Origin of the sequence: Acinetobacter pittii ANC 4050 (assembly GCF_000399685.1) — a bacterium.
Lineage (GTDB): Bacteria > Pseudomonadota > Gammaproteobacteria > Pseudomonadales > Moraxellaceae > Acinetobacter > Acinetobacter pittii_E.
Window position 1 is genome coordinate 2,651,653 of the sequence record NZ_KB976987.1, and the last position, 57,671, is coordinate 2,709,323.

Consider the following 57,671-nt stretch of genomic DNA (forward strand, 5'->3'; position numbering starts at 1 on the left):
TAGTTTACAAAGCCATTTGCTTTTAGATAGGCCTCACCTTGCTCTTGAATATCTTCTAGCACTTCATCCTGAGGTAAAACAGGTTGAGTACGGAAAAATACTGTATTTGGCTCAATGGTGAGTTGATACCAACTGATATGTGTCGCCCCCTGCTCTACAGCGACTTTTAAATCATAAAGCGCTTGCTCTAAAGTTTGCTCAGGCAGACCATGCATTAAATCGACATTAACTCGCTTAAAGCCTGCTTGTCTTGCCTGTTCAATTGCATCCATAGCATTGTTTGCTGAATGAATACGTCCAAGCTTTTGCAAGTGATCAGTATTAAAAGTTTGTACGCCAATGGATAAACGATTAATGCCTGCTTCTAAATAGCCTGCAAACGGGTCATGTTCTAGTGTTCCCGGATTAGCTTCTAAAGTAATTTCACAGTCATCTTCAAAGTTAAGCCGTGACTTAAGCTGTTCAAACAGCCATGCATAGCCTTTGGCAGAAATAAGTGAAGGTGTTCCGCCACCAATAAATACACTGTGAATTGAACGTCCTTGTGCCATCTCGATTTGAGTTTCAAAGTCGGCCACTAATGCTTTTAAATAAGTTTGCTCAAGCTCTGACGAAAGCGCCCCATCAGGTACCGCATGCGAGTTAAAGTCGCAATATGGACATTTACGCACACACCAAGGCATATGAATATATAAAGATAAAGGAATAGAAGCAGGGTTTAATACGGCCAAGGAGCAGGTCCAATTTACACAATATTTCTATTTTAACATGACTGCATCAATGGGCTTATGAAAACATACCTTAATTGCTTTAGACTAAATTTAAATAATCTTAAATATTGATAAAAATGATGAAATTCTCTAGTCAACTTTTCCTATTTTTACCTTTAGCCTTGGGAATCGGTGTTGCCATGGCTTTTCAAACCGCAATTAATGCTCAGCTTCGTGAGCAGTTACATTCACCATTACAAGCGGCATTATTATCATTTTTCATCGGTACTATTGTTTTAGCAGTTATGGTTTTCTTTCAAAGTGCCGAGAAACCTAGTTTAAGTGAAATATCCAATATTCCATGGCTTCTTTGGACAGGAGGATTCCTTGGGGTTTATGCAATTAGCATGAGCATTTATACTGCACCTAAACTTGGTTTTTTAACCTTTACAGGGCTAGTCGTTTTTGGGCAAATCGTGATTTCTATGTTACTTGATCATTTTGGCTGGTTAGGTACAGAAAAAACACCTGTTACATGGCAACGGTTTCTTGGTGGAGTCATCATCTTTGTTGGTGTGGTACTTACTTTGCAACGTTAGCTTCATTTTTATATTTAAAAAGAGTACCTTTTGTGTCGAATGTCACATCTTTTCGGTCTGAACTAAAACAACTCTTCCACTTAATGCTACCGATTTTAATTACCCAGTTTGCTCAAGCAGGATTCGGGTTAATTGACACTATTATGGCTGGGCATTTATCTGCAACTGATTTAGCTGCAATTGCTGTAGGGGTCGGTTTATGGATTCCAGTCATGCTCCTGTTCAGTGGCATTATGATTGCAACGACACCTTTGGTCGCTGAAGCAAAAGGTGCAAGAAATACAGAACAAATTCCTGTCATTGTTCGTCAATCATTGTGGGTTGCTGTCATTCTAGGTGTACTGGCAATGCTCATTTTGCAGCTTATGCCATTTTTCTTGCATGTATTTGGTGTTCCTGAAAGCTTACAACCTAAAGCAAGCTTATTTTTGCATGCTATTGGCTTGGGTATGCCAGCAGTGACCATGTATGCAGCTCTACGCGGTTATTCGGAGGCATTAGGCCATCCACGTCCTGTAACGGTAATTAGCTTACTGGCCTTAGTAGTTTTAATCCCTCTTAACATGATTTTTATGCATGGGTTGGGGCCAATACCTGCTTTAGGTAGCGCAGGCTGTGGTTTTGCAACATCCATTTTACAGTGGCTCATGCTAATTACATTAGCTGGCTATATTTATAAAGCTTCGGCTTATCGAAATACCTCTATTTTTAGTAGGTTCGATAAAATTAACCTGACTTGGGTTAAAAGAATTTTACAGCTTGGCCTACCAATCGGTTTAGCCGTGTTCTTTGAGGTGAGTATTTTCAGTACAGGCGCATTGGTGCTTAGTCCATTGGGTGAGGTGTTTATTGCAGCGCATCAAGTCGCAATTTCAGTGACTTCCGTACTGTTTATGATTCCACTTTCACTTGCCATAGCCTTAACCATTCGTGTGGGAACCTATTATGGTGAAAAGAATTGGGCTTCTATGTACCAAGTACAAAAGATTGGTCTAAGCACAGCCATATTTTTTGCTTTATTGACTATGTCTTTTATTGCCTTAGGTCGTGAACAAATTGTCTCGGTGTACACTCAAGACTTAACCGTATTTCCTGTTGCGATGTATTTACTCTGGTTTGCCATGGCTTATCAGTTGATGGATGCATTACAAGTCAGTGCCGCAGGCTGTTTAAGAGGTATGCAAGATACGCAAGCACCGATGTGGATTACACTCATGGCGTATTGGGTTATTGCTTTCCCTATCGGACTTTATTTAGCACGTTATACCCATTGGGGTGTAGCTGGCGTGTGGCTAGGTTTAATTATTGGTTTAAGCATTGCTTGTGTTTTATTACTTTCAAGGCTTTATTTAAATACCAAACGTTTAAGCAAAACCTAATAAAAAAGCCGATTATTCATCGGCTTTTTTTATTTTATGCAGACTTGGCCCGCGGGCTTGCTCCAATTTGCCAGACAAAAGGTAAATCGGTACGGTTTACTTCCCAATCTCCAATCACCTTTTCTTTATAGATGAGTGGATTATGCGAAGATATCGTGCGTGCGTTACGCCAGAAACGGTCGAGTTGTTTAACCTGACTACTTGCTGATGCACCTAAAGCATTAAATAACTGGCTGGTTAAATCCAGTACCAAATTAGAAATCACCACCTGCCCTTGGGCTGACTCAAGCTCTGCATCTACATTAAACTGATGCTCTTTTACTTCTAAGTCGCTAAAGTGGCTTTCATAAGCCTTTTGTAATGCTTCCGCCGTTTTAATCGTAATTGCTAGGCTTGCATAGGCTTGAGCAGAGGCTTTACCCACCACCTGTAAAACTTGTGGGTCATGACGAACAAGGTCACCATTACCATGACTAAAAATACGCTTTCGCTCTCGTATTTCTTGGCTAAAAGTTTCGACTGCGGCATGCGCAATCCCTGTTAGAGTTGCAAGGTGGACAACCTGATAAAAAGCGGTTTGATATTTAAAACGTTGATCAAATGGAATGAGGTGCGAAGCTGGCAAGTGAACCTGATGCACTTTTAAAGTGCCACTGCCCGTTGTCTTTTGACCAAAGCCATCCCAATCATCAATCACGCTCACACCTGATTCATGACGATAAATAGCAGCAATTACATGACGGTCATTCACTTCATCGTAGGCAAATAAATCGATCCAGTCAGCAAAAATACTTCCTGTCGAATAGTACTTTTCACCATTCACCACCAAGTTACCCGAAGCATCTTTGGTTACTCGTGTAACGACATCACCAATTTGTACATTTCCAATTTCTGTCCATGCATTTCCGACTAAATCACCTTGCACAAAACGCTGAAACCAAACCTCCTGCGAATGCTCTTTATGGGCAACTAAACGGTCTTCAACAAAAGCGAAGTGTCCACGTAAAGCTTGCACAATATTCGAGTCTGCTTGCGCCAATTCTGCTAGAAGCTGGAAAAGTTGCGGCAATGACACCCCATCTCCACCATATTTACGCGGTACCCGTACTGCACCTAATTTGAGTTCTTTTAACCACTGAATCGGTTCAAAAGGCAAGATTCGTTCTTTTTCACGTTGAATTGCACCTTGAGCAATTTTTTCAAAAACTGGACGAAATCTACTTGCGACCTTTTCATAATCGGCGCCAACAGACAATTCATCTAATTCAATTTGGGTAACTGTCATCTTTATTCTCCTAATCTTATTTTTTTCTTTACTTTAGCTCCATGCATGACGAGGTGGCTGAACTCCATTGAGGTAGTAATTACCGACAATGTGATATTTCCAACGCACTGGATCATGCAAGGTGTGAGTGCGAGCATTACGCCAATGGCGGTCCAGATTAAGCTCTGACAAGGTCGATCTTGTTCCAGACAATTCAAAAAGCTTATTCGCTGCTAAAATCGCAACTTCTGTAGTGAGTACTTTTGCTTCTGCAACTAGTAATGTCGCTTGATTTACATGCTCTTCTGTCGTGTCGGCAATTGCCTGATCAATCGCATCTCCTGCTAAATCTAATACTGCTTCTGCTGCCCGCAGTTTTATTTTTAAATCACCAATATTTGCAATTGTGTAAGGGTCATCGCTGGCTTTTTCCAAACCTGAATCGACCCATGCACGGCTATGATTTTTGACATAGTGTATTGTTTCTTCAATTGCGCCACGTGCAATACCTGCATCGACAGCAGCTTGAATAAATTGTGAAATTGCACCTGCTGGAGTAGGACGTTCGAAAGCCTGATAAATCGGGATTAGATATTCTTCACGTACTGGAACTTGATTAAGTTCCACGGTTCCACTGGCCGTGGTTCGTTGCCCAAAACCAGACCAGTCATTAATAATATTCACCCCTGAAGTTTCCCGAGGAACTAGCGCCGCATAAGGCTGCCCCTGCTCATTTACAGCGACAATTGGAACCCAATGTGCCAGTAAAGCGCCTGTTGCAAAGAATTTCTTCCCATTAATTTCATAACCGTGCTCGGTCTTTCGTAAGGTCGTAGTGAGGTCAGCAACCGTTTTGCTATGTTTTTCCGAAAAGGCATTACCAAAACGAATTCCTCGTAGCACCAAATTAAAGAAGAACTGTTGTTGTTCAGGTTTCGCATCAAGACGTAAATGTTCAATAAAAGCCAAATGATTTTGGGGAAGCTGTGCAAGAGATGGATCAACACTCGCAATTGTTTTGATGACCTCAGCCAAAGTTCGATATTTGACTTGTGCACCACCAAATTGCTTAGGGACCGTAATGGCCCATAAACCACTTTGTGAGAACTGTTGAATTTCATTTAGAGGTAAACGGCGCTCCTTGTCTCGGTCGGATGCTTCGTGTGCGAACTCTTGCGCAAGTTGTTTGGCAACCTCAATTGCTTCTTCATCAGAACGAATAATATGCGCATCTTTTGACTGCTCAAACACAGATAAAGGAACCGCCTGAGACCGCCCATGGGCTGAACTTAAACTTGTCATAACTTTTATTGTCTCTATTTCTTATTTAACCTGCCATTCACATTAGCACCAAAAAAATAGACACTTTATAGATATTAAAGCTTTGTTTATGAAATGGATTTTCACAAGCTTTTCATATTTTTTACTATAAAAATAACATTTTGTTTTTCGAAAATTTTCTTACATGAGATAAACAATTTCATATAGGCTTTTTAAGCTTTGTCACCTATGATCAAAACTAGGCAATATTATTTTGTAGTCAATGAGGTATCGAAGATATGGCAAAGAATGCAAGTTCACCCGGCAAACGATTTATGAAACTTGCAGGAATGACCGCGAGCATTGCAACGAAAACCGTTTCTAACTCGATTCGAAACTTGACCGCAGATGAAGAGCAAAAGCTGGCTTCAAAAACCAAGCTATTTCAAGATATTGGTTTGCAAATTGCCGACACCTTAGGTGAAATGAAAGGTGCCGTCATGAAAGTTGGCCAAATTGCATCGCAATATAAAGATATCTTCCCACCAGAAGTTGCTAAAGCAATTTCTAAGTTGCAGCGCCAAGCTCCCCCTATGCCCTTTGCTGCTATTCAGCAACAAATTGAACGCGAGCTTGGAAAGCCGCTGAATGTTGCCTTTAAATCTTTTGATCAAGAACCTTTTGCAGCTGCTTCAATTGGCCAAGTTCACAAAGCTACTCTACCAAGTGGCGAGCAAGTTGTTGTTAAAGTGCAATATCCGGGTGTTGATGAGGCCTGTGAAAGTGACTTAAAACAAGTACGTTTGGCACTTCGTTTAATGGGCGTTCTTAAAATTGATAAAAAGCTACAAGATCAGCTTTTTGCAGAGATTCAAGATAGTCTGTCAGCAGAGCTTAACTATGAAATCGAAGCTCAAAACCTTGAAGTTTTCAAAACATTCCATAGCCAATTAGATGATAAAATTATCATCCCGACCGTTTATAAAGATTATTCTTCAAGACGTATTTTAACCTTGAGTCTCGAACAAGGTGACAGCATTGAAACTGCCAGCGCTTGGCCTATTGAAACTCGAAATACGATTGGACGTCGTTTGATTCGTGCTTTAGGTCAGGAAATGTTCTTTTTAAAACGTTTTCACTGTGACCCCCACCCAGGTAACTTTGCCTTCCGCCAAGATGGCAGTGTCATTATTTATGACTATGGCAGTGTTAAAACGCTTTCAAATGAAATAGTGCAGCACTTTAAACGTTTAGTAAATGCAGCTCGCCATGAAAATATTGATTTGATTGAAACTGAGTTACTTGAGCTACATTCAATTTCTGAAAAAGGTAAATTCCCGACTGATCTATATAAACTCTGGATTGAAGTGTTATTACGCCCGCTTACCACCACTTATGATTTTGCCGAGAACTCATCGCACCATGATGGCATGTTACTTGTGAAAAAATCTTTGAAGTATTGGGATGTATTTAAACCATCTCCAGATACTTTAATGGTTAACAGAACCATTTCAGGGCATTACTGGAATCTGATTCACTTAAAAGTACATGACAATCTGAACGATTTATTTGAAGAGCTTATTCCTGCTTCCATTTAACTTAATTTACTGATCAGTGTAGCCTTTTAGGGGTTACATTGACTTTTTAATTGTTATGTTATAACATTTCTTTAATCAAAAATAATTTAGGACAATCTCTCATGCGTAAAGATATTCATCCTGCTTATCAACAAGTGTTATTTCATGACACCAATGCAGACGTGTACTTCTTAATTGGTAGTACTCTTCAGTCTAAACAAACCAAAGAATATCAAGGAAAAATCTATCCTTATGTAACCCTTGATATTTCAAGTGCATCTCACCCTTTCTACACAGGTGAAGTACGTCAAGCAAGTAACGAAGGCCGTGTAGCAAGCTTTAATAAACGCTTCGCTCGCTTTAATCGTAAGAGTTAATCTTACGTTAAGATTTGACTAATACACTTAAATCATTGGAAGCCTAAGACTATCTCCTCCACTTAGGCTTCTTTTTTTATGTGTATTTTTGCGATCTTTTTATGTTGTGTATAAAAGAGAACTTATCCACAACTTGTCTAAAAACGCTTCTTATTTTTCCCAAAACCCATCATTTTTTATATTCACCAAGCTTTCAAAGCTGCTATTCGATGCTATGCTTAAACCCTCATTTGATAGGAAATTTAAGATAATGGCACAAGAGTTACTTGCCCAATTACAAGCAGGCACAGCAAAATTTTCAGACGTTTTAGCTCATATTGAAGCACGTTACCAACATACTCCAACAGCTTTTCAAAATGGCGCACAGCATAACGCTGCAACTGAAAATCAAGGCAGTGCGAAAGTTTTCTCTTTTGCTAAGTTACAAGGTTTAGACCAAGCACAAACTTTGAGTTTATTTGCAGAACACTACGCATCTGTATTGGCGACCCCTGAGGGAACTGATCATCAAAATATTCGTCAGTTTATGCAAAATGGTTGGGATGGCGTGAAGTTTGAAGGTCAAGCTTTAACTAAAAAGTAATAGATTTAAATAAATAATAGAAACGACTTAATTTTTATTATGAGCACTGCCTTAAATGGAAGTGATATCCAAATGATGGATTGTATAGGCTAAGCTTACTTTTCAAGGATGGAAAGTAACAAAAATCCTTTATTACGCTGATGCTACATCCATGTAGCACAGCGAAACGACGGCATCCATGCCGTCTATCACGATAGTAAACGACTAATTATTAATTAAATTATTTGATCTATCTCTTATATTCGATACTCGGGAAGTCATCAACAGCCTGACTCAAATCAGCAATATAATGTTTTTGCGACATATCTGATAATTGTAAACAGATAACAGGTTCTGTTGATGAAAATGGTTTTGCCTACTTTTGCCAAAACAAAAGTAGGTCGAGCCGACGGCTAACCCAGACATAAAACTTTATTGAAAAGACTCAGCAGTAAACATTTCAACCAAAGCAAACACTCAATGCCCCGCTACCCAATAATAAGTCGCCAATCCCAAACACGTAAAAATTAACGATCCAATCAAATGAATAGAAATCCCCAACATCGCCATTCCCAATTTGCCACTTTGTAATAAAGTCACAATCTCAATGGAGAACGTTGAAAAGGTAGTTAAAGCACCACAAAAACCAGTAATCACAAAGAGCTTATAATTCGGACTTAAATCACTTTGGGCAAAATAGGCAATCGCAAAACCAATAATAAAGCCACCGACTAAATTAACAGTGACAGTACCAAGTGGAATTTGTGGATAAATTGGGTTGAGTTTTAAACCTAAAAACCAACGCAACCATGCCCCTAGAACTGAGCCCAAAGCAATTGAAAGTAGAGAATAATACATAAGACCACCCCTTTAGATAGACGCTAAAAGAGCAAAAAATAATGAAGGGAAATATGACACAGCGTACTCCAAAAATAAGCAGAGTACGCAATAACCTACGTACCCAGCGATATAACTACATGAGGGTAACGTAGGCATCATTAGCCAATCCGGCGGTTTTTCAGAGGAGGAATGCCATCTCCCCGTTTTAAGTATATTAAATCATCTAAAATTTGATTAAAACATACTTTTTAAAATCATGGGCGTTCATCATATTGCGGTAAATCATCCTGAATACATTCCCACTCTGCCTTAGAAGCAGCAAAAATATGCATTGTCGGCTTTTGATTGAGCGGTGTATCAAGCGTCCCAATTCTTAAACGATACAATTCAGGCTGCGCATCACGCGAGCTAATAAGCGGTGAACCACACTCGCTACAGAACCAACGGTACACACCATTCACCGCAAATTTTTTGACTAGGTCTTCACCTTGGGTAATTTTAAAATCTGTACTTTTAACAGGAGCATTCGTGGCAAATGCTGTTCCATTGGATTTTCGGCAGCGTTGACAGTGACATTGAATAATATCTCCGATATCGCCTTTAATCTCGTAGCGAATACCCTGACATAAACAACTTCCCTGATAGACTGGTGATGCTTGAGACATGATCTCGTAAATCCTATTTTTATTGATTGTTCAAAATTACCACTTTTCACATATCAAACATAGCACCAAATCAAGCCGTTATTTCTCTAGGAATGAATGTACGCCTTCACCAGCCGCTCGCCCTGTAGCAAAGCATGCTGTAAGCAAATATCCGCCTGTAGGAGCATCCCAATCCAGCATTTCGCCACAGCAAAATACCCCTGAGGTTTGTTTAAACTCTAAGTTTTCAGTTAATGCATTCTGCTTAACACCACCAGCACAGCTAATCGCTTCCTCAATAGGTCTAAAACCTTCTAGCTTAATTTGAAGTGCTTTGATTTGCTGAGCTATAACATTGGGTTGGTTCCATAGTGCTTTATCAACTACTTCTCTGACTAAGTTAATCTTAGCTGTATCTAAGCCTGCTTTACGCCAGATATTAGTGAGCGATTGTTTTTTGCTAGCCTGCAATTTTTTAATTAACTGTGAAAGCTCTACATCAGGCAATAGATCTAAAAACAGATTTAAGCTTTTCCCTTGTTTTTGCTGTTCTCGTAAGACACGTCCCAGTTTATAAATAACACCACTTTCTAACCCATAGTGAGTAATCACAATATCGCCATGTGTAACTTGGCCGGGTTCAACCCACGCATTGATACGCTTTAAAGGCTCACCAAAACAGCTTTCCATAAAGGTAGACCAAGCGTGCAATACTCCTGCATTACTCGCTTGAAAAGGTTCAATATTGGATTGATCTATCCATTGTTGCCAAGCGCCATCACTACCCAATTGTGACCACGACACCGCCCCACATGCCAATATCACTGCATCGTATTGCTGGGTAAAAGTCTCACTGCTTTGATTATTCTGACTTTCTAAAGTTACTGTTGTACCTTGTAAATTAATACAACGATGACGATAAAAGAATTTAACTTGCTGTTCTGCCAAACGTTTTAGCCAAGCACGTAATAGAGGAGCCGCTTTCATTTCGACAGGAAAAATGCGACCTGAGGTGCCAACGTAGGATTCTATTCCCAGATTTTTCATCCAGCTTTGAATCCAGACTGCATCCCATTTTTCAACCCAAGGTTTGAGCCATTCTGCACGATCATAACGTTCAATAAATTGCGCTAAAGGTTCAGCATGCGAGATATTTAGCCCTGTTTTACCTGCCATTAGAAACTTACGTGCTGCTGAAGGTTTTTGCTCATACACGTCAATATCATAAGCAAATTGGCTGAGCACCTCAGCTGCCATTAAACCAGCCGGACCAGCACCGATAATGGCAACCCGCTTATTCGCCATGTGTTTGCCCTTGCAGTGGTGCAAACGCATCAAATCGAGTTTTATAACCTTCAGGCTTGGTCATAATGAGCTGCTGACAAAGCTCGCCACGTTCTAAATATTTAATTTCAAAATGAGTACGTGCAGATGTTTGAGCAATTTTTTCTTTTTGATAAGGCAGGTTCCAAACATTAATTAACTGTTGTTCTGCTTCTTCAATATATTCAGGAATATTACTTGCCAGAGTAATGGTTCCACCTGTTTGCAAGCGTGAGATTAAGAACTCAAAAAATGGCATATTCAACCAGCGCTGTGCTGGATTATGCGGTTCTGGATTTGGATAGAGAATAAAGAAATGCTCTACTTGCGCGGGGTACAAAGCATGTACCACCCATGGTAAAGCATCTGCATGCACAGGGATTAAGTTATCTCTTGGTTCCAGACCATGCTGTTTTTGCATTGCCAAGAATTTTTCTCGGGTTCGTTCAATTGCATACAACGTGTGCTGTGGCTGTTGCCCGCTAAAAAGCAAAGCATGTTTACCCTTGCCTGCTCCAATTTCTACACAAATCGGGGTATTTTCAATTGGGGTAAAATCGCGAGGCGCTTGCATACGTTGTGCTTGAAATTGACGAATCTGCATAATCACATCAAACTAAATAAAAATCGGCATAAGTCTAACAAGTCACCTGACTTTTGCCTAATCTATTTCTCTTCACTTTGAGGATATTGCTTTATGCCACGTACATTCCCCTGCCCACGTTGTGGTGAACCAAGTGTTTGGGAAGGTAATGAATTTCGTCCGTTTTGTTCAGAGCGCTGTAAATTAATTGATTTAGGGGCGTGGGCAAACGATGAATATAAACTGACTACCCAAGATGCGCCTCAGCATGACAAGGGTAGTCAAAATGAAGATGATTACGAGGATTAACCTGCTTTGCCCGCGACAAATGGGTTAAATTGTTTTTCATAGCCAATGGTACTCATCGGACCATGTCCTGAAATAAACTGAGTATCATCTGGCAAACTAAAACATTCACGTTTAATCGATTCAATCAGTTGTTCATGGTTTCCACGCGGGAAGTCTGTTCTTCCAATCGAGCCTTTAAACAGGACATCACCTGTCCAAAGTAAACCATGGTTTTTATTATAAAAAATGACATGTCCTGGTGTATGACCCGGCGCAAAACGCACCTCAAACTCATCTTCACCCAGTTTTAGCACTTCACCGCCTTCAAGCCATTGATCGACTTTTACTGGCTGTGGAATTGGAAAGCCATAACGTGCTGAAACTTCTTGAATCATATCTAGCCAGAACTGATCTTCTTTATGCGGCCCAATAACCGGAACATTCCATTCTTTAGCAAGCTCTCCTACCGCTCCAGCATGATCTAAATGTCCGTGAGTGAGCCAAAGAGCTTTCACTTTTAAACCTAAGGCTTCTACTTCTTCTTTCAAAACCGAAGCGTCACCACCCGCATCAATCAAAACTGCTTCTTTGGTTTCACTGTCCCAAACAAGGGAACAGTTTTGGGCAAATGCAGTAACTGGAACAATTTTGACTTGCAGCATAAGAACCTCTGGCTAAAACGCAATTAACGGTGGGCTAAGGTATAAGTAAGGGCATCAAGATTAGCCTGAACTAACCCTGCAAGCAAATCAATATGAGCTTGCTCGCTATTTAAAGCAGGAATATAAGCATAGCTACCACCGCCAGCTTGTTGAAACAACTCAGCATTTTGAATAGCCAATTCTTCAAGTGTTTCTAAACAGTCAGCTGAAAAAGCAGGACTTAAAACCTGAACAGACTGAACACCCTGCTTCGCCCAATCTTGTAAAAGCTGGTCTGTATAAGGTTTCACCCATTCTTGTTTTCCAAAACGTGACTGGAAACTAATTGCCCATTCATCATCTTTTAAATGTAAGGCTTCGGCCACCAGCTTTGCTGTAATACGACAACGGTCTGCATAAGGGTCGCCTTTATCTGCATAAGGCTGTGGAATACCATGAAATGACATCAACAGTTTTTCAGGTTTCCCATGTTGCTCTTGGTAAGCTAAAACACTTTCTGCCAATGCCTGAATAAACATGGGATGCTGATAATAGTCTTTAATAATCGTTAGACCCGGCAAGTTTCGCTGGGCCGGAATCCACTTCGCAAACGCATCGTATAACGGCGCTGTAGAAGTTGCAGAATATTGAGGAAACAAAGGCAATAGAATGACATGCTCTTGCGGGTTAGACGCCAGTTTTTCTAATACTGCATCAATACCCGGATTACCATAGGTCATTGCTGGTATCACGGTTAAATCAAACTGATTATTTTCTTGCTGTAAATAAGCCTGCACACGTTTGGTTTGTTCAAACACAATTTCACGCATTGGCGAGTCTGCTGACCATACCGAAGCATAGGCATGCGCTACTCTTTTTGGTCGAAAAGGTAAAACAAACAGATTTAAAATAATCCACCAAATAAATTTTGGTATTTCAATCACGCGTGAATCAGATAAAAACTGCTTTAAAAAACGGCGCACCGCAGGCACAGTCGCCTCATCCGGTGTACCTAAATTCGCTAAAATGACAGTAACTTTCGGTTTTTGTTCAAACGACATGTGTAAATGCCTTTCAGTTCATCTTATGACATTAATGTAACAGCTTTTATTGTTATATATAAATTGAATCGCTCTAAGCTTTTAATCGAGTACCCCGATGGCTCCATTTATAGCTAAGTAATATCTTTTGAGCTCTAGCTGTAACTTTCCATAAGTTATAGGATTGTTCAGTTTGAGTTGGAACAATCCAGCCTTGCGATCGCATTTGCTTTTTAATCCGGAACAATGCCTTATGGTTAATCTGAGCACAGGCAACAGCATGTGCCCTTGGTAGCTCCTGACGAGCATCTTCTAGCCCAGCATGATTGAGATATTCATTGAGACAAGTTCCAAAGCTCTCTTCTGGCATCGGTGTTTCAAACTGCTTTGCCAATATGCTTAGTAACTGAGACCACGTCATTTGCCTCTGTCGTTTAAGCTCTTTAAAGTTGCCATCCTGAAATGCTTGAATTTGATATTCAAATGCAAAAACATCTTGAGGAGCAACTTCATTGACTTGAGCTGATGACTCTACCAACTGTTGCTCTAACTGCAAAATTTTACTTTTTAATAGCTTAATTTCATCTTCTAAGTGTTGAGCTTGATGAGCAGGAATCCAACCTTGCCCCATATGTTGTTCAATCAGTAAAGGCATATTTAAACGGACAGCTAGCTCTAAGTCACGAAGGCTTTTAAAGTAAAAAATATGATTCGCATCAAGTAATAACTTTTTTCTAAATGCGAGAAATTTATCTTTAAGCTGTGGATGGGTTTCTTGTAAATGTATTTCACGACTTTCAGGTTGCTCATGCATCAACACAATAATGGGTTTAGCCTGACTTAATGCATATTCATATTCTAAAGATAAATAACTCACCCCAGAAATCGACTGTTCTCCATACTGACTTCCTAAAAGCAGGATTACATAATCACATTCATCAATTTGTCGACGTGCAAGTGTAGTGGTGAGGGGTGTTCGATGTTCCAGTCCCCAAGCAAAGAAACCCATCCCGACCAAGGTTTGAGACAAAACCATCCGCTCTGGCTGCATGTCGCGGCCGGATGTTGAAATAAAAATCTGATAGCGTGTATCGAGCATAACAATACCCTTTCGCCCCATGACCTGTCCGTGACTTAATAACAGCCAAGATCATGAACCGCCCCAAATAAAATAATAAATCTAAAAAACACTATTTTCTAAATGATGCTAAACGATCAGTTCAGATTATGAAGTGTCCAAGTTAACTCTTGTGGAATCATATGTTGTAAAACAGGTTGCAGTGCCTCAGCATTATTACCGCTGACATAACATTCAATACGTGCAACATTCTGACCTATTTGGTCACATAATAACTCATTTTTTATTAAAATACGGGCTGTTTGTCGGGCAACTGCCAACCCAGAATCAACCAGTGTGAATTGGTTATCAAAAAGATGATGAATTGCTTGATTTAAGAAAGGATAATGCGTGCAACCGAGCACTAAATAGTCGGCACCTTGCTCAGCAGCAGGCTGTAAAACTTCTTTTAATGCCTTTAAACATGTCTCACCCATTTGCTGACCTGCCTCGACACAAGGAACAAGTTCAAGGCTGGTTAAAGTCATCACTTTAACACCTGCCGGAACAGCAAACTTCTCGACCACATCTTTAATGAGTTGGCCCCGAAAAGTTGCAGGTGTCGCCAACACGGCAACCACTTTAGAACGTGTCTGTAATACAGCAGGTTTTAATGCTGGAACCAATCCCACAATTGGAAAGTGTTCTCCATAATGCTCACGTAAATGATCAAGACTAAAAGCGGAAGCTGTATTGCAGGCTACGACTGCAATTTTACAGCCTTGACGATATAGCCAATCGACTGCTCGAGCCGTGAGTTCCCTGATTTCCTCATCAGAGCGTGGGCCATAAGGAACATAGGCCGTATCGGCATAATACACAATACGTTCGTTTGGCAAATATTTGGCAATTTCTGCTGCAACTGACATTCCTCCAATTCCCGAATCAAAAATACCAATTGGGGCATCTGCTGATGCTTTAGGCATAGGTTCTAGCTCGGAAAATAAAGGTTGTATGGCGGTCATAGCTGTACTGAAGTGTCAGAAAATTTCACTCCCTAAAGCTTAAACCTCAAGTGCCTAATTGCAAGAGCAAATTACCACTTTTTAGCTCTAAAATGGTTTCACCTTTATCGTTTTCAATCAGTGTTCCATAGTTCACCAAATGATAGAAAGCCTGACGTTGAATCAGCGCATTAATTCCAAAACGCACATGCACATAAGGACGTAACTCCCCTGCATATTCCCGCATAAAAATTGGATGTTCTGCATCAACTAAAATCACATCTTGATTGGTAGTGGTCAGTTGTAAAAACTGCTCACCTGAAATTTCGACCTGATCTGCCTGATTGACTAATAAAGGTTCGTCTTCAACTTCGATTTCAATTTGTTCTACAGGGGTTTTCAGGTAGAATTTACCCTCTTCTTTCCATAGGACTTTGGTAAACAGATCTAATAGAGCTTGGCGCTTGATTAATTGACCTTCGTGCCACCATTCTCCATTGGATTTCACCGTCAAATCCATTTTGCCGCAATGCTTTGGATGCCACTGCTCTAAAGGTGGAATTGACCTTTTGTGACTTTGCTGTACACCTTTTAAGTATTGTGCAATGTTCATTAAGTTTTTATCATCAGATAACGGTATTTTTCCCATATCCGATGGTGAATTATTTTGATTTACCATAGTTTATGCCTTGCTGACGAAAAAATGTTACGACTCAGCCAATTGGCTAGATCATGGTTTAAAACTATACTAGCCCAAACGATAAAAGGCACAATAGCATATTTGCGCCTATGGATTAAAACACTCACGGCAGCACCGAATTTTCTGAATATGACGGTTGCCACCTTTAAGTATTGAGGAGTCCTACATGGAACACATCGAACGTGAATCGATGGAGTTTGACGTTGTCATCGTAGGTGCAGGACCTGCAGGTCTATCTGCTGCGATTAAGATCCGTCAATTAGCGATTGAAAAAAACTTACCCGATCTTTCTGTTTGTGTAGTTGAAAAAGGCTCTGAAGTAGGTGCGCATATCTTGTCTGGTGCTGTGCTTGAGCCACGTGCCATCAATGAACTTTTCCCGAACTGGAAAGATGAAGGCGCGCCTCTTAATGTCCCTGTAACTGAAGACAAAACATTCTTCTTACTTTCAGACACCACATCAAAAGAAGTACCACACTGGATGGTTCCTAAAACCATGCACAACGACGGTAACTACGTTATCTCGTTAGGTAACGTGGTTCGTTGGTTAGGTCAAAAAGCTGAAGAGCTAGAAGTTTCGATCTTCCCTGGCTTTGCTGCATCTGAAGTGCTTTACCATGAAGACGGTACTGTAAAAGGGATTCAAACTGGCGACATGGGTGTTGGTAAAGATGGCGAACCAACGCATAACTTTACCCCAGGTTATGAACTTCACGCTAAATATACCCTCTTTGCTGAAGGTTGCCGTGGTCACTTAGGTAAACGCCTGATTGCGAAATACAACCTTGATAAAGATGCTGATCCTCAACATTACGGTATCGGGATTAAAGAGCTTTGGGAAATTGATCCAGCAAAACATAAGCCGGGCTTAGTGATGCACGGTGCAGGCTGGCCTTTAGCGGAAACAGCTTCTTCTGGTGGTTGGTGGTTATATCACGCTGAAAACAACCAAGTGACTTTGGGTATGATCGTGGACTTATCTTATGAAAATCCACACATGTATCCATTTATGGAAATGCAGCGCTGGAAAACTCACCCACTGATTAAACAGTATTTAGAAGGTGGTAAGCGTATTTCTTACGGCGCACGTGCGGTAGTGAAAGGCGGTTTCAACTCATTGCCTAAACTAACTTTCCCAGGTGGATGCTTAATTGGTGATGATGCAGGTTTCTTAAACTTTGCAAAAATCAAAGGCTCACACACTGCCATGAAATCAGGCATGTTATGTGGTGAAGCTGTATTTGAAGCCATTGCTGCCGGTGTAGAAAAAGGCGGTGACCTTGCGATTGCACGTGTTACTGAAGGCGAAGATTTATTCGTTAAAGAATTGACTTCATACACTGAAAAATTTAACAACAGCTGGTTAAAAGAAGAGCTTTATAACTCTCGTAACTTTGGCCCAGCAATGCATAAATTTGGTCAATGGATGGGTGGTGCATTTAACTTTATCGACCAGAATGTCTTTAAAGTACCATTCACTTTACATGACTTGAAGCAAGACTTCGCTGCATTGAAAACTGTTGATGCAACCAGCTTTAAGCCAAACTATCCAAAACCAGATGGCAAGCTTACATTTGACCGTTTATCTTCTGTGTTTATCTCAAACACTGTACATGAAGAAAACCAGCCAGCTCACTTGAAGCTTACAGATCCTTCAATTCCAGTGAATGTAAACTTACCGAAATGGGATGAGCCTGCACAGCGCTATTGTCCTGCTGGTGTTTACGAAATCATGGAAAATGATGATGGCTCTAAACGTTTCCAGATTAACGCAGCGAACTGTGTTCACTGTAAGACTTGTGATATTAAAGACCCATCTCAGAACATCACATGGGTAACGCCTGAAGGTGGTGGTGGTCCGAATTATCCTAATATGTAATTCCTTGCGACACGGCAAAGCGTTGCTTTGCTAGTCGTGTCTCATATCCTAATATGTAATAGTAAAAAGCCCCGATTATTCGGGGCTTTTTTAATCTAGAAAACCTTACCCTTTCTTTACTAAGTAATGAAATTCTTTATGACCGTTTTCATCTAAGCGTTCTTCTTGCAAAAGCAACTCATGGCCTAAATGCATACAAAATTTAGGAATATCCCACGAAGTCGAATTATCTGTTGCAAACACTTCAACCACATCCCCAGATTTAGATTTGCGGATGGCTTGATGCAACATCATCACAGGTTCCGGACAACGTAATCCACGCGTATTGAGTTGTACAGTAGGTGAAATGGGTTGCTCTGACATAACAAACTCGAACAAATAGAATTTTCACATTTTAGCATAAACAAATTACTGAGCTGTTAACTGTAACTGGCTTTTACATAACAATATACGTTTTGTCTTTTAGCTTGTTTTATAGATGCATAAGCATCTTTTCTTCGGTATGATCTGTGTATTCATTTGATACATTGAGTCTTTAGGAAAGATCATGCAAGAGGAACCAAGTCCGTCGTGGGGAATGCGAGGCTTACGAAAATGGTTAGGTACAGCGCCAGAAACCCGTGATGAATTATTAAAATTAGTCCAAAATTCACGCCGCTTTTTAGAACCAGATACCGTTGCTATGCTTGAAGGCGTTCTTGACCTTCCAGCTACAAAAATTCGTGAAGTCATGACGCCACGAACAGCAATGATCAGTTTGCAAGAAGATGATCAATTACTTGATATTCTTGATGTACTGGTTGAGTCTGCTCACTCACGCTTTCCAGTCTTCTCTGCCGATCAGCCTGACAATGTTGTCGGGATTTTGCTCGCAAAAGATTTGTTGCCGTTTCTAACTGAGCCGAATACCAAAGTTGATATTCGAGTTCTTATGCGCCAACCTTTATTTGTTCCTGAAAGTGCACGTTCCGATCAGGTCTTACGTATGTTGAAACATACTCAAACTCACATTGCGATTGTGATTGATGAATATGGCTCAACAGCAGGTCTTGTTACGCTTGAAGATATTCTTGAAGAGATCGTTGGCGAAATTGAAGATGAGCACGACACGGTTGATGAAGATGCTCAGTACATTGTTCCTGACAATGACCATACGGTAGCAAATGCATGGATGGTGCAAGCACTTACACCAATCGAACATTTCAATACTGTTTTAGATGCTGATTTTTCTGACGATGAAGTAGAAACTGTCGGCGGTTTATTGCTTCAAGAGATTGGTCTGGTAAGTGATTTACAAGGTCAAACTGTTGAGCTTGGAAATTGGTTATTTACAATCGTTGAAGCAGATGCCCGCACTATCCATCTGATTCGAGCTGTACGTCAATGAGAGCATACTTTGAAAAGCTGTTAGATTCTTCGCAACAACAAAAACAGCTTCCTTTAATTTTTCCTTTACTCATTGCTTTATTTTCAGGTGCCGTATTCAGTTTTTCACTGGCACCTTATTATTGGTGGTGGTTGGCAATTTTATCTCCGGCCCTACTCTATGCAACACTACATAAGCGCTCAGCTAAACAAGCCTTTGCTATTGGTTGGAGCTATGGCTTTGGCTTATGGTTTGTAGGCGCTTTCTGGCTCTATACTTCGATCCATGTATATGGGGATACTAACGCTTTTCTAAGCGTGTGTATGATTGCTGTTATGGCCCTTGTGATGGGCTTATTTACGGCATTTCAGACCTGGGTTTACCGACGATTTTTCCCTGAAACACCACTGACTTTTGCGCCACTTTGGATTGTTTTCGAATGGGCAAAAACTTGGGTGTTTACAGGTTTCCCATGGCTGTTTGTAGGTTATGCTTTTACCGAGCGTTTACTCGATGGTTATGCACCGCTATTTGGTATTTATGCAATTTCCTTCGTGGTCATTGTATTAGCATGTGCTTTAGTTGAAGTTCTACGCAAGCGTGTTTTCTGGATTATCCCTTCTGCCCTGTTAGTTTTAGGTGCATGGGGAGCATCATATATACAGTTTGTAAAACCTAAAGATGCCAAGCCGCTTAGCGTTTCGCTTATTCAAGGTAACATTCCACAAGATTTAAAATGGCTAACCGAATATCAAGTTAGAACATTAGAAATTTATGCTGGTTTAACTCAATCTGAATGGGGTCGTGACTTAATTGTATGGCCTGAATCATCAATTCCGCTTTTCCAAACTGATATTGAACCATTTTTGGATGCAATGGATGCACAAGCGAAAAAGAACCATACAGCTTGGGTAACTGGCATTCCTTATTGGGATTTCGAAAAATCACATCAAGTTGGTAGCCCGCTGTATTACAACAGTATTATGGCTTCTGGCAGTGAATCAAGTGGACTCTATAAAAAGCAGCGTCTTGTTCCATTTGGTGAATATATTCCTCTTTCAGGTTTACTCTCTTGGGTATTACCAGCCATGCAAAATGATATTAGCATGAGCGGTTTTACACGTGGTGAGAGTGACCAGAAACCCCTCTTAATTAAAGGGCATGCACTTGCTGCTGCAATTTGTTATGAAGTGGCTTATCCGAACCTAACAAGACGTAATGCAGAAGACAGTGACTTCTTAGTTACTGTCTCAAATGATGCTTGGTTCACGGGTACTGCGGGCCCATGGCAACATTTGCAAATGGTGCAAATGCGCGCGAAAGAAAATGGCCGTTGGTTTATTCGTGCAACCAACACTGGTGTAACAGCGTTTATTGATCAAAATGGTCATATCACTGAACAAGCACCAATCGATAAAGAGTTTGTCTTAAGAGGTGACTTACCTGCTATGCAAGGTCAAACGCTTTATAACCGTTTAGGTGATTATCCAGTGTTAGGATTTGCAGTATTACTGCTCGTTCTAGGCTGGGTATATCGTCCACGTAAAGTTGACGTTTCTTTTAAATCCCGCCGCTAAATCACAATAACTTTGTACCCAGAGGCACTTCAAACTCTGGGATACAAAGTGCTACATCACCATCTGCATTATGAAACCCTGTCACTAAACATTCCGACTGGATAGGTCCGATTTGTTTTTTAGGGAAATTCACTACGGCAACAACTAATTTACCCACCAAATCTTGTGGCTGATAGAGCTTGGTAATCTGAGCACTCGATTTACGTATACCCAATTCTTCACCAAAATCTACATGCAAAATATAGGCAGGTTTACGCGCCTTTTCAAAAACCTCAGCTTGAATAATTTTACCAACGCGAAGCTCTACTTTTAAAAAATCATTCCACTCGATTTGTTCCATTTAGTTTTTCTCATCTTCTTAAATTACTGATTTGAAGCATATAATATGTACAAATGAAGAAACACCCTGTTTTTAAGTCCAGTTAAAAATAAAACGTAGATGTTTAGTCTACGTTTTATTTAAAAATTTAGTTTTAAAATTTTATTAAAAAGCGATCGATAACTGCAAAGATAAATAAGCAACTAAACTCGATAAAAAGACCATGGGTACATAACGGTAAGCTTTAAAAAGTAATTGCTCATATTGAGTAGATATTTGTTTAGCTTGCCAGACACTCGCTTTTAATGCGGTAAAGAAGCTCACCATTAACCATGCGCTCACAATACTTAATGCAAAGAAGCCAATCATGATTTGACTACTTCCCTCGGTACTCATCCATAACTTTAATGAAACTTCAGCAATCGGCAATAAACCCAAAATCAATAGGACAGACTTGAGCATTACCCAATGAAACTGAGTCAGTTCATCTAATATGAGAAATGCTTTCATTTAATCTCTCCTTTTAATTGAATAAAGTGCTTTTTATTTATTATGCAAAGCTTTTATTTAAATATATAGCTTATTTTTCTCTACATTTTAACTTTCTTGTAACTATTAAATATGGGAATAATTCTTATTATAAATCTCAAATATTAATATTAATTTTAGTCTATAATTTTCAATTAGTTATTATATTTTTATGATTGAGAGAGATTATCAATTCGTATTATCATTTTAACTGTTTAACTGAATTGATAATCTCCATTACATTTTAATTAAGGTTGGTAATAAATATCTGCATCATTACCCTCACCACCTTCTTTGCCATCTGCTCCAAATGAGTACAAATCAAAAGCTCGCCCATCTGCCCCAGGAATGACATATTGAATATCATTTTTCCAGCTGTCTTTAGGATAACCACCTTTTACATACCCACCCGGCATCCAGTTTTTCGCTGTAGCAGGCTGATTCACCAAAGCATCTAGCCCACCTTCTTGCATAGTTGGGAAATGGCCATTATCAAGCTTGTACTGATCTAAAGCACCCGCCACACCCTTTAATGCAATTTGAGTCGTATCAATTTTAGCTTTTTCACTACGCCCCATGACATTTGGTACGATTAAAGCGGCTAACACGCCTAAAATTACAATCACGACCATGACTTCAATGAGGGTAAATCCTGAGTTTTTATTTCGTTTGCGTTGCATAGGTTGTACTTTCATCATTATCTCTAATATCAAAGTTATTAAATCATATTGTTCATATTTACGATTGGCAGCATAACCGCGATTACAATAACCAGTACAATGCTTGCCATTAAAACCAGCATAAGCGGTTCAAGTAATGCCAGTAAGGTGGAAATAAAAGTCGTCACCTCACGGTCTTGCATGGTCGATGCTCGTTCTAACATACGGTCCAGTTCGCCTGATGCCTCACCACTTCGAATCATTTGTACCATCATTGGTGGGAAATAACCACTGCGCTCAAGCTGTGTACCTAAGTTACCACCCTCTGTCACACGCTCAGCCGCGTGGGCAATTGAATCACGGATAACCCAGTTATTGGTTACTGCTGCACCGATTTTTAAGGCATCGACCAAAGGGACACCTGAACGGGTCAAAATAGATAAGGTACTAGCAAAGCGTGCAGCATTAATACCACGTGACAGTTTACCGAATAATGGCAATTTGAGTGTTAATCGATCAAAAGCATAATGTCCAGCAGTGGTTTTTAAAAACCGAACGAATGCGATAACACCCACCACTGCAAAAAGAATAATAAACACCCACGCATGTCGAATAAAATCGCTGGCTTTCATTAAAGCGACTGTAATCCACGGGAGAGCATCTTTATTTTGATCAAAAGTTTTTACAATCTCTGGCACCACATAAGTCATTAAGCCCATCACAATACCAAAAGACATCAGCATTAAAATGACGGGATAAATCATGGCGCCTTGAACTTTCTTTTGCATGGCAAAGCGGTTTTCGGTGTAATCCGAGAGCTGATCTAAAATGAGATCTAAATGCCCCGAACGCTCTCCCGCAGCAACTGTTGCAATATAAAGGTCTGGAAACCGTCCAGATTGTTGCATACCTTGTGCGAGTGAATGGCCTTCTAAGACTCGAGAACGCACAGATAATAAAAGATTTTGTACATGTGTTTTTTCGCTTTGCCTACTCACGGCACGTAGAGCTTCCTCAAGTGGAATAGCAGCTGCAACCAAAACGGAAAGTTGTCTGGTCATGAGCGCCAAATCATAAGCACTAAACTTTTTTTGGAATAACCCCTGACTCTGATGTTTATCTTTTTGTTCAACAGGATCGACACTAATGGGAGTCCATGCTTTATCGCGTAATTGTTGGCGAATCTGGCGCGCTGAGTCTCCCTCAAGCACTCCTTTTTGCTGCTTCCCTGAAGCATCAATGGCAGTAAATTGATATGCAGGCATGGTAATGTTCTAATTTTCCAAAAATAATAGTCGCTGCTGTTGCATCTATGCTACGCAATCATTCATATTCGTTCTATAGCCTGTGTAGAATACCCAAGTCCTCTTCACGACGCTATGCCGTTTTTTAAAATTGACGAAATGAGCCTCTATGACCATAACGCCAAAACCTGATTCAGTTGTTTATCGTGTGCGTGTAGCCGTACCTGTGCATCTGTACGACACTTTTGACTATACACTCACCCAAGCACAATATGAACGGGCCCGCGTAGGCTCACGCGTCGCTATTTCATTTGGACGTCAAAACCTGATTGGTATCATTACTGAAAAAGTGAACCCAAATGAACCATTTACAGGCACCTTTCAACTTAAAGCCATTTCTGAACTTTTAGATGATGAACCTATTTTAGATGAACAAGTTTTAAGTTTATTGACATGGTCAGCCCAGTATTACCAATTTCCAATTGGTGAGGTCATGCAAACCGCCCTACCTGCATTATTGCGTCAGGGCAAACCGATGGATGTTTTGTTTCATCTTTGGAAAATCACGCCATGTGACAATGTTGAAGCACTTCTTAAACGCTCAGTAAAGCAACAAGATGCTTATCAGATTTTAAAATTACACCCTGCTGGAACTACAGAAAATATTCTCAATTTAAGTGGTGTAGAAACAGCCACTCTTAAAGCGCTTCAAAAGAAAGGACTGGTAGACTGCACACTTGAACCGCATGACTTTAGCCCCGCACCTGTTCAATTGGCACAAATACCACTCACACTCAATGAAGACCAAAAGAAGGCAACCCAGCACGTCATAAACGCGCAGCATCAGTACCAAGCCTTCTTGTTAGATGGTTTAACTGGAAGTGGTAAAACTGAAGTTTATCTGCACATCATGCACGAAGTGCTAAAGCAAGGTAAGCAAGTATTGGTTTTGGTTCCTGAAATTGGTTTAACCCCTCAAACCATTTCTCGGTTTAAGTCTCGTTTTAATTGTGATATTGCTCTATTGCACTCTGGCTTAAATGACTCTAAACGTTTACAAGCATGGCAACAGGCACAAACTGGTAAAGCCTCTATTATTTTAGGGACACGCTCTGCGATCTATACGCCACTACCGCGTTTAGGCTTAATCATTTTAGATGAAGAACATGACTTGTCTTATAAACAGCAAGAAGGCTTCCGCTACCATGCACGTGATGTCGCACTTTATCGAGGTCACTTGCAAAACTGCCCTGTTATTTTAGGTTCAGCAACACCGAGCATCGATAGTTATTATTTGGTCGAAACTGGCAAATTAACTTCACTGCAACTTAACCAACGTGCAGGCCATGCGCTTTTACCTAAAATGCATTTGATTGACCTTAAAATTGTCAAGAAACAGCATGGCATTAGCCAACCTTTAATCGAACAGATTAAAAATACATTAGCTAGAAAAGAACAGGTTTTAATCTTTTTAAACCGTCGTGGCTATGCACCTGTACTGGTGTGTGAAAGCTGTGGCTGGCAAGCAAATTGTCCACATTGTGACGCGCATTTTACTTTGCATACTCAGCCTTATTCTTATTTACATTGCCACCACTGTGGTACCGTTCATCGCTTGCCGGACCATTGCCCTGAATGTCAGCAAAAGAGTTTAAAAACCCTAGGAGCAGGGACAGCTAAGGTCGAAGAACACTTACAAGAATTATTTCCCGAACATGAAGTGATTCGGGTTGACCGTGACAGCACAAGTCGTGTGGGTAGCTGGCAAAAAATCTATGACCGTATTCATCAAAACAAACCAACAATTTTGCTCGGCACTCAAATGTTGGCAAAAGGCCATCATTTTCCACACGTCACCTTAGTTGCTATTTTAGATATTGATGCGGGCTTACTGAGTGTCGATATTCGTGCGCCAGAACGTACTGCGCAGTTAATTGTACAAGTCGCTGGACGTGCAGGCCGTGGCGAACATAAAGGCCATGTTTATTTACAAACCCTAAGACCCGATCACCCTTTACTAACGACTCTCATTGAAAAAGATTATCGGGCGGTTGCCAAACAGACGCTTGCAGAACGTAAAGTCGCATTGCTGCCGCCTTATCGTTATGCCGTACTGATACGTGCAGAGTCCAAAGATCGCGACTATACCTTACATTTCTTAAATGAAGCGGCGGAACAATTACGCCAAATTGCAGGTGACATTGTTGATATTTGGGGGCCGATTCCAGCCCCTATGGAGCGTAAAGCAGGACGCTATCGCGCCCACATGGTAATTTTATCTGCTGACCGTGCTCGCCTACATTTTTACTTAAGACAATGGTGGTCACAATTGGTTCATGCACCGCGTCAGCATCAACTCAGACTATCAATTGATGTTGATCCGCAAGAATTTAATTAGATGATTTGAATATCATGGTGTGAAGAAGCCTTTTTGGCTTTAAACTTAAAAGAGACTAATACATTCGAGGCAATGAATGTCATTCCTACTGCAAGCAACAATTTTTCTTGGAGCTTCTCTGATTTTAGTCCCTCTTGGCAAACGCCTAGGGATAGCAACAGTTTTAGGTTATTTATTTACAGGAATACTTCTGGGTCCTAGTGTTTTAAATATTGCACATGACCCTGAAGCGATTATGGAACTTGCCGAATTCGGTGTTATCTTATTGATGTTCTTAATCGGCTTAGAGTTACGCCCACAACGTTTGTGGGAAATGCGTGACTCTATTTTTGTGATGGGAAGTCTGCAAGTCCTCATTAGTGGGGGCATTCTTATGTTGATCATACTATTACTGTTTCAACAGCAGCTTTCTGTCAGCTTTGTGATTGGTTTTGCCCTTGCGCTGTCTTCTACCGCTTTTGTATTACAGCTTCTGACTGAAAAACAGCAACTCAATACGACTTATGGTCAGCAGTCTTTTTCCATTTTACTCTTTCAAGATATAGCAGCTATTCCCTTACTTGCCATCATTCCACTCTTGGCAGGAACAGAATCAACCCATCACGGCGTCGCTTATTTTGCAGCTATTATTGCAACCTTTACTGGCCTGTTTCTGTTTAGCCGCTATGTAATGCGTCCCTTCTTTCGCTTTGTTGCTAAAAGTGGAGCGACTGAACTTATTACAGCAGTAGGATTATTTATTATTCTTGCTGTTGTCTTGCTGATGGATACATTAGGAATTAGCACCACATTAGGCGCTTTCCTCACAGGCGTATTATTAGCAGATTCAGAGTTCCGTCACGAAGTTGAAGCAAGTATTGCACCGTTTAAAGGTTTATTGCTTGGCTTATTCTTTATGACCGTGGGTATGACCACCCAGCTGTCACTACTGATTGATATGCCTTTGCTTATTATTGGTGGCGCAGTCGGTTTATTACTCATCAAAACGCTGATATTGACTGCGATTGCTCGCTATAAAAAATACAGTTGGAACAATAGTCTGCTTCTTGGGACTTGTTTAGCTCAAGGTGGTGAATTTGCTTTTGTCATTTTGAGTCTTGCAAAAAGTGAGAAGATTTTAACTCAGGCTCTATTAGAGCCAGTGACCCTTATTGTAACGTTGTCGATGGTCCTTACCCCAGTGATTTACTGGATTATGGCAACTCAGGTCATTCCTCTATTTAATAAAGAACGTCCACCTGAGTATGATGAGATTCCTCAGCAGGATAACCCGATTATCATTGCTGGTTTTGGACGATTTGGACAAATTATCGCGCGTATTGCCCGTCTACAACATTTAGGTTTTACTGCAATCGATAACAATCTTCAGCAAGTGGACTTCGTTCGTCGATACGGCGGTAAGCTCTATTATGGCGATGTGACCCAGCCAGATTTACTGCGTTCTGCGGGTATTGAAAAAGCCAAAGTATTTATTTTAGCGATTGATGATGTTGAAGATTCAATGAATGTCGCGCGTCATCTCAGATTAAATTATCCCCACTTAAAGCTATTGGCTCGCGCGCGTGACCGCCATCATGTCCATCTTTTAAGAGACTTAGGTGTTGAATATATTTGGCGTGAGACGTATTTATCTTCATTAGGAATGGCTTATCGTGCCTTGCGAGAACTCGGTATCTCTGATGAACAAGCCTATAACAATATCGAAATCTTTCGGGATTATGATGAGAAATTGCTCATACAGCAGCAAAGTATTTATACTGATGAACAGAAGATTTTTGAAACACATCGTAATGCCTTAGCCGAGCTTGAACATTTGTTTGAAAGTGATGCACAGCAACAAGCTACATCAAAACATGATGTTAATTTAAAGCGTCATTTACAACCAAATCGCATCGACATTACAAGAGATCATCTAGAATAACTTGAGATTTCAGAAAATGGCTATATTAAGGACTTATTCACATTGCCTAAATAATTGGACAATGGGCACAAAGCTGCCCCTGTCCGGCTTGCGGCTTCGCTGCATTTCCTGAGCTTGATTAAAACGAAATAGTTATACTCTGCTTAGGGCCCTGGAGAATATTATGTCTGATTTACGCCAACGCTTTTATATAGAGAACTTTCCAGTACGTGGAGAAGTAGTTCATCTAGAAGAAGCCCTACAAACTATCTTAGCTCAACGTGACTATATGCCTGCGGTTAAAATTCTGCTAGGTGAAATGTTGAGTGCGACTGCATTACTTGCAAGTACACTAAAAATCAAAGGCCGTATCAGCTTGCAAATCCAGGCTAGCGGCACCTTCAAATGGGCGATGGCTGAATGTAACCATTTAGGAGAGGTTCGTGCTCTAGCGGACTATGAAACCGACCCTCGCTTTGCTGAAGCAACAGACAGCAGCACAGTTCTTGGCGCTCTCGTTAACCCAGTTTTATTTATTAATATTGAACCGGAGTTTGGCGAACGTTATCAAGGGATCGTGCCGCTTGATCAAGTGACTTTAGCGGGTTGCTTGATGCAGTATTACGATTTGTCTGCACAAATTCCAACTCGCATTGTGTTGGCAAGTACAGATAAACGTTCTGGTGGTTTACTGATTCAACTCTTACCACGTCATGATGAAGAAGAGCAAAACTTGGTCGATGAAGATTTATGGCCACGTTTGACGATGTTAACTGAAACATTAAAAGCTGAAGAGCTTACCAATTTAGATGCCAACGAAATCTTATATCGTTTATATAACGAAGAAGAAGTTCGTTTACCAGAAATTGAAGCATTAAAATTTGGTTGTACATGTTCAAAAGAACGTTGTGCAAATGCGCTGATTCAAATTGGTGTAGATGCTGTTCATGAAACCCTAGAAGAACAGAATCCGATTCGTATGGACTGTCAGTTCTGTAATACGCAATACACATTTACCGCTGAAGAAGCTTTAGCATTATTTGGTGAACATTTAAGTTAATATTTTAATTTTATAAAAAGGCGGTTATACCGCCTTTTTATTTAGCTGTATTTTTTGATGATAATTTTCAACATGTTATTTTAAATAGGATAATATAAGGCTACTTTATAACCCAATAAATAAGATGCCTAAATACCATGAATTATTTTGATTATTTTCTCTTTATTTTTAGCGTAGTTATTATGATTGCGACCCCTGGTCCTGTCATGATTTTAGTTGCAAGCGCTGGGCTCAAAGGAGGCTATAAAAAAGCACTTGAAACAATTTTTGGTACGAACTTAGCCTCGCTTATTTTAATTTTTATTTCAGTACTCGTATTAAAGGGAGTGCTGAGTGTTAATGATAGTTATCTCAATATTATACGGATTTTAGGCTGTCTATATATTGGTTATTTAGGTTTTAGTATTCTCAAAGAAGTGATTCAGGCACCTCACCCTGAAGCGATACAAACAGTTTCAGCACAAAATGGTGGCTTTAAAAAAGGCTTTCTCGTGGGTATTTCAAACCCTAAAGATATTATTTTTTTCTCGGCTTTCTTTCCGCAATTCGTCTCTATTACCCCTCAGTTAAATTTAAGTTTAACCATACTTACTTTGACATGGATTGCTTTAGACTTCCTCACTTTATCTTTGGTTTATATCTTTTTCCGCCGCCTTTCTAGCAGTCATTTATATCCCAAAATATTAGGTCTATGTGGTTTATTACTTTTACTGATTGCCCTTTATGGCTTGTATCAGAGCTTTATCTAATTCATTAGAGGTATGGTCTAATTTGTCTATACCTATTCCTATTAATTTCATTTCGTAATAGAACAACTCTTATACAATCTAGCTTATTGAAACCTCTAAAAATCGTTTCATAATGAAATAAACAACACCATCGTGATAAAACATTATGGCAAAAAATTATTATGAAGAATTAGGGGTTACACGCAAAGCCTCTGCTGATGAAATTAAAAAAGCTTATCGAAAATTAGCCCGTAAATATCATCCAGACATCAGCAAAGAAAAAGATGCAGAAGAAAAGATGCAAGCGATTAATGTTGCCTACGACACATTAAGTAATGCAGATAAAAAAGCCGAATATGACCAGATGTTAGATCACCCTCAAGGTTTTAATAATTTTGGTCAAGGTGCTGCACAAGGAGGCTTTGATGGAGCACAGTTTTATCGTCAAGGCTTTACAGGTGGTGAGCAAGCAGACTTTAGCGGCTTTGAAGATTTATTTGGCCGCTTTGGTGCAGGCTTTGGCGGTGGGCAACAACAATATCAAAGACAACAACGTAGTTATCGCGGTGAAGATCAACATGCCAGCATAGAGGTTGATCTTGATATTGCCTATCACGGATCAACCCAACAGATTACCCTGCAAATCCCAACCATGAATGCTTATGGCGAGCCTGAAGTTCAGCGTAAAACACTTCAAGTCAAAATACCAAAAGGTATGAAAGAAGGTCAGCAAATCCGCTTAACTGGACAAGGCCAAAGTGGGATTAACGGTGGTGCGAACGGCGATCTTTATATTGAAATCCAGTATAAAGATACAGACCGTGTTCATGTCGAAGGCAGTGATGTGTATTTGACTGTAGATGTAGCTCCATGGGAAGCAGCATTAGGCCAAGGTATTGAAGTAAAAACACCAGCAGGGTCTTTAAATGTCAATTTACCTAAAAATGCAAAACAAGGACAACAGCTACGTTTAAAAGACAAAGGGATACCAAATAAAACGCCAGGGCATCTGTATTTAATTTTAAATATTGTATTCCCCCCTGCAAACTCTGAAAAAGAAAAAGAAGCGTATCAGCAATTGGCAGAAGCCTTTGCTTCATTCGAACCTCGTTCATCTCATTAGGGAGCAAGATCATGACAACCATTCACTATCGAGAAATTGTATATGACGGCCATACCTTTAGTGCAGAGGTCGTTGATGAACAATCTACATTTGACTTACAACAATTTGCGCAAGCTTGTGGTCAAAGTCCTGACTGGATTCTTCAGCTCATTGAATATGATATTTTATCAGTCGAAAATAAACCTGAAGCACATCAGTTTATGGGCGAAGACGTCGCACGTGCTCGTAAAGCTTATCGTCTGCAACGTGACTTTGATGCAAGTTTAGCAGCAGTTGCGGTAATGTTAGATTTGATTGATGAAGTACAACAACTTAGAAAACAGTTGAAGCATTTTCATTAGATTAGATAGTCACGACGGAGTCCTACCGGCACTCATTGTCTATTCCATCAGCTAATTACGTTACTTTTGTTTTGGCATGAGTAGCGAAGCTACGCAAGGCCAAAACCAGAGATATTGAAGTGCGTACTAAGGTCAAATTTATATTTGAACACAGGCTACGCACTTCGTTTGTCTTGCGCTCGAAGCAAACGAGGTTTGCTTTTTCTCGCTCAGGTTGTGGATGATGATTAGCTCGAGCAAATTTTGGAAAAAATTCAATAAAAATAAAAATTATTTTAACCGAGTAATCTTCTCCACTTCCTTCAAAGTCTGCTTAATCGGTTCATATTCCAAAAACCAAAACAAATTCATCCGATTTTGACGATGCTGTTGAGCCAATAAATCAATCACACTTTTTTCACCACGCCCAACTAGATGTTGTCGATAAAAATAGTACAAAAGCAAAATCGTGCTCAATAGCATCACTCCTAACATTATCCAGAAACCAACTGGCGATTTAAGACCAGGAATAAACTCAAAGTTCATTCCATAAATACCTGTTAAAAGGGTAAGCGGTGCAAAAACTGCGGTGATAATTGCCAAAATCCGCATGTTTTCATTGGTCTGGTTTGCAATCGCTGAAAAATGCAAATCAATTGCTGATTGAATTGCGCTGCGTAACCGCAAAGTATGTTTTTGGATACGCTCAACATGACTCATCAAATCATTTAATCGGACCAATAAAATATCTTGAGAATTACGAATATGACTACCAACTACATGATGGTAATTTTCTACAATTTCATCTCGGAATTCTTGTAAGGTTTCGATTTGCTCTTCGCATAAATTTTCAACCTGTTGAAAGGCCATATTTTCATGGAATAGTTGGTGCCATTGTTTGAAACGGCGATTTCCCTGCAGTAATTGTTGCTGCCAATGCTCAACCCTTCTGGTCAATGGTGAGCGAATATCAAGATAGCCATCTACCATACTATTTAAAAGTCGCAACGATAAATCGACTGGTGAATTTGGCAGTTTACGGGTCTTATTTTGCTCTTCTAAAGTTTTACATAAAATATTTTCGAGACGTTGAATGTAGTTTTCAATCGACTTATTGCCCTGCTCACGCACGCTAATCAGTACATCAGGCGTCAAAATAAAACTGATGGGTGTCGTCGCTAATCCAAAAACACTATCTTGGGATTCAGCATGTTTAATTTCATCATCAGGTGTAACCAGCTTTTTAAAAATGAGCAGGTCATATTCTTCAAGGGTATCAAATGCACAGGGATGTTCAATATTGGCAATATCCCGCATATGAAATTCATTAATCACCACGCCTGAAAGCTGTTGAATCTTTTGTTGCCATTCTTCGTTATGGTTCACCACATCCGTTCTGACACTATCAATCCAGAAAAACTCCAGAACATGTTCACTATGCTGTTCACGGCTTAAAAAGACATAGCCGTCAGCTTGATGGCGATAAAAGTAATAAACCTGCATACCACAATGATCTGTTTTTGTATTACTTGCATCATGCCATAAAAAAAGTCCGCATCAAGCGGACTTTTTCATGTCACTAGAACAATTATGCTTGTTCAATGTCTTTCATAGTCAATTTGATACGACCACGATTATCAACATCAGCAACTTGTACTTTCACTTCCTGACCTTCTTTAAGAACATCAGTTACGTTCGCAATACGTTCATTTGAAATTTGCGAAATATGAAGAAGACCATCAGTACCCGGCATGATGTTTACAAACGCACCGAATTCTACAATACGGATTACTTTACCGTCATAGATTTTACCTGGTTCAACTTCAGCAGTAATGGCTTGAATCTTAGCAATTGCAGCTTTAGCAGCAGCTTTAGTTTCACCAAATACGCGTACTGTACCGTTGTCTTCAATGTCAATTGCAGCTTTAGTTTCTTCGGTAATTTGACGGATAGTCGCGCCGCCTTTACCAATAACGTCACGGATCTTGTCTGGGTTAATGTTAATTACTTCAAACGTCGGTGCATGAGCACTGATTTCAGCACGAGCACGTGAAATGACTTTATTCATTTCATTGAGGATGTGCATACGACCAGCAAATGCTTGGTTTAATGCAACTTCCATGATTTCTTCGGTAATACCTTCAATCTTGATGTCCATTTGAAGTGCAGTAATACCGTTTGCAGAACCTGCTACTTTAAAGTCCATATCACCTAAGTGATCTTCATCACCCAAGATGTCAGAAAGTACTGCGAAACGCTCGCCTTCTTTCACTAAGCCCATTGCAATACCAGCAACTGGAGCTTTAAGTGGAACACCTGCATCCATAAGTGATAATGAAGCACCACATACAGAAGCCATTGAAGATGAACCGTTAGATTCAGTAATGTCAGATACAATACGGATCACGTACGGGAAGCGGTCAGCAGCAGGAAGAACTGCTTGAACACCACGACGCGCTAAACGACCGTGACCAATTTCACGACGCTTAGGACCAGATTCACGGCCCGTTTCACCTACAGAGTATGCAGGGAAGTTATAGTGCAACATGAAGTTATCAGTTTTAGTACCAGCAAGGGTATCAACCATTAACGCATCACGTGTATTACCCAAAGTTGTTGTTACCAACGCCTGAGTTTCACCACGTGTAAATAATGCAGAACCGTGTGCACGGTCTAATACGCCAACTTGAACATCGATACCACGAACAGTTTTTGTATCACGACCATCAATACGTGGCTTACCTGACAAGATGTTGTCACGTACTGTACGGTATTTAAGGTCTTCGAATAATTCGTTTACTTCATCAGCAATACCAGTTTCGTCATTTTCTGGAACGAACTGAGCTACAGCTTCTGCATAAAGTGCATCAAGTGCTGCATAACGGTCTTGTTTAACCGCAATTGTATATGCTTCAGAAATTTTAGCTTCGAAAGCTGCTTTTAATTGCTCAAGAAGTGCTTCGTTTTTAGTTGGAGCAACCCAAGTTGATTCAACAGCACCAGCAGCGGCAGCAAATTCTTTAATCGCTTGAATTGCAATTTGCATTTCGTCATGACCGAAAAGCACAGCACCAAGCATTTGGTCTTCTGAAAGTTCTTTCGCTTCAGATTCAACCATTAATACAGCAGATTCTGTACCTGCAACCACAAGGTCAAGGTCACTTTCTTTCAACTGTTCGAAGTTCGGGTTAAGAACATATTCACCGTTGATTAAACCAACACGTGCGCCACCAATTGGGCCACGGAAAGGAGTACCAGCAATAGACAATGCTGCTGATGTACCAAGCATTGCTGCAATGTCAGCATCCATAGTTTTGTCAGAAGAAACAACAGTTGCTGTTACTTGAATTTCGTTGAAGTAACCTTCTGGGAACAACGGACGAATTGGACGGTCAATAAGACGTGAAATTAACGTTTCAGCTTCAGAAGCACGGCCTTCACGCTTACCGTAACCGCCAGGGATACGACCAGCTGCATATTGTTTTTCTTGATAGTTAACTGTTAACGGGAAAAAGTCTTGACCCGCTTTTGCTTTAGGTTGAGCAACAACTGCAACTAAAACAGTTACGCCACCCATAGTGATTAAAACTGTGTTTGCTTGACGTGCAACGCGACCCGTTTCTAAAACGACTTGATGTTGACCGAATTGGAATTCTTTACGAACGATATTAAACATTGACATGTATTGTATTTTCCTAATTTTATTCTAGTGAGACCCCTAAGGTTTGGCATTCAGACTACACCGATTGGTAGATAAATGACAAAGCTTAGAAGCCATCACACTAGATCAATTATTTAAAAAAGTTAAACGCAAAGAAGGAGCGCACAAGCGCCCCTTCTAAAAATCACTTAACCTAACATTAAGTGAAACTCTCTTTTCAGCGATAAAGCATTGCGACATGCGAAATAGCGAAAACAAAGTGAAAATCGAATTAACGACGTAAACCTAAAGCACCGATCAAAGCAGTGTAACGACCGTGGTCTTTACCATTTAAGTAGTCGAGCAATTTACGACGTTGGTTAACCATACGGATCAAACCACGACGGCTGTGGTGGTCGTGTTTGTGAGCTTTGAAGTGACCTTGTAAATCATTGATTTGAGCAGTCAATAAAGCTACTTGTACTTCTGGTGAACCAGTGTCATTTTCAGCGCGAGCAAATTTAGCAATGATCTCTGCGCGGTCTGCATTAGTTAAAGCCATTCGATTTCTCCGAGATGCTTAAAAAAGTAAACGATATGAATCAGTTGAGGCAACTGACTGCCGTGCATCACTACAGCAAGTCGCCTATTTTAAGGTATCTATAGGTGGATTGCAAAATAGTTTTCAGTAACTTGTCATTTTAGACACTGACATCAGGTCCTTAACCCTGCACACTAGCCTTGAATAAAAAGAAAGAAGCGCGAGGGACGTGTGAAAATTTTTTCAACCAACACTTGTCCAGTACCGGACAATATTGAGCAAGTCATTCGACAAAAAGATGAAGTTGCTGCTGAACAGGGTGGAATGAGTGAGTATCAGATTCAAAAAATCTGGAAAAGTATAGAAGCACTGTATAAAACCGGAAACTATCCACTCATTACCTTCTGTTTACGCAGGCAAGGTAAAATTTTGCTCAATAGAAGCATTGGATATGCCCAAGGGAACTCTCCGGCAGGTCTTCAAGAAAATGCGCTGATTGCAACCCCAGATACCCCTGTTTGCCTATTTTCAGCATCGAAGATGATCACAGCCATGTTGATTCATCTATTAGATGAAAAAGGTGAAATCAATTTGCTCGATCCCGTGAGTTATTACATTCCAGAATATGGTGTCAATGGTAAGCGCCGTGCAACGATCTTTCATTTATTGGCACATCGCGGCGGTATTCCCTATATTGAAGGCGATGTCACCCCAGAATTATTATTTGATAAAGATGAAATTTTAAAACGTTTGTATACTGCTCGACCTGTTTCGCCCGCTGGCAATCATCTTGCTTATCATGCGGTTACGGCAGGTTACATTTTAGGAGAAGTCATTGAACGAGTGACTGGGCAAGACTTACGTGAATTTGTACATCAAACTATCGAAAAGCCGATGGGAATGCCTTATTTCAACTATGGATTGAAACCAGAATACCGTTCAGAAGTCGCCTTAAACTGTGCAACAGGTCTGCACCCTCGCCTTGGTACCGATCATTATCTGAATCATGTTTTAGGTGGGGGGTTGCAACTCGCAGTTGATGTGACTAACGATAGTCGCTTTATGGACACCATTTGCCCAGCCGGCAATATCTATACCAGTGCAGAACAAGCTAGCCGCTTCTTTGAAATGCTTTTAAGTGGCGGAAGCTATGGCGGTCAGCAAATCTTCAGTGAAAAAACTATTTTCAGAGCGACTCTTCCCACCACAGGCGTTAATATTGACCGTACGTTATTAATTCCAATGCGCTATGCTTTAGGACCAATGTTAGGCAGCAACCCTGTCGGCCTTTTTGGCCCAATGACAGGACAAGCATTTGGCCATCTAGGGTTTTCTAATATCTTGTGCTGGGCTGACCCAGAAAGAGATATCAGTGTTTCCTTATTAACAACAGGTAAATCTGTAGTGGGTACTCACCTGCCTGCTTTAGCTAAAGTTCTCTATCAAATCTCAGCACAATGTCCGCGTATACCGAGAGATCAACGCCGTTCTTTATTTGGTAGTGACTCTCATGAGACTGACTTAGTGTAGAAGCAAATAAAAAACCCAAGCATTTCTGCTTGGGTTTTTGGCGCTGTAGTTTTTGTTTATCGTGTTATTACTGTTTTTATTGTCGTTGGTGAGATGCTAGTCACATCCTTCTTGTTGTTTTAACTCACTTCCGTTGTTTTTGTTTCTATTTCCTTATGTGATGTATTGTGACATATCCAATTATGAAGAAAAGTAGTATTTTTCTTATCATCATGTAAGTAAAAACGTACAGGTCTGTCTAATATTTGGCAAATGGCCCCTTTTAACATTTAACGTACAGTTCTGTATAACATTTAACTTAACAATTCACAGGAAAAATGCCTGTTTTAAAAACATATTACAGATAAATATATTGATATTATTGATTTAAATCTTTACAAGAAAACATCGTGCAGATGACGCTAAAAGCGAAGTTTTGTCATACTTTTTGAAAGGCAGTGAAATTTAGAATATAAAAAAGCCCTGTAGTCTCTCCCAAAACTACAAGGCTTAGCGGCTGTAAGTTTCCTCTTTATACACCTACTTCATTGTAAGTTCGCAGTCTCTCGACTTAAGTTGTTATTATTGTGCGATTTTGCCCGACATTCCTTGCCAAGCTCGTTGTGCGTTTATAATCTCAAAAACACGGGGTGTACTCTAGCAGCAAATATCTCGAATCTATGTAAGCTTTTTCTTACAAGTGTAAAAATATTAAGTTTGGCTTAACGAACTAACCGATTAACTTTTTGAACTAACCCACTTTTTCTTGTAGTACGAACTGTAAATGCCTGTATTAAAGCCTCTTGGTCAACTAAAAGACTGACTACTTTCTTAGCTCGTGTAATCGCAGTGTAAATAAGCTCTTGGCTTAATAAGTTCTTTGCAGCCTGATCAAGAACAACAGCAGTATGGGTAAATTCAGACCCTTGCGATTTATGAATTGTTAGGGCAAAAGCACTTTGAATGCTTTTAGGCAATCGATTTGCAGCGACCCATTTATTCAAACTTGGAAAATATACTTCAAACTGCTGTGGCTGAGTTCTGTGCTCAAAGCACAAACCAATGTCTCCATTTGAAATACCGAGTTGATAATCGTTATAGGTCATCATTACTGGACGGCCCACATACCACCCTCCGACAGTCACGATTGATAACTGTTGCTGTATCCAACGCTGGGCATATTGGTTTAACTGCTGCAACCCAAACGGGCCATGACGAACAGCCGTTAAAATACGGTAGTCATCAAATGCTTTTACTACATTTTGGACCTGTTCAATCGAGCGCTCTTCTTGTAAATAGTTCTTTAGACTTTCTACATACCCTTGAAAACCGAGCATGAGCTTTTGATAATAGAGATCTAGGTCTAATTGATTGCCTTCTGGTAAATATTCAAGCTGAACCACATCGGGCATATCTGTTTGTAGATGTATGGGTTTTAATTTTGAAGCTGGAACAATATCAACTTCAAATCTCTGCAAAACTTCTACATGATCTTGTTGATGGGTTTGCGCCTGAATAAATTTAGCAGTTTGCCCAATCAATGCCCCTTCAGCGAAACGGCGACTGGTTTGTAATTGAACTCTATTGTCAGCCAATGCCTGTATTTGCTGCAAATCTGCAAGTACCGCCCCGACATCAACGGAAGCGAGCTGATTTGCATCTCCTAATAAGATAATTCGACAAGACTCGGGCACAGCTTCAAATAATAACGTTGCCAGATTTAAATCCAGCATAGAAGCTTCATCCACGACAATTACGTCATAGGGCAAAGGCTGTTTTTGATTAAACCGTGGTGTTTGGCTATGTCCCATCCCTAATAATCGGTGAATCGTTTGTGTTCCCTGATTCCTTAGCTCTTCACTAACTAATCCAGACTCAAGCAATTTAGGGTCGTTAAACGAGTTCTGTAAAGCTTCTTGCATTCGCTGTGCTGCTTTACCCGTTGGAGCGGCCATCGCCACACGAATATGCGGAATTGCCTGACTCAGCACAGCAATAATACGTGCCAGCGTATAAGTCTTACCTGTACCCGGCCCACCCGTAATAATACTCAAGCTTTGCCGAGCAACCATCTGTAAAGCTGCCTGTTGATGAGGATCGGTGAGTAGGTCCAGATAGTCTTCACAAGCTACGGGTTGAATTAATTGTTGCTTTAATCGACAAATTTGTTCTGCAAGTCGTTGCTCTAGGTGCCAATATCGGTATAATGCCAACCCCTGCTCATCGTAGACGCACGGCGCAACTTTTGAAGTTGCTTGATCAGCAGATATAGCAAGCTGACCAAGTGCTGCAATTTGCTCTGAACTGGCATCGATACAGCTATCGCCTTGTAAGCTCGCTTCAATAAGCTGCTGCAAGTAAGAAGTGGCTTCCGGCACTTGCGATTGTTCAGTAAATGGAGCCTGATTTAAGAAGCTACTCCATGTTGTTAACCAGCTTAAATCGGCTTGTTCAGAGCTATTTAGGTTGTCCACACACTTATCCACCTAGTTTTCCACACGCTTGTCCACATGGTTATAGACAGGCTTATCCACATATCAAGTATTTGTTAATCTTCAAATTACGCATTTTATCAGCATTTTTCATGCTATTTTATCCTCAGCAAAATATCCCAAAATGGCATCAAGACGAAGAATAAACTCGACGCTAGGTTCCCAATAATAGTACCCCTGCTCCGCTTCACCATTCATACCACGTAAATAAAGATAAGTTGCCCCACCTAAATGTTGTTCAATTTGGTAATTCTGCATTTTGACTTGCAAATAACGATGTAATGCAACGAGATATAAACCTGCTTGTAGCCAGTAACTTGCTAAAGACATGCTTTGGGCAATGCTGTCGCTACGATAATCTGCAAGATCATCCCCTAAGTAATTACTTTTATAATCGGCAATGTGGTAACGCTGACCATCAAAATAAACCAAATCGATAGAACCATTGAGGTAACGCGCTGATCGAGCCTCCAGTAACTCCGGCATATTCAATCCATACTCAGCGAAGAGCTGCTGAATACGTGTCATTGCTAAAACCCGATCTGAGAGTGCCAAATAAAAAGGAAACTCTGACAAATACTGATCTTGTTGGAGCTGGTTTAATCGAAAGCCTTGAGAAAGCGGTGTTCGCAAAATATCTTTTAACCACTCTGCAACTGACTGGTAAAGCAGATTTTCGGCATCTTCCTCTTCTGGGAAGCTCTCGTTATATTTAATGAGTAAATCTTGCCAAAGGCTACTATAGTCATTTTTAAAACGACGACGTATTTCTATGACCCAGTCATCTGAACATTGAAAATCAATATGTTCAAATATTTCATGCAAGAAATTACCGGCAAGCACTCCTCTAGGAAAGTTATTCTTTATCCAGTCAATCGGCTGAGCACTGATTGCTTCAGCAGTATGAATTAAGTCCAACTCATCTTCTGCCAATACAGCATCATTGCTCTGGCTGGCCAATAAATCTGTGCCAGCCTTATGTTTTAAATGCTGTGCCAAGTAACTGAAACTGGTTTTCCCTCTCGAATAAAAACGTTGTTCAGGAAACCGTTTTGCTTGTATTTCAATAACACTGGTTTGCTTGGTTAAATGAATTGCTTGTGGAGTCTGTTCCAAAACCATTTCATCCGTACAGCAACGGTGTTGAAAAGGTTCAGCTCTATTTTTCCAAAATGCTAGGCCTGATACCGATTTACCATCAATATCTTGTAAAACAGCATAGACGCGATGGCTTGCTCGCGTTAAAGCGACATACCAAAGACGATTCTGTTCAGCGAGCGCTCGCTCCTCATGTTGCTTAAGTTCAATCTCATTCAAATAAGTTTTGTCAGCAATCGCAACGACACGTTGAGTCAAAGTCTGGTTTGAGTCTGGTTTGACAATATCTTGGGTTGAAAAATTGAGTGTTTTATTATTTTCTCGAAAGGGCTTATCTGCACCTAATAAAAATACAATCTTAAATTCCAGTCCTTTCGACTGGTGAATAGTCATGAGCTGAACACCAGCTTCGCTCGATAATTTACGTTCTAACTCCCAATCACGATCAAGAGGAGAACGCAACTGTTTGAGATACCAGTGATAAAGGTTCTGAGCGCCTGAGTATTTTTCACTGTGCTGACTCAAAATTTCAGTTAAATGACGCAAGTTCACCACAACCCGTTCATTATCTTTACTTTGAGCTGCAACCAAATTTTGCCATATATCAAACTGGATGAGGCATTGTTGCCATGCCACTAAAAAGCCTTGAGCAGACCACAACTCTCTAATAGTGTCAAAACCAGTCATAAACTGGCTTAACCCTTCGGCTGTCTGCTCAAGTTGTAAGAGTTGTTTTAAATCCATGGCAAATAGACGGCTAATTAAAGCTCGTTTTACTTTTGCCTCATCGTAAGGATGAAGTATGGCGGTCAGCAAAGCCCCCACGTCTTGAGCAATCGAGCAATCGAAAACACTGCGTTTTGATGGCCTGTTAACACGAATTCCTAAACGTTCTAGCTCAAATTGAACTTTATCCAGCCCATCATGATTACGAGACAATACCGCAATATCATCTTCGTTTAAGGTTTGAGTCTGAGCATCTTTTTGAAAATATAGTTGTCCAGCATGTGACTGGTTAAGTAGATCTCGAATCTTCCATGCAACTTGCTGAGCCTCTGTTTCTTTATCTTTGAGCATCAACCAGCGTAAAGGGTGAGGATTATGATTGTTCTGCTCAATTAATACAGGATGAGGCCGAGTTCCTGCTCGAATTGGGTCATATTGAACTTCTTCACCAAAGTCGATTTGCCTTTGAAATAAGGCATCGACCACTTCAACCAGATCAGCAACAGAACGATGGTTATGAATTAACTTATACTCACGACCATGTTTGGCTTGAATATCTTTATAGGCATTTAAGAAGGTGAGCATATCCCCACCGCGGAAACCGTAAATCGCCTGTTTACGGTCACCCACCATAATCATGCAACCTTTTTTATAGCGCTCTGGATGGCGCCAAATGCTCGCCAGCATGTCGTCTTGATCTTGGTTGGTATCCTGAAATTCATCAACCAAAATTAAGGGATATCGAGCCTGCACAAATACAGCAAAACGTTGCCCCTGCTCACCTTTTAAAGCTTCAGAAAGTGTACGAATTTGCTGAGAAAAAGTAGTTTCACCTTTATTTTGTAAAACCTGTGGTAAGCGTTTTTTAACCTCTACACATAAATAGGCTTTTAAATAAATATGAAGCTGGTCGAACTGCTCGGCGTAATTTTTCAGCACACCAAAAAGCTTCTGAATTTGCTGAATACAGGGATGCTGATAGAAACCCTCTGAGATTTCAGCAGGACATTTCTTAAAAACTTTTTGATCGGCAAGTTGACCTAAAAACTTAAAAACAAGTTCTCGTTGTGCGGCTAATGACCCGTCAAAAACTAAAATAATGTCGCTTTGCTTCAGAACTTGTAGTAGCTGCGGTAAACATTCACTAAATAGTTTATTAAATGCCCCATTTCTAAATACTGTCCCGCTCACATGTTTATAGTGCTCGCCATCAAGCAAGTAATATGCTTCTAAGAGGCTGATATCAATTTCTGTCGCTAATTGTTTGAGCTGGGCAAGTTGTTCAAATTGAATGGTTGGTTTTTCGGGAAGTTTAAAATGAGCCGAACTAAAATTAAGTGAATCTTCGACCAGTTTAACAAAACTATCAACACTCTTAAGCTCACCTGCCAAATACAACGCATCAATCACGGTTTGAGGTTGAGACTGTATCCATTCACGCAGTACATCATGGATCAGTTGCCGACTATAAGTTTTGGCATCATCGGTAATTTGAGCGCGTTCAATTTTGCCACTCTCAAAAGCAAACTCACGTAATAGTTTTTGGCTAAAGCTATCGAGTGTCCCAACAAATAACTCGTCTAATTGATCTATAACCAGTTTCAAACGTTCACACGCATAGGCAATACGTGTCGCAAAATGCTTTAGAATATGCTGGAGTAATAAGTCAGGTTCTTGCTCTGCCTGCGTAAGTAATTCTTGTTCTGTAAAATTACGCTTGGCATCTAAATAACGGTACGTTTCAACCAAACGTGCACGAATACGGCTTTTTAACTCGGCAGCAGCAGCACGGGTAAACGTGGTCGCAATGACTTGTCTAGGCAAGTATTTTTCAAGAAAGATACGGACCATCAAACTTGATAAGGTATAGGTTTTTCCTGTACCTGCGGAAGCTTCAATTAAGTGTAAGCCACTAAATTCAATATCAATAATAGGTTGATAAGACACCTGTACTCTTGAGTTCATGCCTTACTCCGAATGTTGAAATTGAAAAACCGGATGATACAAATCATACGCAAACTCATCACAAGCATGTTGAAGCAAAGCTTGCGCATCTTGTTCTTGCAAAATAAAGCTCCAGTCTTGATGCAACTTGCAAGCTTCATTTTGAGTCATATCCATTGTGGTAAATGACCCTGTCTCATTCCAGTATTTTAACAGCTCTGTATAGCTCTTCTCATCCAGTTTTGCTTTTTCTGTCTGATTTGTTGTTTCCCACTGATATGCTTTAGCTTTTTCTAGCGGCTTTAATAATAAGGCTGCTGGTAAAACCAAAGGTTGTTGCTGTGCATGGCGCCAGATTTTAAACCATGGCTGTAAATATTGCCGAGCTTGCTCAGAACTTATGCCACTACAAATTACGGTTTGATCGCTAAAAACCACAATACGGCGTTTTTCAGCCCCTGCACTTCCCTCATTTAAGTAAGCTAACCAAAGTAGATATTCTAACCAGACTTTAGCGCGTCTTTTTGCCCGAGCGCTTGAAGGCTCCATACTCACCCAATCCCGAGTTTCAGACTTCGGAACTGTAATATTCATATGAAGCTGTTTAGCAATTCGCCAAATACGCTGAGTCGTTGGTGTTACTGCTGGTGCATAATGGTGAAGACGTTCAAGTAAACACTCTTGCTCAAACACACCTTGTTGCCATGCGCTATATTTGACTTTGCCTACAGGTAACTGATCAATTAATACTTCAGGTTGTGCTTGCTGTTCAGATTGCTGTAAAAAATATCGAATTGTATAGCGCCCTAAACCATCTAATAATAAAGGTTCATTTTGGTCGAGCACTCCGACACTTCCTAAGTTTTCTACCCCTAAAGTTTTCAAATATAACCGTGCTGGGAATGTCACATCTTGTATCCACTGCCGGCTTTCTAAAACCAAGATATCAGGTATTTGTAGCGGATAGGTCGTGTTCGCCCAAGGTTGTCGGTTTCCTGAGACTTGCTGAATTTGTGTAGCGACCTTAAACCAGTGATCTTGATAACGAATAACACGTTTCTCTACAGTAAATCCTTTCGGGTCAAAAGGCTGTAAATCATGGAAGTGATAGAGTTGTTTTAATTGTGAAGGAATCTCAATCCCTTCAACAACTATATTTTCAGGTGCATCATTTTCAGCTTTCACAATTAAGGCAAGATGCTCACGGAACTCTTGAAGAATACTTGAAGGTTCACGCACTTCGCCATCGTTCACATCAAAGCCGTTATAAAACAGCCATAAATTTTCTTGGGCTAATAATAAAGCATCTAAAAAAGCACCTTGATCATCTTCAAGTCGAGAGCGGTCACCTAACTGTTGGCGCAGTGCATCCATTAAATCAAATGGAACGTGTGTATCACGGTTTGGAAATTGCCCTGCATCAAGATTTAACATGACCTTTAAGCGATAAGGTAACGGCCGAATATGTCCAATTTGGGCGAAGGTAATCTGCCCTGTCGGTTCAGCTTGTGCACTTTGACTTTCTAAAGTCCGTTGAATTTCTTCAATAATATAAGGCAGAGGCAAGGTAATTTTGCGCAAAGTTCCTGTTTCTGTCTCGGCGTAATAACTTGCGAGTGTCAACATTCGTTCTTGTTTTTTAACAATTTCCCGCACAGCCTTTAAAGCTGCAACACCGACCTGCTCAAATTCAACAATATCTTTGCCTAGCACTTGAAGCCAATATTCAACCGTATAGACTTTCCCTTGTTCATGTAGAGTTAACCAATCACGGCGCTCATTCAAATCCTGATAAATCTGAATAAGTGTACCAATCAACTCAAAATCACTGGGCTGAACTTTGGCATAACTCAAGACCTGATTGAACGTTGCATGTACAGGCACAGCAATGCCAAGGGCCAATCGCTCTAATGCAAATTTAAAGCTATATCGGTAATCGTCATCCCCTTCACATAAACTGCGTTTGAGATGCTCTGCATCTAGCCCTCGTTTAAAGCCCGCATCGGCAAGTAAATTTAAAATTCGCTCAACCTGAACATACTCAAGTTCATAACGTTGCTGGGTCGCATGCAAACTTAACCAGTCAGCAAAATCATCAAAGCTAAAACGCCCCTGCATCAGTTGAATACGCCCAATCACGGCACGCCATGCATTAAGTGCATCAAGTGAAGCAACACCTGCGATTTTCACAGGCAAATGCACACCCTGTTCAGTAGCAGTAGCGGGAAATACACTTCGAATTAGAGGCTCAATATCAGCCAAATTAGGAACTAAAACTAAAATATCGTTTGGACGGCGCGGCTGCTCATGCGGTTTAGCCAACCAACAGATTAATTGCTCTTTTAATACTTCAAGCTGACGTAAAGTCGAATGACAAACATGAATCTGAATCGAGTCATCATCTGGGTCAAGTTCATATTGTTTCGCTTGCGGTTCTACCAAATGTAAAATATCTGACTGAACTTTACCGAGTAAACTTTCAGGAAAATCATCTACAAAAGCATCTACCCACTTACCTTCTTCGCCCGTGGACAAATTTGATAATAGCGAAAAGTGGTCGCGGGCTTGCTTACCCAATCTGGTTAAAAGCGGATGTCTGGACTCACGCGCTTCAGCATTAAAGTTGAGTGTGAATTTATTAAAAAACTCTCTAATTTCAGTGTCTGTAGCCTTCGGATTTTTCGCAATAAACCGCTCTTTTACCCCTAAGTCATATCGCTGCTTCCAGAGTGGATCGACACTATCAGCCCAATATTCTTGTGAAGGGTTATAGTGCAAAATCAGCACATCAACGTATTGTCCTAAACGGCGCAAAAACTGTAATTGGCTTGGCGGTAAATCTAACAACGTAAAGATCACCACTTGATTAGGTAATCTTGAAATAGCACGCTTACTGCGGTCCGGATGATCTAATTCTTGCCAAAACAACTCATCGATTTGCTGCATCTGCAAAAAGTCATCATGAAAATGTTGTTGCCATAACCAACGCTGCCAACGTTCTAGCTCTTGCGTTTGATGCAATGCAAAAGCAGTCACTTCTTCATCTTTTTGTACAATATATTTTTCAATATCTAGTGATCGGCCCTGCCCCCAAGCAGACAACCAGTTTTCTGGGCAAGTACAACTATTTTCACAACCACGCTGGCACTGTCCCCGATAAATCATATAGTTGCTAAATAGATCGGCAACCTGCTCAGCGACCCAGTACAACATTTTTTGTTTTTTTAATTGTTTATCTATGCCTTGTTCGAGTCGATCTGCGCTGTCATAAATACGCTGAACAATAGAATGTAATGGATGCGACGTGTCGATGCTCATCGTGTCAGGTTGAATAAATTCGTGTAAAGCCTGATGCACCCGCCATTTAAAAATCAAACGCGGGATGTTCGCTTTACGGACCTGCTCTTTATGCGCAGTTAAAACTTGCTGATAGGCAAACCATTGGAAACCTCGTACCCGTTGGTGAAACTGGTAATTGGCACTCATGCCTTGCTGTTCTGCAAGTTTTTGTATCAGCCACTGCTCGACCGCAGGACTTGGAACAATAAAATGTTGGGTTTTCAAAACCTGTAATGGATGCGTTGAAGCTTGAGATGTAGACGCCAATACACCTTGCAACAACACATCAATACGTTGACTTTGAATAACATGGATCCCCATTTATTTCATATCCTGCTTGCATAATTTATGCACAAAATCATAAACATTCATTACTATACAACTGAATCTGACTATGTCACGTTGGTTTAAACACAGCATAATTTAACTTAAGGTGTCACTTTCACTTGGTTTGAATGACGCCATCAAGAACTTATACAGGTAGACATTATGAAAATTGACAAGATTCCTGACTATATTGATCCTAGCCTAAATCTGGAACAAATTCGCGATGAGTGCCATGATCTCATCAAAAAAAGAGCATACGTCTCAGCCGGAGCGGCAATTGTACCGATTCCTTTTTTTGACGTGGCGGTAGATTTGGGAATTTTGTCGCACCTGATTCCAGATATCAATTCCCGTTTTGGTTTAGCACCTGAACACGTGAGCGTTTATGACCCAAAAACTAAAACCATTCATTGGGATGAGTTACGTAAACGCGGTTTTGAATTTTCAGGTTTTGTAGTCGCACGTACTACCGTTAAAAAAACATTTAACGGCTTTTTGGGCAAAATCGTAACAAAACAGGTGACTAAATTTATACCGCTAGGCGGACAAATTGTAGCAGCAAGTTTAGGTTATTTCATGATGAAAAAAATAGCAGAAACTCATCTGAATGACAGTTATAACCTTGCAAAACGTATTCAGCAAAAAAGCCGTGGCACAATTGTAAATTAATATGTGCATTTTAGCTGAGAGCTTAATCTGCTCTCAGCTGTTTTAAAACTGCTCTTAATACTTCCAGACGCGCCGTATATTTATCGTCAGTTGCGACGATATACCAAGGTGCGTAGTCAGTACTGGTCCGCTCAAACATATCTGCGGCGGCTTTTAAATACTCGTCCCACTTATCACGATTACGCCAATCTTCTGCGGTAATTTTAAAACGTTTATGCGGTGTCTCTTCTCTGGCCTTAAAACGCTGCTCTTGTTCGTCTTTACTAATCGCCAGCCAAATTTTTACTACAACCGTTTGACTATCAAATAAATCCTTTTCAAAGCGGTTAATTTCATCATAAGCACGCTGCCATTCTAAAGGCGAAGCAAATCCTTCAACACGTTCAACGAGTACGCGCCCATACCATGTCCGGTCAAAAATCGTAATTTTTTCGGCTTCATTAATGCGGTTCCAAAAACGCCATAAGTAAGGATGCCGAGCTTCAAAGCGTTCAGGTGCACCAATACAATGAATATCGTATTCACGTGGGTCTAAGTTTTTAACAATTCGCTTAATCGCCCCACCTTTACCGGCAGCATCCATACCTTCAAAAGCAATCACGACATTGCGTTTATCAAAACGCATGGCATCAGCAATTTTCTTACTCAGTTTATCGAGCTCTTTTTTATATTCAGCTTTTTCAAGTGGTGCATTAGAAGGTTTTAATAAACTCTCTGGAATTTTAGCCTGCTGCCATTTTCCTTTAACTTCGGTTTCATGCTCTGGAAGTTGACGCATATGTTGTAAAAGGTATTGAGCAAAAAACTGATCACGCTGTTTTTCATCTTCACCATCAATAATGTACCAATCGTCGGTAAAGCGACGGCGTAACTTTTGCAAAGTGTCATATTGTTTTTTATTACGCCAGTCTAGGCCGTGAAGCTTATGCCAATGTTGCTCTGACGGGTCTATTTTGTCTAAACGTTTTTGTAGTGATTTCCATGAAAGATCAAACCAGACTTTAATAACATCGACATAGTTATTTTTTAAATCTTGCTCAAATGCCCGCATATTTTCAATGTATTCATCAAAGCGCGCTTCATCTAAAGGTTCGGAAACATGTGTCGCGGTGACTAATAAATCGCTATACCAGTTGCCGAACATCACCACAATTTGTCCTTCAGTCGGAATAAACGCTGAGTAAGATTGCCAAAATGCCTCATTGTCCGTCAGCACACGTGGCGCGTCTGCTTTAACTCTTAAATATCGTGGATCTAGCCATTCACGAAGTTGCTTAACGGCTTCGCCTTTTCCAGCCAGTTCAATACCACTCATTAAAATGAGTGTGCTTTTAGCATTAAGTTTTCCCCGACTTTCTTTTAACGCATATTGTGCTTCAATCAAGTCGACTGAAAGTTGTTCTTCATCACGAATCTCAAATTTTGGTTGTTGTTCACTCATAGTCCACAGCTCTAATCTTTTATTGTTTAATTTCGATGATCTTTAACTTATGCGGTTAATTGATGAATTGCTATACAAATTATGTCATTGCGACAAAAATCTGCCTAATAATTGACGCATGAATCATTTTTTTTACATCTACTCGCCATAGTACAAGGTTACAATGCCTTTTATGATTTTTTGCAAATAGCCCAATATTAGAGCCTTAAATGTCTAAACTCGCTGCTTTTGATGATCTTTTACAACAATATAAAACATTTAATTATCACGATAATCCTGTGCTTGCCCAACGTTTGCAAGATGTACAAACATGGCTAAAAGAGCGGATGAAAGATACGCATCACGACTTTTTTAATTTGCCAGCGCATAAGCTCATGTCAGAGTACTTTTTAAATCGTTTATATGGCGGTCCAGAGTTTGATGCCTTGGCAGCTCAAATTGAACGCCTATTGAAATATGCGCATAAAGCCGAAAAAGTTTTACCTGAAAATGCAATTAAAACAGGCACTAAATCGGTAAGTTTAGCTGTACTTGCCACTCGACTTGATGAGCAAGTAGCAATGCAACTTCTTGAGGACTATCCGGCAGACACCGTACTCACTGATGAGATTATGCGTTTAACCCTAATCAAGCTCGATCAGGCAGAAGCGCGTTATCAACAGCTTGCCCTCCTTGATGATTTAGGAGCAGCGCTCGATAAGTACATGCGCTCATTTATGATGTTTACTGCTTTTAAAATGTGTAAAGGTATTGCCCAAAAATATCACTTCGAATTGATGTATGATTTCATTCAAGATGGTTTTAGTGCGATGAAACCGTTAAAATCAGCCGAGACCTTTATCAAGACTTTTACTGAAAAAGAACGCCATATTATTGAAAATGTACATTCAGGGCATCCGAATCCGTTTAGAGTGTGATAAGGTCGGCACATAGAAAAACTCAACCTCGCGAAGTTGAGATTTTATTCATTATATTTGCATGATGATGCCTGTAAAAATAGACAAAATCTGTCATCATGCAGAACTTATTCCGTTTCACTTGAGTTTGAGTCTAGGAGAGACAATATGTCTAACGAAAACCAAAAGCCAACATCTCCAACTGAGCAGGCACAAAGTTCAGACAAAGTTAGCCCATTCCTAAGCTCACCTTTACCGCAAGGTACACCTCAAGGGCAACAACAAACTTTACAGCAAACCTTAACAGATACGCCTGTTAACGGTTCTGTACCGAAATATAATTTACCACGTGGTGCTGGCAATACTGGCAACGTTGGTGAAACGACACACTTTGGTTACTCAACTGTTAGAACTGAAGATAAAGCACAAAAAGTAGCAGAAGTTTTCCACTCGGTTGCAAGCAAATATGACTTGATGAATGACTTGATGTCATTTGGTATTCACCGTTTGTGGAAGCGTTTTGCAATTAACATGTCTGGTGTTCGCCGTGGTCAACACGTGTTGGATATTGCGGGTGGTACAGGCGACTTAGCAAAAGTATTTAGCCGTGAAGTTGGTCCTCAAGGCCATGTCGTACTTTCAGACATTAACGAATCTATGCTTAATGTTGGCCGTGACCGTTTAATTGATGCGGGCTGTACCAATGTTGATTTCGTTCTTGCCAATGCAGAAACTTTAGAGCCTTTTGCAGATAACAGCTTTGACCTTGTCACCATTAGCTTTGGCTTACGTAACGTGACAGATAAAGATGCAGCACTTGCGTCTATGTTCCGTGTATTAAAACCAGGTGGTCGTTTACTCATTCTTGAATTTTCTAAGCCTGTATTTGAGCCATTTTCAAAACTTTATGACCTCTACTCATTCACCGCTTTACCGATTATGGGTAAATTGGTTGCCAATGATTCAGAAAGTTATAAATATTTAGCTGAATCAATTCGTATGCATCCAGACCAACGTACTTTAAAAGGTATGATGGAAAATGCTGGCTTCCAGAACTGTGACTATCACAACCTTACTGCAGGTATCGTTGCCGTTCACCGTGGCTTTAAACTGTAAGGGATAAAGATATGTGGTCGATTCTGGCACTCGGTGCAGTCGAACGTATCATTCATCATCTGATCGATCTGGATGCGGTTACACGCATTCAGCTTAATCAGTTACAGGGCAAAATGTTGCGTGTTGTAATTGATAGCCCGCAGCTTTCTGTCGATGTATTCTTTGACCAAGAAAAAGTACGTCTTGAACCTACTGCAACAGGACACAGCGAAAAACCTTCTATTTTTGAACAGCGCCCTTTTGATGCCCAATTCAAAATTTCTGAAGCAACTGCAACTTTGCATGTTAAAGATGTTGTCGAACTAATTAAATTATTAGTCAGCGATCCAGACCAGATTGGCAATATTCCATTGCAAGGTGACTACCACCTGCTACAGGATATTCAAAAGATTATGCAGCAAGCTGAACCCGATTTAGCTGCGCATTTATCTAGATGGGTAGGTCCTCAACTCGCCCACGAAATTGGCAAGATTCAACTTGCACCAAAACATTTAAAACGCTCTCTTCAAAGTCATCTATTTTTTGCAGAAGACGCATTAAAAGAAGATAGCGGCCTATTTGCCCCTCGCTGGGAAATGGACGACTTAACTCAAGCCACTCGCAAGCTTAATCAAGACATTGACCGTCTAGAAGCAAGATTGCAGCAACTCAATGCACAACTACAACCCTCTCAAGACTAGGTAAGACTGTATATGATTCCGCACGTTTCACGTTTACTCGAACTTTGGCGTATTGCAGCGCACTATAGACTCGATACGTTGTTCCCTGCGGATGAATTACCAGTTAAAGCTCAGCATGCATTAAATATTATTAAAATGCATCCAGCTGCATGGTCGAGTCGTGAACGTAAAAATCCTTTAAAGCTCAAAGAAGCTTTAGAAGATATGGGACCACTTGCAATCAAGCTCGGTCAATTACTCTCTACTCGCCGTGACTTGATTCCACCTGAGGTACTCGCTCAGCTGGTTTTACTTCAAGATCAAGTAAAGCCTTTTGATGGAGAGGTTGCCAAACAGCGTATTCAAGATTCGTTAAAAGCCGATGTTAATACATTGTTTGCTCGCTTTGATGATCAGCCATTAGCTGCCGCATCAATTGCCCAAGTGCATACTGCTGCGTTGCATGATGGTCGCGAAGTTGTGGTTAAAGTGACTCGCCCTGACATTCGCAATCAAATTTTGCAAGATTTTGAAATTTTGGCATGGTTAGGCAACACACTAGAAAGCCGCCTTGAAGCTGCTCGTGCATTGCATCTCACCGAAATTATTCAAGACTACCGCCAGATCATTTTAAATGAGCTAGACTTGAGTATTGAGGCAGATAACACCCGCCGTATGCGCCATTACTTTACTGGCTCAACCATGATGTATGTGCCTGAAGTGTACATGGACACAAAAGATGTCATGGTGGCTGAGCGTATTACGGGTGTGCCTATTTCAGACACAGCAACCTTTGACCGTTTAGGCATGGATCGCGCCCAACTTGCAGAAAAAGGATTAACCATTTTCTTTACGCAAGTCTTCCGCGATAACTTTTTCCATGCTGACATGCACCCCGGTAATGTCTTTGTAGAAACCATTAACCCAAGCAATCCACGCTTTATTGCACTGGACTGTGCGATTATGGGTGAGCTATCTAAACACGACCAAATGACAGTTGCTCGCATGTTGCTGGCTGTGATGAACAGCAACTTTATGCAGCTTATTCAAATTGTGCATCAAGCTGGCTGGATTCCACCGGGTACAGATCAAGACGCGTTAGCACGTGAAATGCGCCGCACTGTTGGGCCAATGGTGTCAAAACCAATGGATCAGCTTGATTTTGCAGGTATCTTAATTCAAGTCATGGATATTGCTCGACGCTTCCATTTAGAAATTCCGCCACAACTCATGCTGCTACTCAAAACTTTAGTACATGTAGAAGGCTTAGGTACTGACCTTTATCCGCAGCTTGACATCTGGAAATTGGCAAAACCAATTTTGACGGAATGGGTCAAATCCAACATGAACCCAGTCAAAAATGTAAAAGAGCTTGGTCAGCAATTACCAGATTTGCTTTTAGGCGCTCAAGATTTCCCAAGTTTAATTATTGATAGCTTAAATGGTTTAAAAAATCAGTCTGCTTGGCAAGATCGTCAGTTACGTGAAATTCAGCAACTTCGTTTGCAAATGGAACATCAACAACGCCGTAGCTGGATGTTCGGTAGTAGCATGTTGATTTTACTGACTATTGCGATTATTAGCCCTTGGTTTGTTTCGATTATTCTGATTGTGCTGAGTAGTTTATTAGCACTTTGGCGCATCTTGAAATAAGTTTAAAATCCCTTGCCAGTGCAAGGGATTTTTTTATGAAAAAACTTTAATTTTAAAAAAATTTATAGCTCAACTATTCGTTCATTGCTAAATTGAACCTATAAATGCTTCAAAAGAATAAACAATGAAAACACCTCATTTTGCCATTATCGGTGCTGGTACAGCAGGTTTAGCTACGGCGATTTTACTTGCCCGTGAAGGCAATAACGTTACAATTTTTGAACAAGTTGATGAGTTATCTCCGGTCGGTGCTGGTTTATTGCTACAACCCGCGGGCTTAGCCGTATTTGAACATTTAGGTGTGCTCGACAAAGCCTTAACATTAGGTGCGAGAGTCACAGGCTTAGAAGGACAACTTCCAGATAAGCATCTTTTAGTAAACAGCCATTATCATGAAGCATCAGCAAATCTTTATGGTTTAGGTATACACCGTGCCACTTTATGTCATGTGCTCACACAAAAGCTGAGCGAATATTCAAGCCAAATTACTTGGTGTATGAGCCACTCTGTTGAAAGCTTTGAAGAACATACCAATGAAGTTCGGCTATTCGGCATGCATCAAACCCATAAGTTTGAGGCTCGCTTTGATGCTATACTTATTGCCAACGGTGCGCGTAGTCAATTAAGACCTAAAGCATGGGTAAAGGTCGATCAAGCCTACCCGTGGGGTGCGGCATGGAGTATCGTGCCTGAGTGCCAAGTGCTCGATTCTGAAATTCTGCATCAATTTTATGATCGCTCGAAAATTATGATGGGAATTCTTCCTACAGGAGCAATTCCAACTGAACCTCATCAGCGTCTTTCAAGTGTTTTTTGGAGCTTACCTACACCACAACTACAAAGCTTTTTGCAAGATGAACAGGCTAAACAAACTTGGTTAAAGCAAGTCTCAGAACGCTGGCCCAAGGTTGCAGAATGGCTGAAAGAAATTTTGTATAACAGTCAAACTCAACCTAAATGGTTATCTGCAAACTACCGTGATGTAGTCATGAATCAATTTGGGCAAGGTCGAATTGGTGTAATTGGAGATGCAGCTCATGCGATGAGCCCGCAATTAGGACAAGGGGCTAATATGGCATTATTGGATGCTTGGGCTTTTTCTCAATCATTGCAACAAGCTCAAAAGAACCAAAATATTGATTGGCCCCTACTCTGGCAACATTATCACCAGCTTCGCCGTTCATCTACCCAGTTTTATCAAGTTCTCAGTCGTTTACTAACACCACTTTATCAATCTGACCATTGGTGGGCTGGGGGTTTAAGAGATTTAGTTTTCCCTTGGATGTATCAAATCCCTTATTTTCGAAAAGAAATGGCGATCACGATTTCAGGCTTAAAGACTGGCCCATTTCAACAACTTGATTATGATCGAGTAGCTCAATTGCCTAAAGAAAAAAGTACTTTTAATTTAAAAAGTGAATCTCTATCTGACTTTTAAAAGTAATCGTATTCAAGCTACTCATTACGCTGACAAAGACAAAAAGGACAAAGAATTTTTCCTAAAACTGACGTTGATGCCGTACACTATACAAGCTATTTTTTAGCATCTGATTGAAATCAATTTATAGTTCATATTTCTTTGGTGATTCCTCATGAATAACACGCAATGGCTCGATGAAGTAAAATTTAACGAACAAGGTCTTATCCCTGCCATTGCTCAACATCATCAAACCGGACGTATTTTGATGGTGGCGTGGATGAACCGTGAATCACTTGCGCTCACAGCAGAAAAAAATCAAGCAGTGTATTTCTCTCGCTCTCGCCAAAAACTCTGGCACAAGGGTGAAGAATCAGGTCACTTTCAAACTGTCCATGAAATTCGTTTAGACTGTGATGCTGATGTCATTGTATTACAGGTTGAACAACACGGCGGTATCGCGTGCCATACAGGTCGTGAGTCTTGTTTCTACCGTAAACTTACTCCACAGGGCTGGGAAATTGTCGATGCACAATTAAAAGATCCTAATGCAATTTATGGTGACAAAGCCAAAACTGAAAGCCACGATCATGCTCACACGACTGAACAAGTTGATGTACTTGCTCACTTAGGGCAATTGATGCAAGAGCGTAAGCAAGCAGAAGCTGATACTTCATATGTAGCAAGCCTCTACAAAAAAGGCATCAATAAAATCTTAGAAAAAGTCGGCGAAGAAAGCGTAGAAACGATTATCGCTGCCAAAGACTACGCTGCTCAAAATACAGAAAGCAATTTAAATGACTTGATTTATGAAACTGCTGATTTGTGGTTCCATAGCATTGTCATGTTGGGTTATTTCGATCTTAATCCACAACTTATTATTGACGAATTAGCTCGTCGTCAGGGTTTATCTGGTTTAGTTGAAAAAGCTAACCGCAACAAGGTTTAAAATCACTCAGTGTCGAATATCGAAAAACCTAAAGCCACCTATGAGCAAGCCATTGCCATAGATAACGCACGTCTTGGGCAATCATTTAAAGTGATTGCCTATGCGGGTACAGGTAAAACTACTACATTACAAATGATTAGTGATGCCATGCCTGAAAGGCGTGGAATGTATTTGGCTTTTAACAAAGCTATTGCTGGTGAAGCGCAAAACAAATTTCATCGCAATGTAGATTGCCGTACTTTTCACTCACTCGCTTTTCGTAGCGTGCCACGAGGTGTGACTGATAAATTACGCTTGCCTCGCTTAAGCCCAAGCTTTATCGCAAAAGAATATCGGCTAGAACCGATTACCTTACGGCGCATGATGGGTGGACGTTATGAAAAATACGTCTTGATGCCAAGTCGCCTAGCGAGTCTTGTCGCCAATGCAGTGAGCTATTTCTGTTCGACCAGTTCGCAATATCCAGCGCCTCGCCATATTCAGGCGCCAAACTGGTTACATCCAGATGATATTACTGCACTTCAAACCCATCTTTACCCTGCTGTTGAACGCCGTTGGTTAGAGTCAATCGATCCCAATCATCAGGCAGGAATTGGTCACGATATTTACCTCAAACTTTGGGCATTATCTGAACCTAACATCCCAGCCGATTATGTACTATTTGATGAAGCACAAGATGCTGACCCTTTAATGTTGGGTATTTTACTTCGTCAGAAAAATACTCAGGTCATCTATGTAGGTGATGCACATCAGCAAATCTATGCGTGGCGTGGTGCGATTAATGCGATGCAACAATTGCCACTGCCAGAGTCTCGCCTCACTACTTCTTTTCGTTTTGGTGAAACGATTGCCGATGTTGCGAATGCACTGCTTGGCGGTTTAAATGAAACTGTTCCCCTACTTGGCAATCCAAACCAGAAATCGAGCGTCGTAAATAAACCACACACCAAAATGCGTGATGCGATTTTATGCCGTACCAATGCTCGGGCAATGGAGCTTTTATTAGCAGGTTTAGTTCACGGCGATAAAGTGAGTTTGCAAGCTGATCATCAAAAACTGAACCGTTTTGTAGATGCTGCAAGCCTCTTAAAGCAAGGAAAACGGGTTACGGATGTTCCGGAACTGGCATGGTTTAACTCATGGCACGATGTCCATGAATACTGTGAAACCAATGAAGGTAGTGACATTAAGCCATTAGTAAAACTGGTCGATGATCATGGTACCGACCCACTAAAAAAAGCACTTGCAAAGATTACACCACTAGAGCAGGCTGACTATGTCATCTCTACAGCCCATAAAGCGAAAGGGCTAGAATGGAACCGCGTTCATATTGAAGATGACTATCAATTTAAAATTAATGGGTTAGAGCACAAGATTACCGATGAAGAATTAAGACTACTGTACGTTGCCTGTACTCGTGCTAAAGTAAGTCTAAATATCCATCATCTTTATGATCTGATACAACAATTAAAACTAAGGGCGCCTTTAAGTCTTCGTCAGTGGGTTGGTTGAAGCGCTCATACTTAGGTGAGCCTATGAAACTTGAATCTGTCCAATTTAAACATATTGCTCTGTTTCACGACCTTAAAATACACTTTCATTATGAAAAACAGCCAATCACCTTAATTTTAGGTGAACAGGCAACTGGTAAAAGTATGTTGCTCAAACATACTTACCATGCTTTAACTTGGTTGCCTGCTCGTCTTAAAGATTTACGCAGTCCGGGAATTGTCACTCCTGATCAAGACATTACTCAGTCGCGCCTCCAATCAAAAATCGAAGTGACCATCCAAATTCCTTCTGAAATTGGCCATTTACCAGAAAGTACCTCTGCTCAGCAGGTAGACTCTTCGCTGTGTAGCTGGAAACTTTTCAAAACCTTAAATGCAAGTGGTATCGGAATGAGTCAAGTTGAAACTCAGCAACTTGATCAAACCATGGCGCTTTATCAACAAGTGACCAAAAAAGATCCACTGCAAGGACTTCCCTTAATCGCTTACTACCCAGCCGAGCGATTTATAAATGAAGTCAATCTTTTGAATAAAAATTTACCTGGTATTACCCAAGCTATTTCAGCCTACGACATTAGCCCAGTACCGTTCACAACGTTTACGCGCTTTTTTGAATGGTTACGAGAAATCAGCGATATCGAAAATGCGCAAGCCGCTCACCTCGTACAACGGATTAGGTCTAAGCAGCCAGATCAGCAAAATCACACAGAATTATTAAATGAGCTTCAAAAAGAATTATCTGGGCAACCTAAACAGCTTACTTCACCCAATCTCTACGCCCTCAAGAACGCATTA

Annotated in this window: 49 protein-coding genes and 1 riboswitch (2 of these 50 only partly in view); of the genes, 25 read left to right on the plus strand and 24 right to left on the minus strand. The window is 40.5% G+C overall.

Annotated elements, in window-relative coordinates; all coding sequences use genetic code 11:
• A protein-coding gene (gene hemW, locus F931_RS16215) for a radical SAM family heme chaperone HemW (RefSeq protein ID WP_016142321.1) crosses the window boundary here: on the minus strand, positions 1-731 show its 5' portion. It extends 424 nt beyond the left edge of the window; the window shows 731 of its 1,155 coding nt (coding positions 1-731); it begins with the start codon at positions 729-731; the stop codon falls past the left edge of the window.
• 116 nt (positions 732-847) lie between these two features.
• Here hemW and F931_RS16220 point away from each other — a divergent pair, with 116 nt between their 5' ends.
• On the plus strand, positions 848-1,309 hold the full coding sequence (locus F931_RS16220) for a DMT family transporter (RefSeq protein WP_016142322.1): 462 nt from the start codon (positions 848-850) through the stop codon (positions 1,307-1,309).
• Between the two features lie 32 nt (positions 1,310-1,341).
• Positions 1,342-2,688 carry a multidrug efflux MATE transporter AbeM gene (gene abeM, locus F931_RS16225; protein WP_016142323.1) on the plus strand — a complete coding sequence of 449 codons (1,347 nt, stop codon included), beginning with the start codon at positions 1,342-1,344 and terminating at the stop codon, positions 2,686-2,688.
• 34 nt (positions 2,689-2,722) lie between these two features.
• Here abeM and F931_RS16230 read toward each other — a convergent pair whose 3' ends face one another.
• Both F931_RS16230 and F931_RS16235 read right to left on the minus strand, forming a co-directional pair.
• Positions 2,723-3,973: an acyl-CoA dehydrogenase family protein gene (locus F931_RS16230; RefSeq protein WP_016142324.1), complete on the minus strand. Its 1,251-nt coding sequence runs from the start codon at positions 3,971-3,973 to the stop codon at positions 2,723-2,725.
• A gap of 33 nt (positions 3,974-4,006) precedes the next feature.
• Positions 4,007-5,254 (minus strand): SfnB family sulfur acquisition oxidoreductase, encoded by a 1,248-nt coding sequence (locus tag F931_RS16235; protein ID WP_016142325.1) that lies wholly within the window; start codon positions 5,252-5,254, stop codon positions 4,007-4,009.
• Positions 5,255-5,511: 257 nt separating this feature from the next.
• On the opposite strand from F931_RS16235, the gene F931_RS16240 reads away from it, so the two are divergent.
• The 3 genes from F931_RS16240 (at position 5,512) to F931_RS16250 (ending at position 7,749) form a co-directional block, all read left to right on the plus strand.
• The gene (locus tag F931_RS16240) at positions 5,512-6,810 is read left to right on the plus strand and encodes an ABC1 kinase family protein (RefSeq protein WP_016142326.1); all 1,299 of its coding nucleotides are present in this window, start codon (positions 5,512-5,514) and stop codon (positions 6,808-6,810) included.
• 101 nt (positions 6,811-6,911) lie between these two features.
• Complete coding sequence (locus F931_RS16245) at positions 6,912-7,166, plus strand: type B 50S ribosomal protein L31 (protein WP_016142327.1); 255 nt, start codon at positions 6,912-6,914, stop codon at positions 7,164-7,166.
• Between the two features lie 250 nt (positions 7,167-7,416).
• Positions 7,417-7,749, plus strand: coding sequence for a HopJ type III effector protein (locus F931_RS16250; RefSeq protein WP_016142328.1), 333 nt, complete (start codon positions 7,417-7,419; stop codon positions 7,747-7,749).
• Positions 7,750-8,205: 456 nt separating this feature from the next.
• Here the strand turns inward: F931_RS16250 and crcB are convergent, their stop codons facing one another.
• From crcB to F931_RS16270, 4 genes are all read right to left on the minus strand, one after another.
• Positions 8,206-8,586, minus strand: coding sequence for a fluoride efflux transporter CrcB (crcB, locus tag F931_RS16255; RefSeq protein ID WP_004794914.1), 381 nt, complete (start codon positions 8,584-8,586; stop codon positions 8,206-8,208).
• A 124-nt stretch (positions 8,587-8,710) separates the two neighbouring features.
• A riboswitch (Fluoride riboswitch) is annotated at positions 8,711-8,777 on the minus strand.
• Between the two features lie 45 nt (positions 8,778-8,822).
• Positions 8,823-9,233, minus strand: a complete 411-nt coding sequence (locus F931_RS16260) for a GFA family protein (protein ID WP_016142329.1) — start codon at positions 9,231-9,233, stop codon at positions 8,823-8,825.
• A gap of 78 nt (positions 9,234-9,311) precedes the next feature.
• Positions 9,312-10,517: a TIGR03862 family flavoprotein gene (locus tag F931_RS16265; protein WP_016142330.1), complete on the minus strand. Its 1,206-nt coding sequence runs from the start codon at positions 10,515-10,517 to the stop codon at positions 9,312-9,314.
• On the minus strand, positions 10,507-11,145 hold the full coding sequence (locus F931_RS16270; RefSeq protein WP_080649519.1) for a class I SAM-dependent methyltransferase: 639 nt from the start codon (positions 11,143-11,145) through the stop codon (positions 10,507-10,509). The genes F931_RS16265 and F931_RS16270 overlap by 11 nt, the downstream gene beginning before the upstream one ends.
• Before the next feature lie 87 nt (positions 11,146-11,232).
• Here F931_RS16270 and F931_RS16275 point away from each other — a divergent pair, with 87 nt between their 5' ends.
• A complete protein-coding gene (locus F931_RS16275) occupies positions 11,233-11,427 on the plus strand; it encodes a DNA gyrase inhibitor YacG (protein ID WP_016142332.1) in 195 nt (64 codons plus the stop codon).
• On the opposite strand, the gene ycbL is transcribed toward F931_RS16275, so the two are convergent.
• The 5 genes from ycbL to F931_RS16300 form a co-directional block, all read right to left on the minus strand.
• Positions 11,424-12,068, minus strand: coding sequence for an MBL fold metallo-hydrolase (gene ycbL, locus F931_RS16280; RefSeq protein ID WP_016142333.1), 645 nt, complete (start codon positions 12,066-12,068; stop codon positions 11,424-11,426). The genes F931_RS16275 and ycbL overlap by 4 nt on opposite strands.
• Positions 12,069-12,091: 23 nt before the next feature.
• Positions 12,092-13,108, minus strand: coding sequence for a ferrochelatase (hemH, locus tag F931_RS16285; RefSeq protein ID WP_016142334.1), 1,017 nt, complete (start codon positions 13,106-13,108; stop codon positions 12,092-12,094).
• Between the two features lie 73 nt (positions 13,109-13,181).
• A complete protein-coding gene (locus F931_RS16290) occupies positions 13,182-14,186 on the minus strand; it encodes a DUF4062 domain-containing protein (RefSeq protein WP_025470391.1) in 1,005 nt (334 codons plus the stop codon).
• A gap of 116 nt (positions 14,187-14,302) precedes the next feature.
• Positions 14,303-15,169: a glutamate racemase gene (gene murI, locus F931_RS16295; protein ID WP_025470392.1), complete on the minus strand. Its 867-nt coding sequence runs from the start codon at positions 15,167-15,169 to the stop codon at positions 14,303-14,305.
• Between the two features lie 46 nt (positions 15,170-15,215).
• A complete protein-coding gene (locus tag F931_RS16300) occupies positions 15,216-15,827 on the minus strand; it encodes a DUF1285 domain-containing protein (protein WP_002114653.1) in 612 nt (203 codons plus the stop codon).
• Between the two features lie 187 nt (positions 15,828-16,014).
• Here F931_RS16300 and etfD point away from each other — a divergent pair, with 187 nt between their 5' ends.
• Positions 16,015-17,727, plus strand: a complete 1,713-nt coding sequence (etfD, locus tag F931_RS16305; protein WP_016142337.1) for an electron transfer flavoprotein-ubiquinone oxidoreductase — start codon at positions 16,015-16,017, stop codon at positions 17,725-17,727.
• Positions 17,728-17,832: 105 nt separating this feature from the next.
• On the opposite strand, the gene tusA is transcribed toward etfD, so the two are convergent.
• Positions 17,833-18,090: a sulfurtransferase TusA gene (tusA, locus tag F931_RS16310; protein ID WP_002053527.1), complete on the minus strand. Its 258-nt coding sequence runs from the start codon at positions 18,088-18,090 to the stop codon at positions 17,833-17,835.
• Between the two features lie 184 nt (positions 18,091-18,274).
• Here tusA and corC point away from each other — a divergent pair, with 184 nt between their 5' ends.
• Together corC and lnt are read left to right on the plus strand one after the other, a co-directional pair.
• Complete coding sequence (corC, locus tag F931_RS16315; protein WP_002114976.1) at positions 18,275-19,114, plus strand: HlyC/CorC family transporter; 840 nt, start codon at positions 18,275-18,277, stop codon at positions 19,112-19,114.
• On the plus strand, positions 19,111-20,670 hold the full coding sequence (lnt, locus tag F931_RS16320; RefSeq protein ID WP_016142338.1) for an apolipoprotein N-acyltransferase: 1,560 nt from the start codon (positions 19,111-19,113) through the stop codon (positions 20,668-20,670). Before corC ends, lnt begins: the two co-directional genes overlap by 4 nt.
• A gap of 1 nt (position 20,671) precedes the next feature.
• Here the strand turns inward: lnt and csaA are convergent, their stop codons facing one another.
• The 4 genes from csaA to gspF form a co-directional block, all read right to left on the minus strand.
• Positions 20,672-21,010 carry a tRNA-binding protein gene (csaA, locus tag F931_RS16325; protein WP_016142339.1) on the minus strand — a complete coding sequence of 113 codons (339 nt, stop codon included), beginning with the start codon at positions 21,008-21,010 and terminating at the stop codon, positions 20,672-20,674.
• Positions 21,011-21,154: 144 nt separating this feature from the next.
• Positions 21,155-21,499: a hypothetical protein gene (locus F931_RS16330; protein WP_016142340.1), complete on the minus strand. Its 345-nt coding sequence runs from the start codon at positions 21,497-21,499 to the stop codon at positions 21,155-21,157.
• 266 nt (positions 21,500-21,765) lie between these two features.
• Positions 21,766-22,215, minus strand: coding sequence for a type II secretion system major pseudopilin GspG (gspG, locus tag F931_RS16335; protein WP_171067922.1), 450 nt, complete (start codon positions 22,213-22,215; stop codon positions 21,766-21,768).
• Between the two features lie 20 nt (positions 22,216-22,235).
• Entirely contained in the window at positions 22,236-23,441 is a 1,206-nt protein-coding gene (gspF, locus tag F931_RS16340; protein WP_016142342.1) for a type II secretion system inner membrane protein GspF, read from the minus strand.
• Between the two features lie 148 nt (positions 23,442-23,589).
• Here gspF and priA point away from each other — a divergent pair, with 148 nt between their 5' ends.
• The 6 genes from priA (at position 23,590) to F931_RS16370 (ending at position 30,970) form a co-directional block, all read left to right on the plus strand.
• The gene (gene priA / locus F931_RS16345) at positions 23,590-25,818 is read left to right on the plus strand and encodes a primosomal protein N' (protein ID WP_016142343.1); all 2,229 of its coding nucleotides are present in this window, start codon (positions 23,590-23,592) and stop codon (positions 25,816-25,818) included.
• Between the two features lie 76 nt (positions 25,819-25,894).
• A complete protein-coding gene (kefB, locus tag F931_RS16350; RefSeq protein WP_016142344.1) occupies positions 25,895-27,739 on the plus strand; it encodes a monovalent cation:proton antiporter-2 (CPA2) family protein in 1,845 nt (614 codons plus the stop codon).
• Positions 27,740-27,902: 163 nt separating this feature from the next.
• Positions 27,903-28,778 (plus strand): Hsp33 family molecular chaperone HslO, encoded by an 876-nt coding sequence (gene hslO, locus F931_RS16355; RefSeq protein ID WP_016142345.1) that lies wholly within the window; start codon positions 27,903-27,905, stop codon positions 28,776-28,778.
• Between the two features lie 137 nt (positions 28,779-28,915).
• Complete coding sequence (locus tag F931_RS16360) at positions 28,916-29,527, plus strand: LysE family translocator (protein ID WP_016142346.1); 612 nt, start codon at positions 28,916-28,918, stop codon at positions 29,525-29,527.
• Positions 29,528-29,672: 145 nt separating this feature from the next.
• The gene (gene cbpA, locus F931_RS16365; RefSeq protein ID WP_016142347.1) at positions 29,673-30,629 is read left to right on the plus strand and encodes a DnaJ C-terminal domain-containing protein; all 957 of its coding nucleotides are present in this window, start codon (positions 29,673-29,675) and stop codon (positions 30,627-30,629) included.
• An 11-nt stretch (positions 30,630-30,640) separates the two neighbouring features.
• Positions 30,641-30,970 carry a chaperone modulator CbpM gene (locus tag F931_RS16370; RefSeq protein WP_016142348.1) on the plus strand — a complete coding sequence of 110 codons (330 nt, stop codon included), beginning with the start codon at positions 30,641-30,643 and terminating at the stop codon, positions 30,968-30,970.
• Positions 30,971-31,240: 270 nt separating this feature from the next.
• Here the strand turns inward: F931_RS16370 and F931_RS16375 are convergent, their stop codons facing one another.
• The 3 genes from F931_RS16375 to rpsO all read right to left on the minus strand — a co-directional run bounded on the left by F931_RS16375 (position 31,241) and on the right by rpsO (position 35,151).
• Complete coding sequence (locus F931_RS16375; protein WP_016142349.1) at positions 31,241-32,452, minus strand: magnesium transporter CorA family protein; 1,212 nt, start codon at positions 32,450-32,452, stop codon at positions 31,241-31,243.
• 85 nt (positions 32,453-32,537) lie between these two features.
• Positions 32,538-34,625, minus strand: a complete 2,088-nt coding sequence (gene pnp / locus F931_RS16380) for a polyribonucleotide nucleotidyltransferase (protein ID WP_171067952.1) — start codon at positions 34,623-34,625, stop codon at positions 32,538-32,540.
• A gap of 256 nt (positions 34,626-34,881) precedes the next feature.
• The gene (gene rpsO / locus F931_RS16385) at positions 34,882-35,151 is read right to left on the minus strand and encodes a 30S ribosomal protein S15 (RefSeq protein ID WP_002114951.1); all 270 of its coding nucleotides are present in this window, start codon (positions 35,149-35,151) and stop codon (positions 34,882-34,884) included.
• Between the two features lie 210 nt (positions 35,152-35,361).
• Between rpsO and yfeW the strand changes: the two genes are divergently transcribed.
• Positions 35,362-36,660: a serine hydrolase domain-containing protein gene (gene yfeW / locus F931_RS16390; RefSeq protein WP_016142351.1), complete on the plus strand. Its 1,299-nt coding sequence runs from the start codon at positions 35,362-35,364 to the stop codon at positions 36,658-36,660.
• Positions 36,661-37,361: 701 nt separating this feature from the next.
• On the opposite strand, the gene recD is transcribed toward yfeW, so the two are convergent.
• From recD to F931_RS16405, 3 genes are all read right to left on the minus strand, one after another.
• The gene (recD, locus tag F931_RS16395; RefSeq protein WP_016142352.1) at positions 37,362-39,113 is read right to left on the minus strand and encodes an exodeoxyribonuclease V subunit alpha; all 1,752 of its coding nucleotides are present in this window, start codon (positions 39,111-39,113) and stop codon (positions 37,362-37,364) included.
• 108 nt (positions 39,114-39,221) lie between these two features.
• Positions 39,222-42,920, minus strand: a complete 3,699-nt coding sequence (gene recB / locus F931_RS16400) for a UvrD-helicase domain-containing protein (RefSeq protein WP_016142353.1) — start codon at positions 42,918-42,920, stop codon at positions 39,222-39,224.
• A gap of 3 nt (positions 42,921-42,923) precedes the next feature.
• Complete coding sequence (locus F931_RS16405) at positions 42,924-46,559, minus strand: exodeoxyribonuclease V subunit gamma (RefSeq protein WP_016142354.1); 3,636 nt, start codon at positions 46,557-46,559, stop codon at positions 42,924-42,926.
• Positions 46,560-46,727: 168 nt separating this feature from the next.
• Here F931_RS16405 and F931_RS16410 point away from each other — a divergent pair, with 168 nt between their 5' ends.
• Positions 46,728-47,234, plus strand: a complete 507-nt coding sequence (locus F931_RS16410; RefSeq protein ID WP_016142355.1) for a hypothetical protein — start codon at positions 46,728-46,730, stop codon at positions 47,232-47,234.
• Between the two features lie 22 nt (positions 47,235-47,256).
• Here F931_RS16410 and F931_RS16415 read toward each other — a convergent pair whose 3' ends face one another.
• Complete coding sequence (locus F931_RS16415; protein ID WP_016142356.1) at positions 47,257-48,675, minus strand: polyphosphate:AMP phosphotransferase; 1,419 nt, start codon at positions 48,673-48,675, stop codon at positions 47,257-47,259.
• A gap of 209 nt (positions 48,676-48,884) precedes the next feature.
• Here F931_RS16415 and F931_RS16420 point away from each other — a divergent pair, with 209 nt between their 5' ends.
• The 8 genes from F931_RS16420 to F931_RS16455 all read left to right on the plus strand — a co-directional run.
• Positions 48,885-49,592 (plus strand): DUF8198 family protein, encoded by a 708-nt coding sequence (locus tag F931_RS16420; protein ID WP_016142357.1) that lies wholly within the window; start codon positions 48,885-48,887, stop codon positions 49,590-49,592.
• A 147-nt stretch (positions 49,593-49,739) separates the two neighbouring features.
• Positions 49,740-50,687 (plus strand): bifunctional demethylmenaquinone methyltransferase/2-methoxy-6-polyprenyl-1,4-benzoquinol methylase UbiE, encoded by a 948-nt coding sequence (ubiE, locus tag F931_RS16425; protein WP_002114829.1) that lies wholly within the window; start codon positions 49,740-49,742, stop codon positions 50,685-50,687.
• An 11-nt stretch (positions 50,688-50,698) separates the two neighbouring features.
• On the plus strand, positions 50,699-51,367 hold the full coding sequence (locus F931_RS16430; RefSeq protein ID WP_016142358.1) for a ubiquinone biosynthesis accessory factor UbiJ: 669 nt from the start codon (positions 50,699-50,701) through the stop codon (positions 51,365-51,367).
• A gap of 12 nt (positions 51,368-51,379) precedes the next feature.
• A complete protein-coding gene (ubiB, locus tag F931_RS16435) occupies positions 51,380-52,999 on the plus strand; it encodes an ABC1 kinase family protein (protein ID WP_016142359.1) in 1,620 nt (539 codons plus the stop codon).
• 124 nt (positions 53,000-53,123) lie between these two features.
• Positions 53,124-54,437, plus strand: a complete 1,314-nt coding sequence (locus F931_RS16440) for an FAD-dependent oxidoreductase (RefSeq protein ID WP_016142360.1) — start codon at positions 53,124-53,126, stop codon at positions 54,435-54,437.
• Between the two features lie 154 nt (positions 54,438-54,591).
• Positions 54,592-55,365 (plus strand): bifunctional phosphoribosyl-AMP cyclohydrolase/phosphoribosyl-ATP diphosphatase HisIE, encoded by a 774-nt coding sequence (gene hisIE, locus F931_RS16445; RefSeq protein ID WP_016142361.1) that lies wholly within the window; start codon positions 54,592-54,594, stop codon positions 55,363-55,365.
• A 9-nt stretch (positions 55,366-55,374) separates the two neighbouring features.
• A complete protein-coding gene (locus tag F931_RS16450; protein ID WP_016142362.1) occupies positions 55,375-56,877 on the plus strand; it encodes a UvrD-helicase domain-containing protein in 1,503 nt (500 codons plus the stop codon).
• A gap of 23 nt (positions 56,878-56,900) precedes the next feature.
• A protein-coding gene (locus F931_RS16455) for an AAA family ATPase (protein ID WP_016142363.1) crosses the window boundary here: on the plus strand, positions 56,901-57,671 show its 5' portion. The gene runs 621 nt beyond the window's last position; the window shows 771 of its 1,392 coding nt (coding positions 1-771); it begins with the start codon at positions 56,901-56,903; the stop codon falls past the right edge of the window.

Coding starts and splice junctions, on each gene's coding strand:
- F931_RS16220 (WP_016142322.1), top strand. CDS start 848: ATGATGAAATTCTCTAGTCAACTTTTCCTATTTTTACCTTTAGCCTTG.
- F931_RS16230 (WP_016142324.1), bottom strand. CDS start 3,973: ATGACAGTTACCCAAATTGAATTAGATGAATTGTCTGTTGGCGCCGAT.
- F931_RS16235 (WP_016142325.1), bottom strand. CDS start 5,254: ATGACAAGTTTAAGTTCAGCCCATGGGCGGTCTCAGGCGGTTCCTTTA.
- F931_RS16240 (WP_016142326.1), top strand. CDS start 5,512: ATGGCAAAGAATGCAAGTTCACCCGGCAAACGATTTATGAAACTTGCA.
- F931_RS16245 (WP_016142327.1), top strand. CDS start 6,912: ATGCGTAAAGATATTCATCCTGCTTATCAACAAGTGTTATTTCATGAC.
- F931_RS16250 (WP_016142328.1), top strand. CDS start 7,417: ATGGCACAAGAGTTACTTGCCCAATTACAAGCAGGCACAGCAAAATTT.
- crcB (WP_004794914.1), bottom strand. CDS start 8,586: ATGTATTATTCTCTACTTTCAATTGCTTTGGGCTCAGTTCTAGGGGCA.
- F931_RS16260 (WP_016142329.1), bottom strand. CDS start 9,233: ATGTCTCAAGCATCACCAGTCTATCAGGGAAGTTGTTTATGTCAGGGT.
- F931_RS16265 (WP_016142330.1), bottom strand. CDS start 10,517: ATGGCGAATAAGCGGGTTGCCATTATCGGTGCTGGTCCGGCTGGTTTA.
- F931_RS16275 (WP_016142332.1), top strand. CDS start 11,233: ATGCCACGTACATTCCCCTGCCCACGTTGTGGTGAACCAAGTGTTTGG.
- ycbL (WP_016142333.1), bottom strand. CDS start 12,068: ATGCTGCAAGTCAAAATTGTTCCAGTTACTGCATTTGCCCAAAACTGT.
- hemH (WP_016142334.1), bottom strand. CDS start 13,108: ATGTCGTTTGAACAAAAACCGAAAGTTACTGTCATTTTAGCGAATTTA.
- F931_RS16290 (WP_025470391.1), bottom strand. CDS start 14,186: ATGCTCGATACACGCTATCAGATTTTTATTTCAACATCCGGCCGCGAC.
- murI (WP_025470392.1), bottom strand. CDS start 15,169: ATGACCGCCATACAACCTTTATTTTCCGAGCTAGAACCTATGCCTAAA.
- F931_RS16300 (WP_002114653.1), bottom strand. CDS start 15,827: ATGGTAAATCAAAATAATTCACCATCGGATATGGGAAAAATACCGTTA.
- etfD (WP_016142337.1), top strand. CDS start 16,015: ATGGAACACATCGAACGTGAATCGATGGAGTTTGACGTTGTCATCGTA.
- tusA (WP_002053527.1), bottom strand. CDS start 18,090: ATGTCAGAGCAACCCATTTCACCTACTGTACAACTCAATACGCGTGGA.
- corC (WP_002114976.1), top strand. CDS start 18,275: ATGCAAGAGGAACCAAGTCCGTCGTGGGGAATGCGAGGCTTACGAAAA.
- lnt (WP_016142338.1), top strand. CDS start 19,111: ATGAGAGCATACTTTGAAAAGCTGTTAGATTCTTCGCAACAACAAAAA.
- csaA (WP_016142339.1), bottom strand. CDS start 21,010: ATGGAACAAATCGAGTGGAATGATTTTTTAAAAGTAGAGCTTCGCGTT.
- F931_RS16330 (WP_016142340.1), bottom strand. CDS start 21,499: ATGAAAGCATTTCTCATATTAGATGAACTGACTCAGTTTCATTGGGTA.
- gspG (WP_171067922.1), bottom strand. CDS start 22,215: ATGATGAAAGTACAACCTATGCAACGCAAACGAAATAAAAACTCAGGA.
- gspF (WP_016142342.1), bottom strand. CDS start 23,441: ATGCCTGCATATCAATTTACTGCCATTGATGCTTCAGGGAAGCAGCAA.
- priA (WP_016142343.1), top strand. CDS start 23,590: ATGACCATAACGCCAAAACCTGATTCAGTTGTTTATCGTGTGCGTGTA.
- kefB (WP_016142344.1), top strand. CDS start 25,895: ATGTCATTCCTACTGCAAGCAACAATTTTTCTTGGAGCTTCTCTGATT.
- hslO (WP_016142345.1), top strand. CDS start 27,903: ATGTCTGATTTACGCCAACGCTTTTATATAGAGAACTTTCCAGTACGT.
- F931_RS16360 (WP_016142346.1), top strand. CDS start 28,916: ATGAATTATTTTGATTATTTTCTCTTTATTTTTAGCGTAGTTATTATG.
- cbpA (WP_016142347.1), top strand. CDS start 29,673: ATGGCAAAAAATTATTATGAAGAATTAGGGGTTACACGCAAAGCCTCT.
- F931_RS16370 (WP_016142348.1), top strand. CDS start 30,641: ATGACAACCATTCACTATCGAGAAATTGTATATGACGGCCATACCTTT.
- F931_RS16375 (WP_016142349.1), bottom strand. CDS start 32,452: ATGCAGGTTTATTACTTTTATCGCCATCAAGCTGACGGCTATGTCTTT.
- pnp (WP_171067952.1), bottom strand. CDS start 34,625: ATGTTTAATATCGTTCGTAAAGAATTCCAATTCGGTCAACATCAAGTC.
- rpsO (WP_002114951.1), bottom strand. CDS start 35,151: ATGGCTTTAACTAATGCAGACCGCGCAGAGATCATTGCTAAATTTGCT.
- recB (WP_016142353.1), bottom strand. CDS start 42,920: ATGAACTCAAGAGTACAGGTGTCTTATCAACCTATTATTGATATTGAA.
- F931_RS16405 (WP_016142354.1), bottom strand. CDS start 46,559: ATGGGGATCCATGTTATTCAAAGTCAACGTATTGATGTGTTGTTGCAA.
- F931_RS16410 (WP_016142355.1), top strand. CDS start 46,728: ATGAAAATTGACAAGATTCCTGACTATATTGATCCTAGCCTAAATCTG.
- F931_RS16415 (WP_016142356.1), bottom strand. CDS start 48,675: ATGAGTGAACAACAACCAAAATTTGAGATTCGTGATGAAGAACAACTT.
- F931_RS16420 (WP_016142357.1), top strand. CDS start 48,885: ATGTCTAAACTCGCTGCTTTTGATGATCTTTTACAACAATATAAAACA.
- ubiE (WP_002114829.1), top strand. CDS start 49,740: ATGTCTAACGAAAACCAAAAGCCAACATCTCCAACTGAGCAGGCACAA.
- F931_RS16430 (WP_016142358.1), top strand. CDS start 50,699: ATGTGGTCGATTCTGGCACTCGGTGCAGTCGAACGTATCATTCATCAT.
- ubiB (WP_016142359.1), top strand. CDS start 51,380: ATGATTCCGCACGTTTCACGTTTACTCGAACTTTGGCGTATTGCAGCG.
- F931_RS16440 (WP_016142360.1), top strand. CDS start 53,124: ATGAAAACACCTCATTTTGCCATTATCGGTGCTGGTACAGCAGGTTTA.
- hisIE (WP_016142361.1), top strand. CDS start 54,592: ATGAATAACACGCAATGGCTCGATGAAGTAAAATTTAACGAACAAGGT.